The organism is Mechercharimyces mesophilus (assembly GCF_059818345.1).
Genome location: NZ_JCBAPH010000006.1, coordinates 113,861 through 171,531, shown reverse-complemented (window position 1 = coordinate 171,531; position 57,671 = coordinate 113,861). Strand labels below are relative to the sequence as shown.

Annotated in this window: 54 protein-coding genes and 4 pseudogenes (2 of these 58 running past the window's edge); 43 read left to right on the top strand and 15 right to left on the bottom strand. The window is 44.6% G+C overall.

All coding sequences use genetic code 11. The features are described 5' to 3' along the window. The 3 genes from AC6RGY_RS14745 to AC6RGY_RS14735 form a co-directional block, all read left to right on the top strand. A protein-coding gene (locus AC6RGY_RS14745; protein WP_499864220.1) for a VWA domain-containing protein crosses the window boundary here: on the top strand, positions 1-687 show its 3' portion. 2,262 nt of this gene lie to the left of the window's left edge; the window shows 687 of its 2,949 coding nt (coding positions 2,263-2,949); its start codon lies off the left edge, out of view; its stop codon occupies positions 685-687. Positions 688-956: 269 nt separating this feature from the next. Then, positions 957-1,652, top strand: coding sequence for a DUF3891 family protein (locus tag AC6RGY_RS14740; protein WP_499864218.1), 696 nt, complete (start codon positions 957-959; stop codon positions 1,650-1,652). Between the two features lie 225 nt (positions 1,653-1,877). Continuing rightward, complete coding sequence (locus AC6RGY_RS14735; protein ID WP_499864217.1) at positions 1,878-2,747, top strand: hypothetical protein; 870 nt, start codon at positions 1,878-1,880, stop codon at positions 2,745-2,747. 153 nt (positions 2,748-2,900) lie between these two features. Here AC6RGY_RS14735 and AC6RGY_RS14730 read toward each other — a convergent pair whose 3' ends face one another. Then, positions 2,901-4,004, bottom strand: a complete 1,104-nt coding sequence (locus tag AC6RGY_RS14730; protein WP_499864215.1) for a hypothetical protein — start codon at positions 4,002-4,004, stop codon at positions 2,901-2,903. A gap of 161 nt (positions 4,005-4,165) precedes the next feature. On the opposite strand from AC6RGY_RS14730, the gene AC6RGY_RS14725 reads away from it, so the two are divergent. Next, complete coding sequence (locus AC6RGY_RS14725; protein WP_499864214.1) at positions 4,166-4,327, top strand: hypothetical protein; 162 nt, start codon at positions 4,166-4,168, stop codon at positions 4,325-4,327. A gap of 445 nt (positions 4,328-4,772) precedes the next feature. Here the strand turns inward: AC6RGY_RS14725 and AC6RGY_RS14720 are convergent. Beyond that, positions 4,773-4,991: pseudogene (locus AC6RGY_RS14720) on the bottom strand (HU family DNA-binding protein); the annotation flags it as partial. 681 nt (positions 4,992-5,672) lie between these two features. Between AC6RGY_RS14720 and AC6RGY_RS14715 the strand changes: the two are divergent. From AC6RGY_RS14715 to AC6RGY_RS14690, 6 genes and pseudogenes are all read left to right on the top strand, one after another. Beyond that, positions 5,673-6,107: a pyrimidine dimer DNA glycosylase/endonuclease V gene (locus AC6RGY_RS14715; RefSeq protein WP_499864212.1), complete on the top strand. Its 435-nt coding sequence runs from the start codon at positions 5,673-5,675 to the stop codon at positions 6,105-6,107. Positions 6,108-6,330: 223 nt separating this feature from the next. Next, positions 6,331-6,723 (top strand): annotated as a pseudogene (gene tnpA, locus AC6RGY_RS14710) (IS200/IS605 family transposase). A gap of 9 nt (positions 6,724-6,732) precedes the next feature. Next, positions 6,733-7,860, top strand: a complete 1,128-nt coding sequence (gene tnpB, locus AC6RGY_RS14705) for an IS200/IS605 family element RNA-guided endonuclease TnpB (RefSeq protein WP_499864210.1) — start codon at positions 6,733-6,735, stop codon at positions 7,858-7,860. An 81-nt stretch (positions 7,861-7,941) separates the two neighbouring features. Beyond that, a pseudogene (locus tag AC6RGY_RS14700) lies at positions 7,942-8,281 on the top strand (VOC family protein). Next, complete coding sequence (locus AC6RGY_RS14695; RefSeq protein ID WP_499864209.1) at positions 8,278-8,922, top strand: histidine phosphatase family protein; 645 nt, start codon at positions 8,278-8,280, stop codon at positions 8,920-8,922. Before AC6RGY_RS14700 ends, AC6RGY_RS14695 begins: the two are co-directional and overlap by 4 nt. Positions 8,923-9,103: 181 nt before the next feature. After that, entirely contained in the window at positions 9,104-9,928 is an 825-nt protein-coding gene (locus AC6RGY_RS14690; RefSeq protein WP_499864207.1) for an inositol monophosphatase family protein, read from the top strand. 26 nt (positions 9,929-9,954) lie between these two features. Here the strand turns inward: AC6RGY_RS14690 and AC6RGY_RS14685 are convergent, their stop codons facing one another. Together AC6RGY_RS14685 and AC6RGY_RS14680 are read right to left on the bottom strand one after the other, a co-directional pair. Then, complete coding sequence (locus tag AC6RGY_RS14685) at positions 9,955-10,242, bottom strand: hypothetical protein (RefSeq protein ID WP_499864205.1); 288 nt, start codon at positions 10,240-10,242, stop codon at positions 9,955-9,957. Positions 10,243-11,136: 894 nt separating this feature from the next. Further along, positions 11,137-11,904 (bottom strand): class I SAM-dependent methyltransferase, encoded by a 768-nt coding sequence (locus tag AC6RGY_RS14680; RefSeq protein WP_499864203.1) that lies wholly within the window; start codon positions 11,902-11,904, stop codon positions 11,137-11,139. Positions 11,905-12,167: 263 nt separating this feature from the next. On the opposite strand from AC6RGY_RS14680, the gene AC6RGY_RS14675 reads away from it, so the two are divergent. From AC6RGY_RS14675 to AC6RGY_RS14630, 10 genes are all read left to right on the top strand, one after another. Then, positions 12,168-12,740 carry a GNAT family N-acetyltransferase gene (locus tag AC6RGY_RS14675; protein WP_499864201.1) on the top strand — a complete coding sequence of 191 codons (573 nt, stop codon included), beginning with the start codon at positions 12,168-12,170 and terminating at the stop codon, positions 12,738-12,740. Positions 12,741-12,904: 164 nt separating this feature from the next. Beyond that, entirely contained in the window at positions 12,905-13,816 is a 912-nt protein-coding gene (locus AC6RGY_RS14670) for a TIGR01777 family oxidoreductase (protein ID WP_499864199.1), read from the top strand. A gap of 12 nt (positions 13,817-13,828) precedes the next feature. Continuing rightward, positions 13,829-14,809, top strand: a complete 981-nt coding sequence (locus tag AC6RGY_RS14665; protein ID WP_499864197.1) for a YbgA family protein — start codon at positions 13,829-13,831, stop codon at positions 14,807-14,809. A gap of 173 nt (positions 14,810-14,982) precedes the next feature. Continuing rightward, entirely contained in the window at positions 14,983-15,546 is a 564-nt protein-coding gene (locus AC6RGY_RS14660; protein WP_499864195.1) for a GNAT family N-acetyltransferase, read from the top strand. A gap of 18 nt (positions 15,547-15,564) precedes the next feature. Continuing rightward, on the top strand, positions 15,565-16,065 hold the full coding sequence (locus AC6RGY_RS14655) for a GNAT family N-acetyltransferase (protein WP_499864193.1): 501 nt from the start codon (positions 15,565-15,567) through the stop codon (positions 16,063-16,065). Positions 16,066-16,656: 591 nt separating this feature from the next. Continuing rightward, the gene (locus AC6RGY_RS14650) at positions 16,657-18,345 is read left to right on the top strand and encodes a hypothetical protein (protein ID WP_499864191.1); all 1,689 of its coding nucleotides are present in this window, start codon (positions 16,657-16,659) and stop codon (positions 18,343-18,345) included. A 72-nt stretch (positions 18,346-18,417) separates the two neighbouring features. After that, positions 18,418-19,923 (top strand): 3' terminal RNA ribose 2'-O-methyltransferase Hen1, encoded by a 1,506-nt coding sequence (locus AC6RGY_RS14645; RefSeq protein WP_499864189.1) that lies wholly within the window; start codon positions 18,418-18,420, stop codon positions 19,921-19,923. Continuing rightward, the gene (locus tag AC6RGY_RS14640; RefSeq protein ID WP_499864187.1) at positions 19,920-22,505 is read left to right on the top strand and encodes a polynucleotide kinase-phosphatase; all 2,586 of its coding nucleotides are present in this window, start codon (positions 19,920-19,922) and stop codon (positions 22,503-22,505) included. The genes AC6RGY_RS14645 and AC6RGY_RS14640 overlap by 4 nt, the downstream gene beginning before the upstream one ends. 20 nt (positions 22,506-22,525) lie before the next feature. Further along, a complete protein-coding gene (locus AC6RGY_RS14635; RefSeq protein WP_499864185.1) occupies positions 22,526-22,993 on the top strand; it encodes a hypothetical protein in 468 nt (155 codons plus the stop codon). A gap of 188 nt (positions 22,994-23,181) precedes the next feature. Then, positions 23,182-23,322, top strand: a complete 141-nt coding sequence (locus tag AC6RGY_RS14630) for a hypothetical protein (protein ID WP_499864183.1) — start codon at positions 23,182-23,184, stop codon at positions 23,320-23,322. A 142-nt stretch (positions 23,323-23,464) separates the two neighbouring features. On the opposite strand, the gene AC6RGY_RS14625 is transcribed toward AC6RGY_RS14630, so the two are convergent. The 3 genes and pseudogenes from AC6RGY_RS14625 to msrB all read right to left on the bottom strand — a co-directional run bounded on the left by AC6RGY_RS14625 (position 23,465) and on the right by msrB (position 26,356). Further along, positions 23,465-24,523, bottom strand: a complete 1,059-nt coding sequence (locus AC6RGY_RS14625; RefSeq protein WP_499864181.1) for a sensor histidine kinase — start codon at positions 24,521-24,523, stop codon at positions 23,465-23,467. Further along, positions 24,520-25,236 (bottom strand): response regulator transcription factor, encoded by a 717-nt coding sequence (locus tag AC6RGY_RS14620; RefSeq protein ID WP_499864179.1) that lies wholly within the window; start codon positions 25,234-25,236, stop codon positions 24,520-24,522. Before AC6RGY_RS14620 ends, AC6RGY_RS14625 begins: the two co-directional genes overlap by 4 nt. A gap of 74 nt (positions 25,237-25,310) precedes the next feature. Continuing rightward, positions 25,311-26,356, bottom strand: a pseudogene (msrB, locus tag AC6RGY_RS14615) (peptide-methionine (R)-S-oxide reductase MsrB). Positions 26,357-26,831: 475 nt separating this feature from the next. On the opposite strand from msrB, the gene AC6RGY_RS14610 reads away from it, so the two are divergent. From AC6RGY_RS14610 to AC6RGY_RS14590, 5 genes are all read left to right on the top strand, one after another. After that, the gene (locus tag AC6RGY_RS14610; protein WP_499864177.1) at positions 26,832-27,128 is read left to right on the top strand and encodes a hypothetical protein; all 297 of its coding nucleotides are present in this window, start codon (positions 26,832-26,834) and stop codon (positions 27,126-27,128) included. A gap of 514 nt (positions 27,129-27,642) precedes the next feature. Continuing rightward, entirely contained in the window at positions 27,643-29,670 is a 2,028-nt protein-coding gene (locus AC6RGY_RS14605; protein ID WP_499864174.1) for an SBBP repeat-containing protein, read from the top strand. Between the two features lie 862 nt (positions 29,671-30,532). Then, positions 30,533-32,158, top strand: a complete 1,626-nt coding sequence (locus tag AC6RGY_RS14600) for a long-chain fatty acid--CoA ligase (RefSeq protein WP_499864326.1) — start codon at positions 30,533-30,535, stop codon at positions 32,156-32,158. Between the two features lie 181 nt (positions 32,159-32,339). Next, on the top strand, positions 32,340-33,407 hold the full coding sequence (locus tag AC6RGY_RS14595; RefSeq protein WP_499864172.1) for a type III polyketide synthase: 1,068 nt from the start codon (positions 32,340-32,342) through the stop codon (positions 33,405-33,407). A 74-nt stretch (positions 33,408-33,481) separates the two neighbouring features. Further along, positions 33,482-34,039, top strand: coding sequence for an isoprenylcysteine carboxyl methyltransferase family protein (locus AC6RGY_RS14590; RefSeq protein WP_499864325.1), 558 nt, complete (start codon positions 33,482-33,484; stop codon positions 34,037-34,039). 79 nt (positions 34,040-34,118) lie between these two features. Here AC6RGY_RS14590 and AC6RGY_RS14585 read toward each other — a convergent pair whose 3' ends face one another. Beyond that, positions 34,119-35,615: an FAD-dependent thymidylate synthase gene (locus AC6RGY_RS14585; protein WP_499864170.1), complete on the bottom strand. Its 1,497-nt coding sequence runs from the start codon at positions 35,613-35,615 to the stop codon at positions 34,119-34,121. A 494-nt stretch (positions 35,616-36,109) separates the two neighbouring features. Between AC6RGY_RS14585 and AC6RGY_RS14580 the strand changes: the two genes are divergently transcribed. The 9 genes from AC6RGY_RS14580 to AC6RGY_RS14540 all read left to right on the top strand — a co-directional run bounded on the left by AC6RGY_RS14580 (position 36,110) and on the right by AC6RGY_RS14540 (position 45,146). After that, complete coding sequence (locus AC6RGY_RS14580; RefSeq protein WP_499864168.1) at positions 36,110-37,132, top strand: ABC transporter ATP-binding protein; 1,023 nt, start codon at positions 36,110-36,112, stop codon at positions 37,130-37,132. Beyond that, positions 37,095-38,072: an ABC transporter ATP-binding protein gene (locus AC6RGY_RS14575; RefSeq protein WP_499864166.1), complete on the top strand. Its 978-nt coding sequence runs from the start codon at positions 37,095-37,097 to the stop codon at positions 38,070-38,072. Before AC6RGY_RS14580 ends, AC6RGY_RS14575 begins: the two co-directional genes overlap by 38 nt. A gap of 124 nt (positions 38,073-38,196) precedes the next feature. Further along, positions 38,197-39,828, top strand: a complete 1,632-nt coding sequence (locus tag AC6RGY_RS14570) for an ABC transporter substrate-binding protein (RefSeq protein WP_499864164.1) — start codon at positions 38,197-38,199, stop codon at positions 39,826-39,828. 238 nt (positions 39,829-40,066) lie between these two features. After that, positions 40,067-41,077: an ABC transporter permease gene (locus AC6RGY_RS14565; protein WP_499864163.1), complete on the top strand. Its 1,011-nt coding sequence runs from the start codon at positions 40,067-40,069 to the stop codon at positions 41,075-41,077. 7 nt (positions 41,078-41,084) lie between these two features. Next, positions 41,085-42,005 (top strand): ABC transporter permease, encoded by a 921-nt coding sequence (locus AC6RGY_RS14560; RefSeq protein WP_499864162.1) that lies wholly within the window; start codon positions 41,085-41,087, stop codon positions 42,003-42,005. Positions 42,006-42,047: 42 nt separating this feature from the next. Further along, positions 42,048-43,004, top strand: coding sequence for an MBL fold metallo-hydrolase (locus AC6RGY_RS14555; RefSeq protein ID WP_499864160.1), 957 nt, complete (start codon positions 42,048-42,050; stop codon positions 43,002-43,004). Between the two features lie 5 nt (positions 43,005-43,009). Beyond that, positions 43,010-43,240, top strand: coding sequence for a glutaredoxin family protein (locus AC6RGY_RS14550; RefSeq protein ID WP_499864158.1), 231 nt, complete (start codon positions 43,010-43,012; stop codon positions 43,238-43,240). 263 nt (positions 43,241-43,503) lie between these two features. Then, positions 43,504-45,030, top strand: a complete 1,527-nt coding sequence (locus AC6RGY_RS14545; RefSeq protein WP_499864155.1) for a sodium-dependent transporter — start codon at positions 43,504-43,506, stop codon at positions 45,028-45,030. After that, positions 45,027-45,146, top strand: a complete 120-nt coding sequence (locus AC6RGY_RS14540; protein WP_499864153.1) for a MetS family NSS transporter small subunit — start codon at positions 45,027-45,029, stop codon at positions 45,144-45,146. Before AC6RGY_RS14545 ends, AC6RGY_RS14540 begins: the two co-directional genes overlap by 4 nt. Before the next feature lie 132 nt (positions 45,147-45,278). Here the strand turns inward: AC6RGY_RS14540 and AC6RGY_RS14535 are convergent, their stop codons facing one another. Next, positions 45,279-46,205 carry a M23 family metallopeptidase gene (locus AC6RGY_RS14535; protein ID WP_499864151.1) on the bottom strand — a complete coding sequence of 309 codons (927 nt, stop codon included), beginning with the start codon at positions 46,203-46,205 and terminating at the stop codon, positions 45,279-45,281. Positions 46,206-46,608: 403 nt separating this feature from the next. On the opposite strand from AC6RGY_RS14535, the gene lipA reads away from it, so the two are divergent. After that, positions 46,609-47,511 carry a lipoyl synthase gene (lipA, locus tag AC6RGY_RS14530; RefSeq protein ID WP_499864149.1) on the top strand — a complete coding sequence of 301 codons (903 nt, stop codon included), beginning with the start codon at positions 46,609-46,611 and terminating at the stop codon, positions 47,509-47,511. A 60-nt stretch (positions 47,512-47,571) separates the two neighbouring features. On the opposite strand, the gene AC6RGY_RS14525 is transcribed toward lipA, so the two are convergent. Beyond that, complete coding sequence (locus AC6RGY_RS14525) at positions 47,572-48,213, bottom strand: YhcN/YlaJ family sporulation lipoprotein (RefSeq protein WP_499864147.1); 642 nt, start codon at positions 48,211-48,213, stop codon at positions 47,572-47,574. Between the two features lie 140 nt (positions 48,214-48,353). Between AC6RGY_RS14525 and AC6RGY_RS14520 the strand changes: the two genes are divergently transcribed. Then, positions 48,354-48,632, top strand: a complete 279-nt coding sequence (locus tag AC6RGY_RS14520) for a YutD family protein (RefSeq protein ID WP_499864145.1) — start codon at positions 48,354-48,356, stop codon at positions 48,630-48,632. A 163-nt stretch (positions 48,633-48,795) separates the two neighbouring features. Here the strand turns inward: AC6RGY_RS14520 and AC6RGY_RS14515 are convergent, their stop codons facing one another. The 4 genes from AC6RGY_RS14515 to AC6RGY_RS14500 form a co-directional block, all read right to left on the bottom strand. Continuing rightward, complete coding sequence (locus AC6RGY_RS14515) at positions 48,796-49,050, bottom strand: hypothetical protein (RefSeq protein ID WP_499864143.1); 255 nt, start codon at positions 49,048-49,050, stop codon at positions 48,796-48,798. Between the two features lie 59 nt (positions 49,051-49,109). Further along, a complete protein-coding gene (locus AC6RGY_RS14510) occupies positions 49,110-49,385 on the bottom strand; it encodes a DUF3055 domain-containing protein (protein WP_499864141.1) in 276 nt (91 codons plus the stop codon). Positions 49,386-49,437: 52 nt separating this feature from the next. Then, complete coding sequence (locus tag AC6RGY_RS14505) at positions 49,438-50,082, bottom strand: MerR family transcriptional regulator (RefSeq protein ID WP_499864139.1); 645 nt, start codon at positions 50,080-50,082, stop codon at positions 49,438-49,440. Positions 50,083-50,300: 218 nt separating this feature from the next. Then, a complete protein-coding gene (locus tag AC6RGY_RS14500) occupies positions 50,301-51,344 on the bottom strand; it encodes an acyltransferase family protein (protein ID WP_499864137.1) in 1,044 nt (347 codons plus the stop codon). Positions 51,345-51,659: 315 nt separating this feature from the next. On the opposite strand from AC6RGY_RS14500, the gene AC6RGY_RS14495 reads away from it, so the two are divergent. The 6 genes from AC6RGY_RS14495 to AC6RGY_RS14470 all read left to right on the top strand — a co-directional run bounded on the left by AC6RGY_RS14495 (position 51,660) and on the right by AC6RGY_RS14470 (position 56,377). Beyond that, positions 51,660-52,124 (top strand): DUF86 domain-containing protein, encoded by a 465-nt coding sequence (locus tag AC6RGY_RS14495; protein ID WP_499864135.1) that lies wholly within the window; start codon positions 51,660-51,662, stop codon positions 52,122-52,124. 55 nt (positions 52,125-52,179) lie between these two features. Further along, entirely contained in the window at positions 52,180-52,908 is a 729-nt protein-coding gene (locus AC6RGY_RS14490; RefSeq protein ID WP_499864133.1) for a class I SAM-dependent methyltransferase, read from the top strand. 44 nt (positions 52,909-52,952) lie between these two features. Further along, positions 52,953-53,915, top strand: a complete 963-nt coding sequence (locus AC6RGY_RS14485; RefSeq protein WP_499864131.1) for an MBL fold metallo-hydrolase — start codon at positions 52,953-52,955, stop codon at positions 53,913-53,915. A 95-nt stretch (positions 53,916-54,010) separates the two neighbouring features. Further along, positions 54,011-54,826: an SDR family oxidoreductase gene (locus AC6RGY_RS14480; RefSeq protein ID WP_499864129.1), complete on the top strand. Its 816-nt coding sequence runs from the start codon at positions 54,011-54,013 to the stop codon at positions 54,824-54,826. Positions 54,827-54,936: 110 nt separating this feature from the next. After that, positions 54,937-56,016: a YutH/CotS family kinase-like spore coat protein gene (locus AC6RGY_RS14475; protein WP_499864127.1), complete on the top strand. Its 1,080-nt coding sequence runs from the start codon at positions 54,937-54,939 to the stop codon at positions 56,014-56,016. Positions 56,017-56,143: 127 nt separating this feature from the next. Further along, entirely contained in the window at positions 56,144-56,377 is a 234-nt protein-coding gene (locus AC6RGY_RS14470) for a DUF1450 domain-containing protein (RefSeq protein ID WP_499864125.1), read from the top strand. Here the strand turns inward: AC6RGY_RS14470 and AC6RGY_RS14465 are convergent. Then, positions 56,374-56,733, bottom strand: coding sequence for a DUF3899 domain-containing protein (locus tag AC6RGY_RS14465; RefSeq protein WP_499864123.1), 360 nt, complete (start codon positions 56,731-56,733; stop codon positions 56,374-56,376). The genes AC6RGY_RS14470 and AC6RGY_RS14465 overlap by 4 nt on opposite strands. A gap of 469 nt (positions 56,734-57,202) precedes the next feature. Between AC6RGY_RS14465 and AC6RGY_RS14460 the strand changes: the two genes are divergently transcribed. Next, positions 57,203-57,671: the start of a peptide ABC transporter substrate-binding protein gene (locus tag AC6RGY_RS14460; protein ID WP_499864120.1), read on the top strand. It continues 1,148 nt past the right edge of the window; the window shows 469 of its 1,617 coding nt (coding positions 1-469); its start codon is at positions 57,203-57,205; its stop codon lies beyond the right edge, outside the window.

Below are 57,671 nucleotides of genomic sequence, written 5' to 3'. Positions count from 1 at the left end.
GAGGGAGAGGAGACGGCGATGGGGACGTATGGGATGAGCATTCCCTACTCGGCGGAATACCAGTTACCCTCGACGGAATCAAAAGTGATCGAGCGTGTGGCAGCATCTGAGAATGGAACGGTGATCCAACAAGCACGGGATGCTTGGGAAACTTCTCTTCCTCGTAAATGGTCAGGGCAGGACCTCTCTCTATGGCTGCTGTTGTTGGCAGCCTTATTATGGCCGTTGGATATTGCTGTACGCCGTTTATCTTTACCGGCGATGTGGTGGGAGAAGCTGTTCGTATGGAGAAGGGACAGTAATTCTACATCTGAGCCTGTTTATGCCGGTCACTTAGGCAAATTGCGCCAGCAGGCGAAGCAAAAAGCAGGCAAGCGGCTTTCTCCCTGGGTATCACTTGAGAAATCATCTAAAGGTTCGCCTCAGATAACAAAGACAGAAGGCACCCGACCGCGTTTCGCTCAAGCAGAGAGATCAGAGAAAAACAATGAGAAGAATAAGCGTCCATCAAGCCTCGTGCGTGAAAGCAGTTCAACCCAGAAGGAACAGTCTCGTTCATTACAGAAGGCAAAGCAGGCTTCTCGAAAGAGAACTGAGCGGGAAGAGAAAGAGCAAACTGGCGAAACGACGCATGTAAGTCGGCTCTTGGCGGCGAAGAATCGCAGCCGTTCTTCCTCACAGAAATGATGTTAGATAGAGAAATCATGAAGAAAACGGATAAGGGAAGATTATAGAGCATTAGAGGAGAAGGGAACGATTCTTTTGGGACTTGTTCTGCTTCAAGATGAATGGTGTAAGCTAGAAAATACGTCCCTTCTTGCCCTTTCTCCGTGTGCTCTTTTCTTCTCTTCGCATTGTTATCGGCTTCCTGATGTTTAGTCAAAACAGCGGAAAAGGAATATAGATAGGGTAAGGAGAGAAAACACGGAATTTCTTAGTGAAAGGGGAAGGATGGCATGATTGTACGTGAACGGAGCGACCATTTTATACTCATTCCCCAATTTGATCACGGATTGATCTCGGGTGAGTTTGCTGTTAATTGGGAGAAACCCTTGGTCAATGCCGCCTCCACCCTCTTTGCTATTGCTTATCACGATGTTGCGTGGGAAGAGTTGGATGATGAAGTTTGTTGGAATGAACAGACCGGAGCGCCTTATTCCTTTATTGATTATCCCTTAGGTCCCAAACTGCCGGCATATAAATGGGGAATTGACCGTGTGCAAGCAGAAGATGCTTATGCTGGGGCCATGTGTAGCCTGCATTTCGCTTCTTTTTTTCAATCGGCGACAGAGGACGAAGCCATTCGTTTTTACCAAGGGGAGAAGGAACGTCAACGACGTTTACGTGAGCAGTTGGGAGAAGAAGCTTGGCGGACACTGGAGCCAAACTTTCGTTTCTTGCAATTCTGTGATGATCTCTCGCTTTTTATCTGTTTGAATGAACCAGGTGAAAATACGTTTCCTTGGTATGAAAATGGTATCCACTATCATGATATCCAGTGGCAACCCCATTGGGAAGAAGAGCGGGTCTTGCGCTTGGAGCCTAATCCATTTCAGCGATCATTTAATGTCACCGTCCCCTACCAGAAAGTAAATCGCGACCAGCAATGGATGGAACGAGGTTCTTATACGATTAAGATGATCAGCGAGTAGCATGATTCACCTATGTGAGGAAGCTAGATCCCTCACTTAATTTAACAAAAATCCATCATGTTTAGTGACTGCTATACTTAAGAAGGCGGATGACCGGGAATGGAGTGTTCCCTAGTTATCCGCCTTTTACTTAGAAAAAAAACGAAATGGAGAACAAGTATTATGGTCATGGAATATCTATGATATGTAAATGAATCCGGTATCCCTCGGAAAGGAAGATGAGACGTGAAAAGGATCAGTTGGACTTGTAGTTTGCTTCTCCCTCTAATCCTGGTGTCCTGTAGCCTTGATAAGGAAGAGAAGGCAACACCGAATGAGACCTCACATCCACAGGAGGAGGTAGCAGAAAAGGAAGACAAAAAGACGGTAGTGGATGACCAAGAGAAAGCAAAAGAAGAGAAAGATCCTGTTGAAGAGAATGGGGACCTGGACCTACGAGGAATGGAGTATGACGTGACCGACAAAGTATACAGTAGCAGAGGCATTCGGGTTACCTATCCACAAATCATCCATCCTTCAGCTCCGCACTCGCTATTAGATACCACCGAAATGAAGTTAAAATTAGAAACTGTGAATAAATTAATCAGACTGGATGCTTTATCCGTTCTGAGCCGATTTGAAGGTGATGTTGTCGGAGAGGTGGACGTGGACTATAAGGTGACTTTTCAAAGAGGAAACCTGATTAGTATTCAGTATACTGGGATTGGCTATTCAGCGGGAGACGCTTACCCAACAAATTTATTCACTACAAGTACCATTGATTTGGTGAATGAAGAGAAAGTGCGATTAACTGATTTTATCAGAGTAGATGATGCATTTGTGAGTGCGCTTATGAATGGTCAGGTTCTTCGCTCTGATCATCGAGAGGTAGTAAGTCATTGGAGTAACGCAGACGTAAAAGTACTACTGCAAGATTCGGATCAAGCGAGGCAGGATGGGGATGGCGTCTATAGCTATCTAACGGAGGATCATCTAGGAGTAAGTTTTAGCGTGAACCATGCTCTTGGTGATCATACAGAAATTGAGGTTAGCTACGAGGACATTATGGTTCATATCAACAAAGAGCATGAAGTATGGCGAGCTCTTGTTAAATAAGATGGGCTGATGTGTAGAGGATAAGGAGCGTTAAACGCTCTTTTTTTTATTTTTTTCCTTCATCATAAAATCATCAAATAGCTTGAAATAACTTAGTAGATCGCTAATGCTTATCTCTCCCATAAAAATAGCACCGCTACGGGTGCCGTAATGTTACATCTCTTCTTTTTGCTCCAACTCCTCGTAAATACGCATTAAAAGGAGTGCCCGCAATTCCACGAGTTCTGGATTATCGTAGAAGAAGGCTATTTTTTGATTCGCTATCGTGTTGAAATTTCGGGGCTTTGGTTTGAAAACAAAGTGGGTGAACGACTCTGCAATGTCTTCTGTAACGTTCATGATGGAATAGGTTGAAACAAATTCTGATTGATGGTTATAGTAGAATTTCCAATAATGATCGCTATTGTTTTCAATATCTAATGACTTCCTCTCACTTTCAAGATTATTCCAAAATATAGAATAAAACTGATTTAAGTAGGAATTTTCTAAACTGCATCCATGATAGTTTAAGAAAAAGGTTTTGCACTTAGAGATTTCTTCTTCTACAATATCCATTCGATCGAGGCTGGCGTAGGCTAATGACGTCTTGTTCGGTGGTATTTGATTCTCACTCTGTATCTCGAGATGAGCTGCTTCATGTACAACATTTTCAACTAGAGCTCTTTTATCTTGTAGGAGCGTCTGTGATAAATTTAAATTCCATCCCTTAAAGTCATCGTCGAAATGGAGGTAACTTTTAGAAAATGCTGTAGCATTACTGTAGCGGAACAAAGCTAAACCCTCTAACTCTGCTCTTTGACTAGAAGGAATAACAGCTTTAACGATCCTCCAAGCTTTCTGCGCATCTTCATCTAATTTTTCCTGTTCTTTTTCATCAGCAGAAATATAGTAGCGGTTTACAATTCCATCAATTTCTATTTTATAATCCGCTAAATCAACAAAGCCTTCATTGGCATCCCAATTGAGTTGATCTGATGAACCAATGATTTCACCGAAGTCATCCCTAATTCTACTTGCATAATCGTCTCCAATGGCAACACAATCACTATATTGACAGTACAACCGTTCCTTCCTTCTTATTTCTAGATCCTTTTTTAGAGCCTCTGCCATTTTTAATATGAGGGCACCTCCAGCTGCCGGTGCATTCGCTTCGATTCTACCGAATTCATCGGTTTTCCGATTGCTTTCAGAAATAAATGTGCAAGAGTTGAATAGGAATGCGGACACACAAACAACCAGTAAAAAAATCTTCCTCATTTTTCTCGCTCCAATGCCATAGTTAATATATACAATACTGCATTGTAGCATGAAGGCACCTAGATGGTAACCTTATTCACACTTCCTCCACGCTCCCATTGAGAATTTATTTCCGATGGGATTTTTTGATTTGACCAAAATTAAGCGAGGAGGAAACACATATGTTTAATCTTCAAGATGTAGTGGCGACACAGAGGGATCAGCAAGATGACGAGATTGGTCATCTCATGTGGTTATTCCATCGGGAGTCAAGAAATCAAGCGGTAGGAGCTGGAACAGAAGTTGGAGTGTGGGGCTGGACGCAAGTGGCAGGTCACTACTGATTTTTGAGTACAGTATGGATAATTCACAGTCAATTGTGGTATTATATTATCAACAGAACGCAAAACGGTAGGTGCTGGTAACACCTACCGTCGCGAGAATAGACTACCCTAGCGGATGACTCCCCGCAAAGTGACTTTAACCAATGACCTTCACGAGTAATCTACCCTAAAGGTTCCCAGCCCGAGGTGGATTACTTTTTATTTGTAGTAACATCTTTGCCTACTTTGTAGGCAATCACTGCGATATTTACCACAAGTGTGACCGTTGCAACTATTGCAATCCATATTTAGATCATCGGCATCCCTCCCCTCTATGGGGAGGATTAGCCATCCACCACGGACTTGTCTATCCTTATTTAATCTTATTATATCATAATATTCAAAGATATTGTCCCTCCCATAGGATTAATAATAAGAGATGAGAGGGCGTATGCTAGTAGTAGACTCACGTTAGAAAGAGCCGTAGTGGAGTGGGACCCTTCACGGCTCTTTTCTTAGTGCTACGAGTCTTTAACTGTTTTCCCGGCTTAAACGCAGACACCTTGCTTGCCTTAAATTCCATCTCTTCCCCTGTTTGTGGGTTGCATCCCTTTCGTGCCGAACGCTCCCGCACTTCAAAGTTGCCAAAGACGATCAACTGAACTTTACCCTCTGAAGGAAGCGCTTTATTGTTGCAGATGTCTGAGATTAAAGCTTGGCGTACTCCTCATCAACTTACGATGACTCAAATTGACCGAGTCAAATCGGGTTCAACGCTCATTAACGTCCATGGTTGTGATGATCGCACTATGATTGCTGTATTCTGTATTTTCCTGCACAAAAAGCCTCCGTTATTCGGATGCATCATAAATGAATAAATATATTCACAACACAATATACAAAAGCACTCGTTATAAAGGCGATTGTAAATATGCTTAGCATTAATTTGAACTTTCCGGTTTCTTTTCTCGTCTCTATGAACTCCATGGTGTTTAAAATGGTTAGCATCCCGGTAACATAGGCTAACATAACGGTCATCCAGATATCATCATTCGTCTTTAACATCAATATAAAAGAGACGATAATTACAATAGGATTCGTGATCTTTAAAAATAATTCTACTGACTTCTTTTTCTTCGCTATTATTGACTTCTCCAACGATAAACCTCCTTTATATTCGTATGCAAGATATAATACCATAAATATGAATTATTTGTGCGATTGTCGTCTCACCATTATAGGCAACGGTGAAGGTGGAGGGGATTGGCTACGATAGCTCCATTAGTTTTGTAGCTCATTATATGAAGTGCTCTTTTTTGTTTGGGGCATTCTAGGATAGAATTGGGATCAGAAGGAGGAGAAGAATGTGCGGTTATGGTCACTTCATCCATCATTCCTTGATCGAAAAGGGCTGGTAGCCCTATGGAGGGAATCACTTTTAGCGCAAGCGGTATTATTAGACCGAACCAAGGGATATACACGCCATCCTCAACTGGAGAGATTTCGGCAACATTCATGTCCGGAAGAAGCCATTGCCACCTATTTATATGTGATTAAAGAAGAGGCAGACAAGCGTGGGTATCGGTTTGACGGGACAAAGATTGAGCATCCTGTGACCGAGAAAAAATTAGCAGTGACAACCGGACAACGAGACTTCGAGCGGAGCTGGTTACTTAAGAAGCTAAAAGAAAGAGATCCTACTCATTATGATAGGGTTAAGGAGAGAGTGGTTAAAGTGCATCCACTCTTTTATGTTATCGAGGGAGAAGTAGAAAATTGGGAGAAAGGAGATTCTAGGTGAAAAGCTTATGATTGGTAAGATAGATAAACAACAATGGTCGTCTGATTCATACATTTCCACACTTCCAAAGGAGTTGTTTCTATCCTTCTTGCTGAAAGAGGAGACCCACTTCAAGCTTGCTAATGGGTGGTGAATTTCAGTTCGGCGATAGCCGAAAGGCTCTTGTTTGAGAGCGCCCTCTATGATATATTCAGAATTAACTAGAAAAAAGGTTGTTATATAAATGAAATTAGATAGCAATAATCATTCAGTCTTCAGTCTCACTTATCACTTGGTTCTTGTCATTAAATACCGAAGAAAAGTAATCAATGATCCATTATCAGAGAGAGCTAGACAAATGTTCGTTCATATCGGTAGCAAGTATCCTATTACCTTACTAGGACCATGATCATGATCCTGTCCATGTGTTGTTTAAAGCCCACCCGAAAACAGAATTGTCAACGTTTATTAACGCTTTTAAGAGTGCGAGTTCTCGTGTGATCAAAAAAGAATTTCCCATGTAAGAAAGGAATGATGGAAAGCGTATTTTTGGTCAAGAAGTTTTTGTTTGTTAACAACGGGTGGAGCGCCGTTGGACGTGATCAAAAGTTATATTCAGAATCAAGGGAAAAAGTGAGGAGATAAGATGCACAAGGCGTTTAAGTTCCGTTTGTATCCAACCAAGGAACAAACGACGCTCATTAACAAATCCATTGGCTCTAGTCGTTTTGTATTCAATCACTTTCTTGCCAAATCCCATGAAAAACACAAAGAGTCTGGTAAAAGATTTACGTACACCGCTTCCGCGAAGCTCCTTACGGAATTGAAAAAACAGTTTGATTGGTTAAAAGAAGTGGATGCTCACGCCCTGCAATCTTCTCTTAGAAACCTCGATGATGCGTTTGGGCGATTTTTCAAGAAACAAAACGAGCGACCCCGCTTTAAAAGTAAACGGAACATGGTTCAATCCTACACAACCAAGATTGAAAAGAAGAATCAGCTTCCTCGTGTCAGTATCGTCGCCAATCGAATCAAGCTACCTAAGCTAGGATGGGTGAGGTTTGCCAAGTCCCGCGAGGTAAAAGGACGCATTCTTTCGGCTACCATCCGTCGCAGTCCATCAGGCAAGTACTTTGTATCCGTCCTGTGCGAAGTGAACCAAAGCCCTTATGCTCCTGTCAATCCGAATCAATCAGTTGGGGTGGATCTTGGTCTCAAGGATTTCGCTATCCTTACCGATGGGACGAAAGTCAAGCCTTCTGCGTATTTCCGCCACTATGAAAAGCAGTTGGCGAAGGCACAGCGCATCATGAGTCGTCGAATCAAAGGCAGTTCCAACTGGCACAAAGCGAGAATCAAAGTGGCTCGCATCCACGAACAGATCACGAACGCCCGCCATGATTTCTTACATAAGCTGTCTTCCAAGCTGATACGTGAAAACCAAACGATTTGCATCGAAGACCTACAGGTAAAAAACATGGTGAAGAACCGCAAGTTGGCGAAGTCCATCACCGATGCTTCGTGGTCGGAGTTTGTCGCCATGCTCGAGTATAAAGCCAAGTGGTATGGGAGAACGGTCATGAAGGTAGGGAAATCCTACCCCTCCAGTCAGCTATGCTCTTCCTGTGGCTACCGAAACAAGGAGGTGAAAAACCTCAATCTAAGGGAGTGGACATGTCCAGCGTGTCGCACCCATCATGACCGAGACATCAACGCCTCCCTGAACATCTTGAAAGAAGGATTAAGGATTCTTGCCGTTGGGACGACGGTGTAAGCTTGGAATCGATCCTGTCACTAGATGGGAGCTCCCAAGAATCCCCCACCTCTTAGCGTAGCGTAGGTGGGGGAGGTTCAATTGAAGGTAACAGGGATTAACCATATAACGATTCGTGTCTCTAATCTACAGCAATCACTCACCTTTTATGAGAGAGTACTTGGTATGGTGCGTGTTCATCTCGGAAAGAGCGACGCCTATTTGGAATGGGGAGGGGTATGGTGTGGATCATGTTGCTTTTTCCATAGCAGAAAGAGATTTTGATAACGCTGTCGAAGTACTGCGAGCCAATGAAATTGATATTGTTCGTGGGCCTGTGAAGCGTGGACAAGGGTGGGTTATTAGCTTCTTGGACCCCGATGGGACACAGCTGGAACTACATACGAGTAATTTGCAAGAGAGAATGGAAGTTTGGGGATGAGACCGCTGAACCAGCTTATATTGATTCGCCATGGCCAATCAGAACATCACATTACTGACATGACAGGTGGATGGACGGATAGCACTCTAACTGAGTGGGGTAGGCAGCAAGCGACGATTACCGGACTCCGGTTGCAAAATATGCTTGATGGTCGAGACTATCGTCTATACAGCAGTGATTTAAGAAGAGCACAAGAAACAGCGCAACAGATTGGTCAGTCAATCGCCAAACGCCCACAATTGCAGTGGGAGTTACGCGAGTTAAATAACGGGGTTGCGAAGGGGATGGTCCGAGAAGAGGCGCGAAAACTAGAGCGACCGTTCACAGAGCCAGCGATCGATTGGGTACCTTACGAAGAAGGGGAAAGTTGGCGCATGATGCATCAACGGATCAGAGGATGGATGGATCGAATAAAAAAAGAACAACGTGCAGAGGTCGCTGTAATCGTCTCCCACTCCAATGCGATGATTTGCCTCATAAACGGTTGGCTGAATATACAGGAAGATCACCACTTAGCCAATATTATGTATGACTTGGATCCGTGTAGTATTACCCATTTGAGGTTAGATCGACATGGATGTCGTACAATTGTAAAGTTGAATGACACGTCGCATTTGATTGCACTCTCACATGGATCATAAGAGAGGCTACTCTCGAGTAAATTGGATATTCCTGATAAAGAAACAAGAAGAAAAAATATTTCTTGGTTGTTGTGCCAGAAGACTGAAGAAGCTGCAACTTTTCATAGAGGTAATTAGTGATAATAAAATACAATCAATAGTTGGGAATAAACTAAAATCTGTTGGTGGAGGAGTGAATCTTATGGAAGAAACGTTGAAGATAGCTGAAAAAGTAGCAATCCAAGCAGCGCGTGAAGCGGGAGAACTAGCAAAAGAGCGATTTTCCAGTGGCTTTTCCGTCCAGGAAAAGGGGGCAGATGGGGACGTGGTTACGGAGGTAGACCTCCTCGCTGAAAAGATCATTCTAGAGCACCTGCGAAACCATTTTCCTGATCATCAAATCGAGAGCGAAGAGGCAGGCGTACTTGGAGATGAGAGCGAGTGGCTGTGGCATGTTGATCCACTTGATGGGACCAACAATTTCGCTCATGGAATTCCACTCTATGCGGTATGCCTCACCCTTTTTTATCGGGATAAGCCTATGCTAGGTGTGATTTATGACTCTCATCTGGAAAAGATGTACCTTGCTCATCGAGGGAAAGGAGCTTACTGCAACGGAGTACGGATGCAACTTACATCACCTTCGCCAAAGCCTCGCCTCAAACAAACAGTGGGCTGGATTCAAGGGCATCAGGTACAAAAAGATGCAAGAGCGATGCAGATAAAACAGAGGCTGGATGAAGATTTTAAACGGGTCCTTCGTTTGTGGGCACCAGCACTATTATGGGTGATGTTGGCTCGTGGGGATGTTGACCGTGTCTTGCTTTACAACTCGGGAGGAACCGATTTGTATGCAGGCGTATTGCTTGCACAAGAAGCGGGAGCAGCTGTTGTCGATTTCGAGGGCAAGTCGATAACGGAACGGGTAGAAGTACCTTATCTGATTGCTTGCCATCCAGAAGAGGAGTCAGACATGATGGCATGGCTGCAAAACATCGAGAGCTGTTATGTTACGGCGATGTCCTGATGATGAAGAATTAGTCCTTCTTCTTCCTAACCTTTTTGATCAATTCCCTTTTCCTGAAGATCCTCTACCTGCTTTCTGTGGACTTCCTCCATACTATCTATCTGTTCTTGATAATCTGCTAATTGTCGCTGATATTCGGATCTAATTGTTTCGATCTGCTCATACAGGGCCTGAATTTTAGCTGTATAGTTATCGTTAGCCTCTTGGAGTTTACTTTGGAAGCTACTACTTACTTTAAGGACTTCCCCTTTCTCGTTTAATCCATCGACAACAAGCGATAAAGCCGACAGCGATAGTAATAAAATCCGCTTCAAACATTAGAACCAATCTATTAATTTGTCATATACTAGTAATAGATAAATAAAATTCTCAGATTGTCGCTAGATGATCTGATTGGCTCTTCGTTTTAGGAGCTGATTTCTCTTATTTCAATGTAGTTTACCATCCTGGGGGATGTGACATCTGATTTTTGATAGGATGGTTTAAGAAACAACAATCCTTCTATCTTTCGAGTATACTCTTTTTTTATATTGTCTATCTCCGATAGAAAGGAGGAGGTTATCCTAAGAGAAGGTGTTTTTAACAGAACTTCCAACACAAACCTCAGAGCCGTTACCAATTACACTCTTCCTGTTAGCAATGAGCAGTTCAATACCGTTGTGTTGGTTCCTCCCGGTCAATCACGAAGTTTCTTTATTCCTGACAATGCAATAAATGTATCAACCACAATTGCGAGTAGACCTTTTACAGGCACATCCTTTCAGATTATTGACACTATCACACTTGCACGAACCCCTCTAGCAGCCAATTTTATAGGGGTGCAAAATGGTCAGAATATCGCTGTTCTTTCAAGTATAGTTAAGAGAGGTAGGTAATAATGTCCCTTCGGATTATCATCCCCCTTTTATCTCTCTAATGATCTGTCCCGTAATGAATCAAAATCCTCCCTCCTCGCCATACCTGCTGAGGAGGGAGGACTTTTCATTTCTAACACTATCGATAAGATCAATGATAAAACTCATGGATCTTGAGTCAAGAAATCTCCAGCCTAATAAACCATTACACTAAGCCAGAAGAGCATCAACTTCAGATTGTTGCGATGCATCCCGATAATCCCGAGCACACTCAACTACCCAACCATTCTAAAAATGCCCCCGCATCGAAGTGGAACTTTGCACATTCCTTGGCTGTATGGACTAACCATTTGCTTAAATTTTACAAACTTCAAATATCTGAATATCCTCTACTCCAGTAAACGGGATTTGATCATATCCACCATATTTATTTACTATCGTAAATCCATTCGCTTCAAGAATATAATTCATTTCTTGTGGATAATAGATTCGGTAGTATAGGTTGACTTGAGTAACTTCGTCACTTTTAGGGTCTCCTTTTTCATCACAGTATTGATAGTAGTGGGTTACCTGAAAGATCTGAGTGTCAAAAAAATACTTGCTGTCTTGCCATACAGCAACGTTCTCCCCCGTCTCTTCAATTTTGCACATACGCTTTCTAGGATCGACACTTAACTGAGTGGGATTAACAATATCAAAAATGAGACTTCCTTCTGAAGTAAGATGTCTTCGAATGGATTGAAGTGTGGCGTTTATGTCCGTATTAGTGATGAGGTGATTTAGAGTAATAAAAGGAATGATGATGGTATCAAAGGTTCGATTTAGTTTAAAATCACGGATATCTCGTTTATATATCCTGACTTTATTGTGTAGCATAGTATCGCTCTTCACTTTTTCTTTTAAGACGTTTACCATGGCCTCCGAATTATCAATCCCGTGTATTTTTTTCCCTTGTTGTGCAAGGGGTATTGTAACACGTCCAGTTCCACATCCGATTTCTAATACTTCTCTATCTTCTTTTGTCACTTCAATCCAAAAAGGTAGGTCATCGCTATAGTGACCCCAAACGCTATCATAGAACTTAGCTGTTTGGAAGTTTCCAAAAAAATTTTTGTTCGTCAAATCTATTCTCCTCAATATTAAATTTATGTATTATATAGTATTTATTATATTTGTTAGGAGTGAATACTTTTAGTGAATTGTGCTGGGTGTTTTTGCACAATCCCTAAATTAGTCATATAATAATGGTAATAAATAAAAAAGAAGGATTAAAATAGAGTTACAAACCGAAAGTTATGTGAAGACTCGATAAAAAAATAAGAAGGTAGGTAAGCGGATTAATCGGGAAACAAAAGGACCCAGGTGTCATAAGGAGGAAAAACGATATGCTTTTGAGGTATAAGGTAGATGATGAAATCGATTTACAACTATTAGAGGAAAGGCACGCTGAACCTCTCTTTCAGTTAATTGAACGAAATCGCGAGCATTTGCGCCCCTATATGTTGTGGGAAGAGAGCACGACCAAAGTGGAAGATACCCGAACGTTTATTAAAGGCACACTGAAAGAGTTTTCCCAAGGTGAATCGATCCAGTTGGTTGTCTGGGTAAAGGAAGAATTGGCAGGGGTAGTGGGGATTAACTCTATCAATCCGTTGGAGCGCATAGGTGAGATCGGGTATTGGTTAGGTAAGGCATATTGTGGTCAGGGAGTAATGACGCGTGCGGTGGAAGTGCTGATAGATGAGTGTGTGATAGAAAGAGGACTACATAAAGTGGTTATCTGCTGTGCGGCGAGTAATCAATCTAGCCAGGCAATAGCCGAACGCTTGGGCTTTCGCCTAGAGGGAAGATTGAAAGAAGAAATGCCCGTGCAGGGAATATTTGAGGACAAGCTTTATTATGGGATGTTGGCTACAGAGTGGAAAGAAAGAAAAAGAATCAGCAGTACGATGGAGTAGTAGATAAGATGGGGAGAGCTTAATAACTCCCCACTCTTTTCTTTTCAATATAGATGTTTCGTACTTAAATGCCTCTTAGGTTTGAATTCTACTGGGAAAAGGGGAAAATAAAAGTGATGTAAAGAGTAACGTTGATGTAGACAAAAGAGGAGGGAAAGCTTTCAATGCGCATTGCCATTACGGGTTCGACCGGGATGATTGGAAACGAGTTGGTCTCCTATTTTCGAAAGCAAGGACATCAAGTGACCAGAATCGTCCGTCCGCAGAGTAAGCAGGAATACGCGGAGCCAACGATAGTCTGGGACCCAGCTGCGGGGGAGATGGATCGGGCTGGTATGGAAGGCCAAGAGGTTGTTATTCACCTTGCAGGGGAGAGCATTGCCAATGGTCGCTGGACACGGGCGCAGAAATACCGTATCTTAAAAAGTCGCCAGCTAGGCACTTCTTTACTGGCTCAAACATTAACAGAACTTTCTCAACCCCCGGAGGTTCTTTTTTCTGCCTCAGGTAGTGCCTATGAGGACCAAACAGGAAGAGAGCCGCTAGATGAATCGAGCCCCCTGGGCAAGCGTTTCCTCGGCTTTGTGACCAAGGAGTGGGAACGAGAAACGGAGATCGCACAACAAGTAGGCATTCGCGTGGTCAACTTACGTTTTGGAGTGGTCCTAAGCCAAGCGGGTGGAGCCTTAGCAAAAATGCTTCCTGCCTTTCGTTTTGGACTCGGTGGGAAGATCGGCAACGGAAAACAACCACTTAGCTGGGTGGTGCTCGATGAGATTCCACGTGTGATCGAGCATTTGATGAAGCATTCGGAGGTGTCTGGTCCGGTTAACGTGGTAAGTCCTCATCCGGTAACAAATGAAGAGTTTACCCGTGTTTTAGGGAAGGTTATCCATCGACCAACACGAATCCCTCTTCCACGTACCGTTGTAAAAGCGATCTTTGGTGAAATGGGCGAAGAACTTCTCTTAAACGGAAGTCGTATTCAGCCAGCCAAGCTGTTGCAGTCTGGCTATTCCTTTCATTATCCAACAGTAAAAACAGCGTTGGAACAAGCTTTAGTTGATAAGCAGTAGGAGGTGAGAATGGTGACGGAACGATTCCATTTACCAGTGAAAGTGGGAGTAAGCAGCTGTCTACTAGGAGAAAAAGTGCGTTATGATGGTCGTCATAAGTATCACGCGTTGATTGTCGAAGAATTGGGTTCTCTTTTTACCTGGGTTCCTGTCTGTCCAGAGATGGGGATGGGCTTAGGCGCGCCACGGGAGCCGATGAATTTGGTGCGGACAAAGGACAAGGATATGGATATGGTGACGGTTCAGCATAAAGACTCCTTACGAAAACTTATGGAATCATTTTTAAAGCAGACACTGGGACAACTTGAAGAGCAGGGTATTAGTGGTTACATATTGAAAAAAGGTTCCCCTTCTTGTGGTCTTAGAGAAGTACCTATCTATAATGAGGAAGACGAACAGATTGATGAAGGGAGCGGGCTGTTTGCCGAGGCCTTGCAGAAGCGATTCCCTCTCCTTCCTATGGTAGAAGAGCGTGATCTGCAAACGGTAGAGGGGATGGAATCGTTTGTTGAACAGGTGTATGTATATGATGAATGGCGGAAATGGATGACGTCCAATCCCTCCTCTGCGAAGTGGGTCGACTTTCACACCCGTCATAAGATGTTGATGCTCTCACATAGTCGTCCTCACCTTAAGGAGCTGGGACAGTTGGTAGCACAAGGAGGGAGAGAGGATAGGAGAGAGCGAATGGGTCAGTATATCAAGCTGATAATGGCAGGTCTGTCCGAACCTGCTACAAAGAAAAAGCATACAGATGTCTTATTTCACTTGTTTGGTCATTTAAAGAAGGTGTTGCCAAGCGAAGACAAGCAACGGCTCCTGACTAAGTTCGAAGCTTATCGCACGGGAGAGACGGCGTTACTTGATCCATGGGAAGATCTTAGAGCACTTTTATTAAAATATGAAGTGGGATGGGCATTGAAACAAAGTTACCTACAGCCCGGTCCAGCAGCGGTATTATTGGAAGCTGATCATAGTGATTTTAATCGATAAGAAAATTTCACTCGGGGTATGTGGCACCAACCATGACAGCTTCTCTGAAAAGAACTTGCTGGTTTGCCATACAACTCTGTATAATGGAAGGAATCAAAAAGCAGGTGTTCCTGTATAAAGATATAAAAACTACCTTTACTCTGTAGTGAAGTTAGGAAAAGAGAGGGTCAAACATGCTACTACAACATACGATTGATGACCAAATCACACTAAAACTTCTAGAACAACGTCATGCAACATTGTTGTTTCAGCTCGTTGAACAAAACAGAGAACATCTGAAGAAGTATATGCCTTTTGTCCCTCATACGAAAGCGGTAAAAGATACGCAATCCTTTATCTCTCATGCACTTTCGCAATTTGCAAGCGGTTCAGAGGTGCATTTCGGTATCTGGATAGGCGAAAAGATTGCAGGGGTCGTGGGAGTGAATAGCTTTAATAAGATTGAAAATAAGGCGGAGATCGGATATTGGCTAGGGGAAGCGTACTGTGGTCAGGGTGTCATGACGAAAGCAGTGCGGACACTGATCGATGAGTTGGTTTATGAAAGAGGAATTCACCGCGTGACGATTAGCTGTGCGGAGAGCAACAGAGCGAGCGCTGGCATTCCGACGCGGTTGGGTTTTCAGCTAGAAGGCAAGATGCGAGAAGGATCACTCGTCGCAGGATCGTATGAGGATACGCTTAAATTTGGTCTGCTTGCCCGCGAGTGGAAAGAGCAGAGGGAGATGAAAGAATAAAGAGTGGAGGGGTGTGAGATGGAAATTCGCCTGCTTGATAGAAGGGATGCTGAGTCATTTTATGCATTGCGGCGGCAGTCGTTAAAGGAACACCCCGATGCTTTTTGTGAGGACGAGAGCGATTTTCTAAACCAGTCCTTAGAAAAGGTGACAAAGAAATTGGCACCGCGAGAGGAAGCATTTCTCCTCGGAGCGTTTGTGGCGGAAAAGCTGGTAGGGTTGGTTGGTTTCACTCGTCAAAAAGGTAGGAAGACGGCGCATAAAGGAATGATCTGGGGTATGTATTGTTCACCTCGGACGAGAGGAATGGGTATAGGGAAATCACTCCTGTCGGAAGCCATCTATCGCGCAAGGAAGTTGGAAGGACTAGAGCAGCTCCAACTAGCGGTGGGGAGAGAGAATCAGGAAGCAAAACGTCTATACGCACAGCTGGGTTTTAAGGTGTGGGGAGTGGAACCTGGAGCGATGAAGCTAGGTGATCGCTATATTGATGAGGAGTGGATGGTGTTGTGGTTATAAGGGAGCTCATCAATAAATAATGTGGGAGATATTCCTCTGCTGATGATAAGGAGCCATTGCGACGATCCTCAGTGTACTCAGTGACTCCGGGGGTCGTCGCAATGGCTCTGTCTATTGAAATGTAGATTAACCCAGTTGATAAATGGAAGAGTAATGGTTAAAGGGTATGCAGTAACACATCGAATTATTTTTGATCAGGAACCTTCTTTCTCTTCCTACTCCATTGACCGCTCTCTTAAACCGAGATATTTGTTAAAAAATAAATATATTGTATAGATAGGAAAGGGATCTGATGGATGTATCTTTATCCCTTCATTCTATATGATCTACTACCCATCTTTTGAGGGGAAAAGGGAGTCTTGCTCTCTCTCTTTTGTCTTGAGAGTCACAACGATCTCCTGCTACACTAATAGTAGAAGTATAGTAGATTAAGAGACAAAATTGTTTGGATGAGAATCGCTTGCCAATGCATTATGGTTAATCCTCTCTTTCTGTTTGTGATGAGTGGCAACTTCGCTTGCTTCCATTCATATGGATAGGGAAGAGGACTATATAGAGAACAGATATTCACATGAATAGAGGAGGGTCATTATGATTCTGACAGCCCTGTTGCTATCGCTAACCTTTTTGACTTTGTACCCATCTATCTGGATGAATCAAAGGAAGAACAAGTTTTTCTATCTGTTTCAAGCGATTCGCTTACTAGTGGGTTTCGGATACGGACTTTTCGTCTTCTACATTCTCTTGATGGATCAAACGTGGACCGCATACGCTACTTACTATGGCTTGTTGATCGCGCTTTTACTTATTACCGATCGCTTCATCTATCCGGTAAAAGCAAGAGTAGATCAAAGGCTAGGCAATCTAGTAGGTATCTTGATTTTATTGATCTTTGCGTATATGGTAACCATTTACCCAATCACCATCTCCCAAGACAAATATGAATTCGTCGATGCCAAGGTTTCGGAAGAAAAATTAGAGCCGATGAATGAACAACATTTGCCCGTTGTCCCGCGTGAGTACGCCGTTTATAAATCGGAAAAAGTGCTGGGTAAGGTGGAAAACTATTTCTATTATGATTTAGGGCAAGCCTCTATTCAAAGCATCGACGGGGAGCTTTATTGGGTGACCCCGGTAGAGTATAAAGGCTTTTTCAAATGGTTTCAGTCGGAGAAGATACCAGGATACATCAAAGTAAGTGCGGAAGACCAGCGTGCGCAAGCAGAATTCGTAGAAGCGGATATGAAGGTGGTCCCAAGTGCCTGGTTTGGTGATAGCCTTTATCGTGCGGTAAGAAGCCAGTACCCCGATCTGGTATTGATGAATGCTTCCTTCGAGCCCGATGATAATGGGAAGCCGTATTATGCGGTGAGTTACGGAAGTTATGAAAAATACCGTCAAGTTCGTGAAGTGGATGGTGTAGTGCTGGTGGATCCAGCAACAGGCGAAATGAAGAAGCATGCGATCGAGCAGGTTCCCGCCTTTGTTGACCAAGTCATTCCGACGGATGTGGCAGAAGAGCGCAATCACTGGTTGGGACGCTATAAACATGGTTTCTTCAACTTTGGTAAAAAAGATATGCATGCGCCGACCGAATGGGAAGGTTACGACGAGGTATTGGCTGTCTTCGATCCAGAATTACGTATGCAGTGGGTGACGGATCATACACGTGCAGAGGAGAATGCTGGCTCCATGGTAGGTTATACCATGATGGACTCGCGTACAGGGGAGATGACCTACTATACCGGAGTTAATGGCATGTTGAATGGGAAAGCGGCCATCGATGTGGTGGCTAAAACCTTTAAAGAGAAGCAGTGGCGTGGTTCGAATCCAATGTTGTTCAACATCTATGGACAAAACACATGGGTGCTGACAGCACTTGATGGCAATGATGTCTTTCGCAAGGTGATGCTAATTAACGCCAATGATGAAAAGGTATATGCTTATGGAGATACCAAACAGGAAGCGTTAAACAAGTACAAATACGCTATATCTACTAACTTGGATAGTGACGACGCTGCGCCTACAGATGAGAGTAATAAGAAGGAAGAGAAGGGGAAAGTACTGGCGGTCTATAAAGATCGGCAAAGCGAAGAGAATGTGGTCGTTCAATTCTTGCTTGAGGGAAGCAATCAGATCTATACCCTTAACTCTTCTAAATTTCCCTATGCAGTCTTTCTAGAGAAGGGGCACGATGTCTCCTTTACCTATCAAGATACTGGAGAAGCCATTGCTGCCATCGATGAATTTACGAATGAGTCATTGCAAATCGATCGATAACAGGCATGTTGGAGGGGTCCCTCTGATCGCGAAGAGAGGGGCTCCTTTTGAATTTTATAAGGAGGAAAATCGATGCTGTTAACCATTACACTAACGGACGCGGCTCCAAGGGATTTGGGCTTCTTGCTATATAAACATCCGGATCGAACACAAACCTTCTCCCTTTCTTTTGGGAAGGCGCACCTCTTTTACCCCGAAATAACGGATCCCCAATGTAAAGTGGCACTATTACTCGATTTAGATCCGATTGGTCTCGTTCGGGGGCGGAAAAGAGTAAAAGGAGAATCGCCAGCCCTGGGGCACTATGTGAATGACCGTCCCTACGTTTCTTCTTCTTTTATGAGTGTTGCAATTGCTCAAGTGCTGGGAACGGCACTTAACGGAAAAAGTAAAGAGAGGCCCCAACGGGTACAGGAAGCATTATCGCTGACGGCAAGTTTATCCGTTGTTGCTAGTCGCGGGGGAGAATCTCTACTGCGAAAGCTGTTTGAGCCACTTGGCTATGAAGTGGAGGTTAGTGGTTTTCCGCTAGACGAGCAATTTCCGGAATGGGGGAAAAGCCCCTATTATCAGTTGAATCTAAAAGGTGAATGTACGTTGCAAGCACTACTCTCGCATTTATATGTATTACTCCCTGTTTTAGATCGAGACAAGCACTATTGGATTGGTGACGAAGAGAAAGAGAAGCTACTCAAACATGGCGAGGGGTGGTTACAAGAGCATCCTCAACGCGAGCTGATCACGGCTCGCTACTTAGGGAATCGCCAGTCCTTGGTACGTACAGCCTTGATACAACTGACAGAAGAGGAGGAACGAGCAGGAGAGAAGATAGCGAGTGAAACGGACAGAGTAAGAGAGGCTCAAGGGAAACAGCAGAATCAGCAGGAACAAGAGGTTTTGGTGCCAGCGAATAGAGAAAGAGACGAGAAGAAGAGCCTCAATCAACAACGCTATGAAGCGGTACAGCGAACCTTGCTAGAAAAGAAAGTAACAAGTGTGATCGATCTTGGATGTGGAGAAGGAAAGCTTCTTCGCTATTTGCTTCATGAACATAGCTTTAACCGCATCGCGGGTATGGATGTTTCCCCACTAACGTTGGAAAGGGCGAAATCACGTCTACGTTTGGATCACATGGATGAAGCAGAAAGATCACGAGTACAACTCTTCCAAGGCTCTCTATTATACGATGACCAGCGTCTTCGTGGTTTTGATGCGGCTACTGTAGTTGAAGTTATTGAACACTTGGATGAAGCGCGCTTAGTTGCGTTTGAACGTGTCTGTTTTGGGCTTTCTAAACCACCCATCGTACTTGTTACGACACCCAATGCAGAATACAATGCGCTTTTTGCCAATCTACCTGCGGACAAGTTTCGTCATCGTGATCATCGTTTTGAATGGACGAGGGAGCAGTTTGCTACTTGGGCAAATAAAGTAGCCACCTCTTTTCAGTATACGGTAACCTTTGCGCCGATTGGTCCCGTCGATGATAAGGTAGGTTCACCGACGCAGATGGCGGTGTTTGAGCGTGTATTGGATCAAAAGACGATATCTGAGGAAAGGAGAGGAGATGAAGGATGAAAATTGAGATGCCCGAATGTTCACTGGTTGTATTGATGGGTCCCTCGGGGGCAGGAAAAACTACTTTTGCCAAGCAACATTTTCTGGCGACGGAAGTATTGTCTTCTGATTTCTGCCGTGGTTTGGTGGCCGATGACGAAAATGATCAATCGGTTAGTCAAGAAGCGTTTGAGATTCTTCACTTTATCGCTCGTAAACGTTTGGAAAAGGGAAGAATGACGGTGATTGATGCGACCAATGTCCAGAAAGAAGGGCGGAAGCAGCTGATTGAAATGGCACGTGCCTATCATTTTATGCCGGTGGCGATTGTCTTAGATTTGCCGGAAAGTGTCTGCCATGAGCGCAACCAAGCGCGAGAAGATCGCCATTTTGGTTCTTATGTGGTGCGTCGTCAGTCACAACAATTACGAAGATCACTGAAAGGGCTAAAAAGGGAAGGATTTCGCTATATTCATCATTTAAAGTCAGAGGAAGAGGTAGCGTCTGTTGCCATCTCGAAGCGGAAGTCGTGGACCAACCGTAAAGAGGAGAAAGGACCGTTTGACATCATTGGTGATGTTCATGGTTGCTATGATGAGTTGGTGACATTGTTAACGAAACTGGGCTATCAGATGGAGGAATGTGAAGAGGATGAGGGGAGCAAGAAGGTTGCTGTTTCGCATCCGGAAGGACGGCGCGCCATTTTCGTCGGCGATTTGGTGGATCGCGGACCAAAGACACCGGCTGTCTTACGCCTCGTGATGGCGATGGTCGAACAAGGGATGGCTTTCTGTGTGGCAGGTAACCATGATGCCAAATTAGCGCGTAAGTTGAAGGGGAATAAGGTGACTGTCCGCCATGGATTGGCCGAGTCACTGGAACAATTGGCAGAGGAATCTCCTTCCTTCGTGGATGTGGCAGGTGGATTTTTGGACGGACTGATCAGTCATTACGTACTGGACGAGGGGAAACTAGTGGTTGCACATGCAGGGTTAAAAGAAGAAATGCAAGGACGCGCTTCGGGTAAAGTACGCGACTTTGCTCTTTATGGAGCGACGACTGGCGAGAAAGATGAATATGGACTTCCCATTCGGCTCAATTGGGCGCAGGATTATCGAGGGGAAGCGATGGTTGTCTATGGGCATACTCCGGTAGGAGAACCAGCATGGTTAAATGGGACGGTAAACATCGATACGGGATGTGTGTTTGGAGGAGCATTGACTGCCCTACGTTATCCGGAGCAGGAGACTGTATCTGTGCCAGCACAAAAGACGTATAAGGAGTCGGCTCGCCCTTTTAAAAAGGTAGGCATCATAAATTCGGTGGACACAGCAGAAAGAAGTATTCAGCAAGAGATGGATGATATTCTGTACATTAAAGATGTTATGGGGAAGCGAAAGGTTTCGACTTCCTTCCAACGCACCATCACGATTGAAGCTGGCCAGGCAGCGGCGGCACTCGAGACCATGAGTCGCTTTGCTGTTGATCCGAAGTGGCTTATCTATCTCCCCCCCACGATGTCTCCATCAGATACTTCACAAAAAGAGGGATGGTTGGAGCATCCACAGGATGCTTTCTCGTATTACCGTGAACGTGGTGTGACACAGGTGATCTGTGAGGAGAAGCACATGGGATCACGTGCAGTTGTCGTCATCTGTCGCAATGAAGAGGTGGCGACTAAGCGATTTGGCATTCAAGGAGAAGGAATTGGCATCTGTTACACCCGTACCGGTCGGCGGTTTTTTGATGATCAGGATCTGGAAGCGCAGTTTCTTGTTCGAATACAGCAGGCGATGGAGAAATCTGCATTGTGGGATCGGTGGGAGACAGATTGGGTGTGCCTCGATTGTGAATTGATGCCCTGGTCGGCTAAGACACAGGAACTCTTGCGTCAACAATATGCATCGGTTGGAGCGGCGGCTAACGCAGCTTTACCGGAAGTAGTGACTACTTTAGAGCAGGGTTTGGCGAGAGGGCTGGATATAAATCCCCTTCTGGAAACCTATCGTCAGCGTGCAGAGAATGCGGGCCACTTTGTAGAGGCTTATCAACGTTATTGTTGGCCGGTGGATTCTCTGAGCGACTTTAAACTGGCGCCGTTTCATCTTTTGGCGACAGAAGGGAAGGTGCATAGCAACCGTGATCATCAGTGGCATATGGAAGAACTGTCCATTCTCTGTGATGCGGACTCTGAGATGATGCAAGCAACAAATTATCGGGTGATTGATCTTCATGATGATGGCGATGTGGCAGAAGCGATAACATGGTGGGAAGAGATGACCGCTCGTGGTGGAGAAGGCATGGTAGTAAAACCGCTAGGCTTCATTGTGACAGGAGATCGTGGCATGATCCAACCGGCAGTGAAATGCCGTGGTCGCGAGTACTTGCGTATCATCTATGGACCTGATTATACCGCCCCAGAACATTTGGAGCGCTTACGAGCAAGAGGGTTGCGCAAGAAACGTTCTCTCGCCTTACGAGAATTTATGCTAGGCATCGAAGGCTTGACTCGTTTTGTGAGGCAAGAGCCCCTTCGTAAGGTACACGAATGTGTCTTTGGCGTAATGGCACTGGAAAGCGAGCCAATGGACCCACGGCTCTAAGGGGATGGAAGTGATGTTCTATGGAATTGTATATGTTAAGTCCTGAAGTGGCAGGAGGCTTTGGTGAAGATACCATATTGGATCGTACTTACTACGACAGTGGGCACCGGAAAATAAAGTTTCTTCACTATGAGTTCTCTGGGTGGCTAGGGGATGATTTACTGGAGACAAGCCCATGTTTCATCGTATCGAAATCATTGGCTGAGAGTATTTTGGCTTCTAAACTGACTGGATACAAGTTCGAAGAAATAAAGGTTTCTACAAATGAGATGTTTTCCGCGTTTCATCGAGAAACCTGCTTGCCTCCTTTTGTGAGGTTGCTTCCAAGTGGAGAGATAAAAATAAAAGATAAAGAAGTGAAATGGTCAGGTCATGACTTTTGCCTGGAAGGTGTTTCCCTCGTTGTATCGTGTAAAGCAATGGAACTTCTTCAACGACATCAACTCATGCATTGTGACATCTCTGCAATAGCTACAATCAATAAATAGGAATGGATGATTAGAACAAGCTGACTAGAAAGTAAACCTAGTCAGCTTGTTTTCTAATTTCATATTTACTTTACCATTGGCTATTATGAACTAAACATAAAAATAACAAAATAAACGGATCTTTCTGATATAATCGCCCTTAGGGTTGATCGTTCAACTCTACTACTAAATAACTGGGGGTTTTTTCTATGAATAAAACAGCAGCTCTCTTGGCATCCCTTATGCTCGTGTTTGGAGTAACGGCTTGTAATGCTGCAGAAGAGGAAGATACAGAAACAACGGATACCGAGAATATGGAAGAAGAAGAGTCTGAAGAGGAAAGTGAATAGCGTGTTTTTTTGCGAAGAGCCTAGGGAGAATTCCTTCTTCCTAGGCTCTTCTTCTTTTTTCGGCATGATCGGTTCTCCCCTCTTTAGTGATTGAACTCAATCTACCTGACCTTAATTTTTCAGTCCAATCTGCTGGAGCCTCTCACACATCTTCCTTTTCATAAGGCAGCGTAAACCAAAACTCACTCCCGCACTTCCCGTCTGCTCGTGCTCTTACCCCAATTTGACCTTGATGTAGCTCCACTAGTGACTTGGCAATAGCCAATCCTAATCCTGATCCTCCCGATTCTTTGTTGCGAGACTGATCCGTGCGATAGAATCGATCGAAGATGCGTTCACGCTCCTCTGCGGGAACGCCTTCTCCTTCATCACGAATAAGGAATTCAAGTGTTTTTGTCTTTTCGCTCAGACGAAGAACCAATTCTATTTTCCCTTGCGTAGGAGAGTGACGGATCGCGTTTTGGATGAGGTTGCTGACGACACGGGTTATTTTTTCTGGCATGGTATGGATGAAGGGCAACTGATCAGGAACAGAAATTTGCACGTCGATCTCTTTCTCTCGTAGGGAGAGTGCCTGTGCATCGAGCACTTCGAGTAAGATCCACTCGATGTCTGTGTTGTGTGGATGAAAATCTTCCTGTTGTGCATCCAACTTGGAGAGTTCAAAGAGGTCATTGATTAGATCGTTGAGCCGTCGAATCTCTTTGAGACTGGTGGAAAAATACCTTGCTTTCGTTTCGGGATCGGGAACCAGGTCATCCTGAAGGGCTTCAATCATGGACTGCACGACGGCAATCGGCGTTCGTAGATCATGAGACACATTGGCGATCAGTTCCCGACGTGCCTGCTCACCCTCCTCTAATTGTTGAAAGCTTTGTTCTAGCTTCTGCCCCATATCAGTGAGAGACTGGGCCAACTCGCGAAACTCTTTGGCCCCATGAATGGGAACCTGTTGTTGGGGGAAATCCTTCTGACTAATTCGTTCCGTCAATCGCATCAATTGTCCAATCGCGCGATGAATGGGAAGAGACATCAACCAGTAGGAACCGAAGGAAACGATGGCCGCTCCGAGCGCAATGCCGGTTAACAGACGCATCTGTTCATAAGAGAGAAGCATTTGGCTATAACAGATAAATAAAGCGACGACCATAATGCTATAGCTTAGTAAAGTGATCAGTAGGAGTTGTTGTCTCAGCTTCATTCGTCTTCGCCTCCAGCGGCTTCAAAGCGATAGCCAATGCCCCAAACAGTGTGAATCCAGCGTGGTTGAGAAGGATGTCGTTCAATTTTTTCTCGTAGACGACTAATGGTAACAGTGACGACATTCATGTCCCCCTCGTACGTCGTTCCCCAGATACGATCCATGATTTGCAGGCGAGAGAAGACTTGTTTGGGGTGTTTGGCTAAAAGTAGTAAGAGTTCAAACTCTTTTACAGTTAAATTAACGGATTTCTCATAGGATGTGACCCGACGGGTGGTGGGATCGATCTCTAAATCACGAAACAGAAGGTTTTTTTGAGCGGTTGTGTCAGGATTTTCTTGCTCTCGTTTTGTCACGCGACGTAAGATTACCTGAACACGCAATACCAGTTCTCGTGGAGAGAAGGGTTTGGTTAGATAATCGTCTGCGCCAATGGTTAATCCCATGATGCGCTCTCGCTCTTCACCACGGGCGGTAAGCATAATAATAGGGACGTCAGATTGAAGGCGGATCTCCTCGCACAACTTCCACCCGTCTTTTTTAGGCAACATGAGATCCAAAATGATAAGATCTGGCCGGTGTTGTTGAAACAGTTCCCACCCTGCTTCTCCATCTAGTGCAGTGAAAACTTCGTATCCTTCCCGTTCTAAATAACGTTGACACACTTCTTGAATACTGGTCTCATCTTCGATTAGTAGAATCCGATGGTTCATGTTGACTGGCGTTTGTCATCTAGTATCAACGGACCAGATGCACGACTTCCGTGAGCGCCTGTTCACTCCTTCCTTCATTGAAATAGAGGGAGCCACTTTTCATACCCTTCTGCTTTTAGCTCTTCTTTTGGGACAAAGCGCAGTGCTGCCGAATTGATGCAATAACGTAAGCCCGTGGGTTCGGGTCCATCGGTAAATACATGCCCCAAATGGGAATCGGCTCTTTGGCTACGTACCTCTACCCTCTTACTAAACAGTGTATCATCATCTACCTCAACAATCGCATTTTCAGAAATAGGCTGAGTAAAACTAGGCCAACCCGTTCCAGAATCGTATTTATCGGTTGAGCTGAACAGGGCTTCTCCTGAGACGATATCGACATAGATTCCTTCTTCTTTATGATCCCAATAATCATTGTCAAAAGCAGGCTCAGTACCATTTTCTTGCGTGACTTCGTATTGAAGGTCGGTTAATCGTTTCTCTAAGTTTAAATCCTTGACCGGTTCTCCCGAATTTTCTTCGGCTCTTTCTTTACTGATAGGCGAGTTCGCACTACAAGCTAAAAGGAGTGTACTCATAATAATGAGCAGTGACCCGATGCGCCACATTTTAATCAACTTCATCTCCCCTTTCTTCACTCAGTCTCCCCCCAAACTTCTTCTAAAAATTGATCACGTCCGGAATTGGAGCGATAGTACTTATACCGAAGCGGGTTTTTCTCATAGTAATCCTGATGGTATTCCTCGGCTTTGTAAAACACGTCTGCCTCACGAATTTCCGTTACAATGGGTTCATCAAACCGCCCTGATTCTTGTAGAGCTTCTTTAGACTTCAGAGCTGCTTTTTTCTGCTCCTCATTATGATAAAAAATGGCGGAGAGATAGCTTTCCCCTCGATCGACGAATTGACCTTCGGCATCGGTGGGGTCCACTTGACGCCAATAAACGTCTAACAACGTCTCATAAGAGATCTGGCTCGGGTCATAAGTGACTTGTACCGCTTCGACATGACCCGTCGTATCGGAGGAAACCTCTTTGTATGAAGGATTGCTCACATCGCCTCCGGTGTAGCCAGAAATCACTTCTTTTACACCCGTTAGTTTCTCAAACGGAGGTTCCATACACCAAAAACATCCTCCAGCGAAAGTAGCCACTCTCTTTTCTCCCGACTCAGTTGGATGACTGACTTCGGTACTGCTCTGGGATTTACCGATAAGGGATTGAACTCCTTCCCATCCGATAAAGCACACTGTGATAGCCAGTAAGAGCACAAAACTGCCTTTGATCCATTTTGCTCGTTTCATCGTCTCACTCCTCATAGTGGTTATTGAGATGAATGGATGGATCGTAAGGAAAACGTACGAAATGACCCATCGAATAACCTCATTGTAAGCAATGAACAGTACATCATGCTTACAAATTCCTTTCATTTTTATATAGGAGGCATTTCACTTTCGTTGCATCATCACAAGAGAGGGATGATAGGAATTTGTTACCCATTCGCAAGAAAATCGGAGGTCCTCGTTATGTTTTTGCAAGGTAGAGACTTTATTATTGGAGACGAGTCATTACTATAACCATATGGAGGGTCTCCAAATGAAAAAAATTGCCTATCTGTTTATGTCGTTGATGCTTGTCTTTGCTTTGGCCGCCTGTGCGAGCAATGAGGAAGAAGGAGAGAAGATGGAAGATAAGAAGATGACGGATGAAGAAATGAAAGAGGATGAGATGAAAGAGGAAGAGGACACAATGAAGGAAGAGGAGACGATGGAAGAAGGAGAAAAAGAAGAGATGAGCGAGGAAATGAAAGAAGATAAGGAGAAGATGGAGGGAGATAAAGAGATGAAAGAGGACGATATGAAGGAAGAGGATGAGAAGATGGATGATCAGTGAGAGGTACTTCCAACGAGTTAGGTTAGTAGATGATCATTCGGAGTGATTTCATTCCTCCTTTCTATATAGATGGGTTGATAACAAAATGAAATGCCAAACAAGGTGAAGAAAGCCTGCTGGAGGAGAAACTTCTTTCAGCAGGCTTTAACTATGTTCATGCCTCTTTTCATATGTCACTGTTTGAGGAGGTGATGTGGAGGACGATGGGGACAGCGTTTCCTCCTGGTGTGGGTGTTATTATTGGAGGCTTGTCGGCGACTGCTGGAGCGTTTCTTGTGATTCTGGATTTTTTTAGGAGGTACACTGGTTACTAGCTACAAAAAAGGGGCATCAGTTGGGCTAGTACTGTGTGTGAAAGTATGTAGAGGTCGCTTATTAGGAGAGTTTACTTTAAAAGGGACTTTCATTTGATTTTAAAATAAAGTGCTCAACATCCACACTCTTGCAAGGGGAGAGGCATATTTTTAATTATGAAGGAGAAAACATTTAAAGGGCATATGAAAGGAGTGCGAATGTGAAGCAAAAAGAGTACCGCTTGTTTCCTACTATTGCTCAAGAAGGAGAAAAGGAGAAGGGGGGGTATCGTTTTTACGTAGAGGGGACTGGATGTCAATTTTATTTTTATGATAATCGCTTGGTGTTTCATTTCGCTGATGCCGATGATGGGGCACCGCTTGTTCTGCGGTTTGTCGATGCTCATCCAGGTACTGAGATAAAGTTCGATAGGGACAAAAGTCAGGTGATATACAAAGAAGTTTGGGATGGGATTGACCTCGTTTTATCAATAAATAAAGAAGATTTGAAATACGATGTGGTGGTTCATCCAGGTGCGCGGATTACTGATATTCGTTTCGCCTACGAAGGAAAGAAGCATATTTATGTAAGTGAAGCGGGCGATTTATATGTTCATACTTCGCAGGGAGTCCTCCGTGAAGGAAAGCCGATTAGCTATCAATGGAAGAAGAATGAAAGTAAGAACATCCCGACGAAGTTTTCTTTGCATGTCGATGGCTCATTTGGCTTTGAGATAGGAGACGCCTATGATCCGATGACGAAGCTCGTCATTGATCCGGTGGTGTTTTATTCCACGTATTTGGGTGGAAGCAATGTAGATGCCGGTAATGGTATTGCTGTCGATTCCGAGGGTAATGCTTATGTGACAGGGATGACGCAATCGACGGACTTTCCCATCACCTCGGGAGCATTTCAGACGAGGAAGTCTTTATTTAGTGATGTATTTGTAACAAAGCTCAACTCCGTAGGGAGCTCACTCGTCTATTCTACCTTTGTCGGTGGGAGAAATGACGATGTAGGAAGTGGTATCGCGTTGGATGCTTCGCGAAATGCGTATGTTACAGGGAGCACCAGTTCGACGAATTTTCCGGTCTCATCGGGGGCATTTCAAACGGTTTTGCGATCAACGACGAACGCTTTTGCATTTAAGTTAAACCCAGATGGAAGTGCGCTTACTTACTCCAGCTATTTGGGAGGGGCAGGCGGATTTAGTCTCGGTAGTGGGATTGCGGTAGATCAAACAGCGAATGCCTATGTAACTGGAAGTACCTTCTCGACCAGTTTCCCGATCACATCAGGAGTTTTTCAATCCAGTTTACGAGGCTCTTCTGATGTGTTTGTTACGAAATTTAACGTGGCTGGAACGGCTCTCAGCTACTCTACGTTCATAGGAGGGACAGATCTTGATGATGGCTTGGGTATCGCGGTAGATGCGGGGAACCAGGCTTATGTAACGGGAGGGACACGTTCGACCAATTTCCCCACAACAATGGGAGTCTTCCAGCCTACCTTTGGAGGAGCGGTGGATGCTTTTGTATCCAAACTGAACACTACCGGCTCGGCACTCGTCTACTCTTCTTATTTAGGAGGGTCCTCCGTTGACGTTGGAAATGGGATTGGTCTTGATGGAGGAAACAATGCGTATATAATCGGATCAACGGAGTCCAATAATTTCCCCATTAGCCTGAATGCATTCAAGACCATTTTAACAGGGGTAACAGATGCCTTTGTTACAAAGGTAGATGACATTGGAAGCGCGCTGACGTATTCTACGTATCTGGGTGGAACGAGGGCGGAGAGAGGGAATGGAATTGCTGTTGATTCTTTTGGAATGGCATGGGTGACTGGGCAAACCAATTCAACCAACTTCCCACTTACATCAGATGCCTTCCAAGATAATCCGGGTGGTGGAACAGACGCTTTTATTACACAGATGAGTTACTCCGGTCAGGGGATTTCTTTTTCCTCGTATCTTGGCGGTCGAGCCGGTGATATGGGCAATGCAATGGCGGTTGATTCACAGGAAAGTGCCTACCTCACCGGCCAAACACAGTCAAACAATTTCCCTGTTACCTTTAATGCTTTTCAGCGGAGATTCGGCGGGGAGCAGGATGCGTTTATTATCAAAGTAGGTTCCGTCATAGCAGGGCCAACGGGACCGACTGGACCACAAGGACCACGTGGACCCCGAGGCCCGAGAGGTGCAAGAGGTCCGAGAGGTGCTGGGGAAGGAGAAATGGGCGGATAATGGGTGAATAGAACGAGACGTGTGAGGAAAAGAGAATGGACACGCTAACGCGACCTGCATAGGAGAGCAAGTATAGGATCATCCCCTTTTAGTAGACGGTGTGAAAGGACACTAGGTTTACTAAAAGGGGATTTTCCATGAGATACAACGAAGTGTGCATATCTGACTTGGTTAATCAAAGTAGACACAGTGTGGCGATCAGATTAAACACACAACACTAATTTAAGGATTTTATATAGTACATAACGCCTACGTTAACACTTGGGATGATTTCATAATTGCGTACACTTAAATGGGTAACATCAGAGGGGAAATCGTTCGGGAGAAAAGTTGAATTCCAGGAGATCTAGATTCACAGACAAGAAAGTACTCTTTAGAGTCCGTTAAAACCGTTATGAATCGAGTGAAGACATTAGTTAAAAGTGAGGAGTGAGTATCATGGGCATATACTTCTTTTTAACTGGAGTTGCTTCAATTGTATTAAGCTTGTACTTTTTTTCAATTAGAAAGTTCATCTTAGGTTTGGCGACTCTCATTACATAGAAGAATTGGATAGTATCTGGTTAGTGATAAGGTAGATGGACAGGAATAAGTGCAAGGTAATGTTAGGTTTTTGTTTCTAGTACCAGAACAGAAAAAGAAGATAATTGATTCATGTGTTTTTCATCAGGGTATCCTTCCTAATTAGTTAAGCCTCTATTATAACTTGAGAGCTCAGAGTGTTTCTATTCCACTATATTTCATTGCGTAGATGGGTGAATATGAGATAAAATGAAAGATAGAAGAAATTCGATTAATATGCTATCTTCTGATAGTTAGGTGCGGATTTAATCATAAGGGGGAGATCAGTTTGAAAACCACGATGATGGATTATCCTTTGACATTGGTACACTTATTGGAACGTGCGGGGAAGCAATTTCAAAGAATCGAAATGGTGAGTCGTATGCCAGATAAATCACTTCATCGACAAACGTACGGTGACTTTTACCGACGGTCCCGTGCGTTGGCAGAAGCTTTACAGAGAGCGGGTTTGAAAAAAGGGGAACGTGTGGGAACGTTGATGTGGAATCACTATGCTCACCTAGAAGCCTACTTTGGTATTCCGGTCTCAGGAGGTATTTTGCATACGCTTAATATTCGACTTCATCCAAATGAAATCGCTTACATCATAAATCATGCAGAAGATCGCTTTTTGATTGTAGACGATATTTTGCTCCCACTTTATGAAGCGATTAAGGATCATGTGAAGGTGGAAAGAGTGTTTGTCGTCCCGTTGACGGGTCAACCCGTGCCAGAAGGATATGAAAACTATGAGACATTCCTTGATAGCGCCACCGGGGAGTTTACTTACCCTGAGATTGAGGAGAATGATCCACTTGGAATGTGTTACACATCAGGGACGACGGGTCAACCGAAAGGGGTCGTCTACTCACATCGTTCCACCATCTTGCATTCGTTCACTTCGGCTATGCCAGATGGCTTGGGAGTGGGACAGTCGGATCGTATATGTCCCGTCGTGCCGATGTTTCACGTGAATGCCTGGGGATTGCCCTTTACCTGTACGATGGTTGGTTCCAAACAGATTTTCCCTGGTCCGCATCTCGATCCATTGAGTCTACTGGACCTCTACGATCAGGAGCAGGTAACAGTAACGGCAGGGGTCCCTACTATTTGGATGGGAATCTTGCAAGCATTAAATAAATTTCCTGGGAAATGGACGCTACCGAGTAATATGCGCTTGATTGTTGGAGGATCTGCAGCTCCAGAATCGTTGATCCGCGGTTTTGATCAGCATGGATTAGAAGTTCGTCATTGCTGGGGTATGACAGAGACGAGTCCCTTGGGACTAGGTTCGATCCTTAAATCCAATCTGTTGGACGCAGATGAGGATAAGAAATATGAACTGCGCGCGACGCAAGGGTTTGCTGTTCCATATGTGGATGTTCGCATCTGGGCGGAAGGGAAAGAGCAACCATGGGACGGGCAAGCAGTTGGTGAGTTGGAGGTGCGTGGGCCATGGATTGCTGGTCATTATTATAATAACCCTGGTAGTGAATCCAGCTGGAGTGACGACGGTTGGTTTAAGACAGGAGATATGGCGACCATTAATGAGGAAGGTTATGTCAACATTGTAGACCGCACCAAGGATTTGATTAAATCAGGTGGGGAGTGGATCAGCTCCGTTGCTTTGGAGAACACCATCATGGGGCACCCTGATATTGTAGAAGCGGCGGCGATTGGGGTTCCACATCCCAAATGGCAAGAACGGCCTTTTGTTGTAGCTGTTGCGGTAGAAGGGAAGAGTCCATCTGCAGAAGAACTCAATCAGTTTCTCAGTGAGAAATTTGAAAGCTGGATGCTCCCAGATGCGTATGCTTTTGTGGACGAAATCCCACGAACTTCTGCAGGGAAATTCCTTAAGCGGGCATTAAGAGAGCAGTATAAGGATTGGAATTGGGAAAAGAATGAGTTGCATATGAAGTTGTAAGGCGTTTTGAAAACACAAACAATCGAATAACTAATGGAGAGGCAAATGAAGGGGGTGATTTCCTTTCGTTTGCCTCTTTTGATCGAAGGGGAGTGTGATCATGGATGATAGTAATAGGAGAGATGAATGAATTGGAATAAGAAGGGGATGTTAATAGATACCAAATTATTGGAGGTGGATTATGGCCCTTATTAAATCCATCGGTACAGCAGTCCCCCCTTATTCCTTAACTCAGGCAGAGGCGAAAGAGTTCTCGCGTGCATTGTTTCAAGATAACTTTCGAGATGTCGATCGTCTGTTGCGGGTATTTGATCGGACACATATTGAGCAACGCTACATGAGTCGCCCGCGCTCCTGGTTTGAAACCGAGCGTTCTTTTGCTGAACGAAATGAAGCGTACATAGAAGTCGCAAGTGATCTTGGCGTAAAAGCCATTCAGCACTGTTTGGAAAAGGCGGGTGTAAAAGCGGAGGAGGTTGATCACCTGATCTTTGTCTCTACATCGGGAATTTCCACCCCCAGCATAGATGCACATATTGTGAATCGTCTCTCGATGTCATCTCAAGTGAAACGGACGCCACTGTGGGGCTTAGGGTGTGCGGGAGGAGCGGTAGGGCTGGCGCGAGCATATGAATTTGCGAAGGCCAATCCCGATAGCCATATTATTCTCTTAGCGGTGGAGTTATGTAGTTTGACTTTCTGCCGTAAAGACATGTCCAAAAGTAATTTGGTTGCCACTTCTCTTTTTGCAGATGGAGCGGCGGCGGTGTTGATCGTAGGGGAAGAAATAGGAATGGGACAGCAAGACGAAGCTGCTCCTTATTTGGTGGACGCGATGAGTACAACGTGGAAAGATTCCTTGGATGTGATGGGATGGAAGGTGACAGAGGATGGACTGAAGGTTGTATTTTCACGTGATATTCCTTCCATTGTGAATCAATCGGTCCCTGAAGTCGTTTCCTTATTTCTACAGCGCTCCAATTTGTCTCTACAAGATATTGAACGTTACATTACGCATCCAGGGGGAGCGAAAGTAATTGACGCGTATGAGCAAGCGCTGGCAATTGAGCCAAGCAAATTGAGTTCAGCCCGGGATATTCTGCGTTCGTATGGGAATATGTCGTCCGTGACGGTTTTGTTCGTACTACAGGAAGAGTTGAAGAAGGGAGCGCAATCAGGTCAGTATGGGCTATTATCTGCACTGGGACCTGGATTTAGTGCGGAGCAGGTATTGCTTCAGTGGAATTAGTGTCCTATGAGCGAATAGAGATTTGTGATTCTTTGATTGGTTTATCTCTCATGAAAGGAGAGTGAACGGTGAGTATGATTTTTTTAGCTACTTTGCTGGTGGTTGTGTCACAGCGAATAGCAGAATTAGGCGTTGCGAAGCGTAATGCCAAGTGGATGGAGGAGCAGGGAGGATATGAAGTAGGAAAAGAACATTATCCCGTGCTTGTCTTCTTACATGCCCTTTTCTTTGTGAGTCTGATTGTGGAAGTGGGAGGGGTGGGACGAGAAGTTCCTAGTTGGTGGCCGTTGCCACTGCTTGTTTTTCTTTTGTCACAAGGTCTACGTGTGTGGTGCCTTCAGTCCTTGGGGCGATACTGGAATACACGGATTTGGGTTGTGCCTGGTCATCAACCAGTCACACGGGGTCTCTATCAATATCTCCGCCACCCCAATTACCTCATTGTTGCGCTAGAAATTGGTTCGCTTCCTCTTCTCTTTGGTGCTTACGGGACAGCGGTTCTCTTTTCTCTTTGTAATGCGGTTATTTTGCTTCTCGTTCGTATTCCAGCGGAAGAGAAGATTTTAATGGATGAGACCTCTTATGCAAGTGAGATGAAAGAAAGAAGGCGGTTTTTTCCTGGAAGAAGATAACAGAGCATCTATAGGATATAAAAAAGCCAACGAATGAGCTCGTCACAAAAGTGACGGGCTCATTTGTTGGTAGGGTGCTCTACAGGCGTCTCTTTGCATATTGGGCTAACACAGGTTGTTGCCTCTCCCACTCAGCGAATAGCTCAGCAAATACGAGGCGGATATCCCACTGGGCTTCAGGAGAGGTACGCAAATTGATGAGATGGTACATTTCCCACAACGAAGCACTCATGGTAATCTGACGATGATGCGCATTGGTAACGCAGTAAGGTGCCAACTCGGGATGAGAGGTCTTGATTTCCTGATGCACGGCGGTCGCTCGCTCGATAAACGCGCTATACAACTCTGTTAAACCAGCCGCCTCAATATGCGGTGGGATGGTATAGCCGAAGCGGGTGGTAGGCTGTCCATAGGTGAAACGGGCAACCCGATTGTGACGTAGAAGTTGATGCCAATTGGCCTCTGAAATTTTCATTTCTACCTGGTATGTGACGTGGTGAAAGAGATCCAGTGGATTATCAAAAAATTGGAGGTGCTGAAGTGCTTCTTTTAGCATATCTTCCTTTTCTGAGAGTGATAGATTTCTACTACTCTCTTGTGCTTCCTCATAAGCATGGCCAGCTTGAATGAATACCTGACTCACCAATTGCGCCAGAGCTGAATCATATTCTGGTAGCTGTGTAAAGCGCGCATGCGGTCTGTAATCCTCCCCTTCTTTTACGAAGGGTGTCTCTTTTTTAGAGACTTTCTCTGCTAGTGCAGCATGCGTCTGAAGAAGATATTGGTTTGGCTTAACATGGCGTAGCAAGGTAGGAATGACTTGGGAAATTTCTGCTTCCATCGCTTCAGCTAACGCTCTCGATTCTTGATGTGGACTGGAGAGAAGCCGAACCAAGGTATCGCGCAGAGCGCGCCCATTTCCTGTCATACCGAGGCTGGTTTGTGTTGCCATCGTCAGCACATATCGTGCATCCTCAAAGGCGATTTTTTCGATGCGGGAGCGAAAACGACGCTCACTTTCTCCCTCTTCCTGAGGGATCGATTCAGACAAATAGGCGATTAATTTCTCCAATAATTGCTCGTAAACGGTGTATGCTTCTTCATTTAATGAGATATAGGTATCTTTGACAGATGGATCTTCCTCTAGGATCGATGGCAGGTAATAGTCTCCTCGTTGAGGGCGTTGGTAGCGCTGGCTATATTCCGTAAAACTATTGAAGGAGTTGGCTAGTTCTAACTCAGCAGATGCGAGACGGCTAATCTTCTCAATACCAATATGAGCGACGGCATGCTCAGCAACACTAGAGTGGCCGTAGCCAACGACCCATTTCTCATGAAAGCGAGAGGCTTTCTCCGATACCATACGGGACCCTTGGCTAGAGTGGGTAGAAACAGCCAAATCATCATCATGAAGTAACTTCTCTAGATTCTCACGAAAGCTAGCAGAGCTACGGCTCACATAGGCAAAAATAACAGCAATAACTTCTTCAGGTAAATTAAAGATGGTATACACATTTTGATCGAGATTGGATACATACTGCGTCAGATCAATGTGCTGTGACGAATGGGTTGACATAGAAAAGGGTGATTTCTGCTATGTAAGAAAAGAAATCACCTCTCACCTCCTATCATTGTTTAAAAGGGCTAAAAATGAATCGCTTTCGTCTGTCGTCTCCATATTATAGGTGACAAAAGTATTTACCATGCGTTTCGAAAGATCCATTATCATGTCTCTCTATTTTAACAGAAGCCTGCTGTTTTGAAAGTGACCTTTGGGCTAGGGAGAGCTTGGAATAGATTGCTAGTTCTAAGGAGTATGAGGGCTGGCATACAGTGAAAATACGGGGGCTTGGAATAGAAAAAAATTTTCTTTCAAACAAAGAAGGTTTTTTATGAAAGATATCGAATAATAAACATTAACGCACTTTTTTATAGATTCACGCCATAGAGCTAGCCCTCAAAGCAAGAGCTGGGTGCGAAATGCTATGCTGAATTAAAAGAAGGATTCGAAGCTTTTAAACTAACCTAATTTATGCAACTAGAAGACTTTTTATCGATCGAGGTGTCCACATGTCAGAACGACCATTACTAGAGATATCAGAGCTTAAAATTACCTTTCATACAGACAAAGGAAAAGTTAAAGCGGTCGATGGAGTAAATTTATCCGTGCATGAGAATGAAGTCGTGGGGATTGTAGGGGAATCAGGATGCGGCAAGAGTGTTACCTCACTTTCCGTAATGGGCTTGATTCCACAGCCTCCGGGAGAAATATCAGGAAAGATTCATTTTAGCGATTATAATTTAACGGAAATTTCTGATAAAAAGATGCGGTCTCTACGCGGGGATGAAATCGCGATGATATTTCAGGAGCCGATGACCTCTCTTAATCCTGTTTTTACGATCGGTGACCAGATGGTGGAGGCGATTCGCCTTCATACGCGAATCTCGAAGCGGCAAGCAAAGGAAAAAGCTTTAGAGATGTTGAAACGGGTGGGAATTACACGAGCAGGCATTTTAAAAGAATACCCGCACCAGTTGTCGGGAGGAATGAGGCAACGGGTGATGATTGCGATGGCGATGGTGCTTCGCCCTCGTCTCTTAATCGCAGACGAACCGACGACCGCATTGGATGTGACAATCCAAGCGCAAATTCTGGATTTGATGCGGGAGCTCAATGAGGCATTTCAGACTGCCATTATGTTAATCACACATGATATGGGCGTTGTGGCAGAGATGTGTGATCGCGTAGTGGTTATGTATGCGGGTCAGGTCGTTGAGGAAGCAGATAGTCGTGCTCTCTTTCGTACCCCCAAACACCCATATACCAAAGGATTGCTACAGTCTATTCCTAGTTTGCATCAAAAAGATGAGCGTTTGTATTCTATTCCTGGGCAAGTGCCTAACCCTTTACAGATGCCACAGGGTTGCCGCTTCGCCGATCGATGTGAACATGTGATGGAGCGCTGCCGGTTAGCAGATCCACCTTTACTCAAAATAGAATCCGAACACCACAGTCGCTGTTGGTTATACGCACCAGAGGAGGAAGAGAGTCATCATGATACAACAAACACTACTACAAGTACGTCATCTTAAGAAATCCTTTCCAATTCGTGGCGGTGTATGGGGGAGAAAAGTAGGCGAAGTCAAAGCAGTAGAAGATGTTTCCTTCCAGGTTCGTCGTGGAGAGACACTTGGTTTGGTGGGAGAAAGTGGCTGTGGCAAGTCGACGACAGGGCGCGCGCTGATGCGCTTGATCGAGCCGACGAGCGGGGAAGTTGAGTTTGATGGGACGTCTCTTATGGAACTAAGTGAGGATGAATTGCGAAAAACGAGGCGAGACCTACAAATGGTTTTTCAAGATCCCTTTGCTTCTCTTAACCCACGACAGAAAGTGAAACGTATCTTGGAGGAGCCCATGCGTGTGCACGGGATGGGTGACAGCAGTGCTGAACGGCAAGAACGTGTAAAAGAGCTGTTAGAAGTGGTTGGGCTCAAGGGAGATTACCTTAACCGCTATCCTCATCAATTTAGTGGAGGGCAGCGACAACGGGTGGGGATTGCTCGTGCTTTAGCCGTTCATCCAAAGTTAATCGTGGCTGACGAACCGGTATCCGCGTTAGACGTTTCCGTCCAATCACAAGTACTCAACTTAATGGAAGACTTGCAAGAAAAATATTCACTTACGTATCTCTTTATTGCCCATGACTTAAGCGTTGTCCATCATATTTGTGACCGCGTCGGTGTGATGTACCTCGGACGTTTGGTGGAATTAGCGGATCGAGATGAATTGTACGAACGACCTCAGCATCCCTATACACAAGCGTTGTTGTCGGCTGTACCGGTTCCTGATCCAGAAGCTAAGACGGAACGCATCATCTTAAAAGGAGATGTGCCTAGCCCCGCGGATCCTCCGACTGGGTGTGCGTTTCATCCGCGTTGCCCACACGTGATGGATATTTGCCGTGAGGTTCAACCAAAGTTTAAAGATCATGGAGGCGATCATTTTATTGCTTGTCATTTGTTAGACACGTAAAGGGGGTGTTGTCAGAAAAGAAGGAGAGATGGATAACGGAGTGAGTGGATGTGGGTCGATCCAATCGCAGACACCATTGGGAGTGGTTTCTTTAGAATTAGCGATCACAAGGAGGAGACAAAAGATGCACAAACGAAAGCATTGGATTTTAGCCATTGCCTTATTATTTGTTTTATCCACGGTTTTGGCTGCTTGTGGAAGTAGCCAAGAGGCAGATGAAGGAGAAGGAGAACAGAGTGAAGGAGGAACGTTGATTTTTGGACGGGGCGGGGATTCAGACTCGCTTGATCCGGCACAGGTGACGGACGGTGAATCGATCAAGGTGACGCAAAACCTGTATGAAACCCTTGTGAAGTATAAGGAAGAGAACACGGAAGTAGAGCCAGGATTGGCAACAGAATGGGAAACTTCAGAAGACGGGAAGAAGTGGACCTTCACTCTTCGTGAGGGAGTGAAATTCCATGATGGTACAGATTTTAATGCGGAAGCAGTTGCTTTCAACTTCAATCGGTGGATGGACAAAGAGAACGAATACCACAAAGGTGGAGAATTCCCCTATTACGGATACATGTTTGGTGGTTACAAAGGGGATGAGGGTCACGTCATTGAAAGTGTTGAAGCGATAGAGGATTACACGGTTGAGTTTACGTTGGCTAAGCCACAAGGAACATTTCTCAATAACCTAGGCATGGCTGCCTTTGGAATTGCCTCACCTACTGCGGTGAAAGAAGATCCAGAGGCTTTGGGTGAAGATCCAGTGGGTACGGGCCCCTTCAAGTTTAAAGAGTGGAAAAAGAATGACAAGATTACCTTGGTCAAAAATGACGAGTATTGGCAAGAGGGATTACCTAAGCTAGATGGTGTTATTTTTCAATCGATTCCTGACAATGCTGCCCGCCTAACAGCACTTCAATCAGGAGATATCGACTTAATGGATGGCCTAAATCCCGATTCGACGGTAACGATCGAAGGGGACGAGAAATTGGCTTTGGATACGCGTCCGCCGATGAACGTGGGCTACCTCGCCTTCAATACGGAGAAAGAACCGTTTGATGATGTGAAAGTTCGGCAAGCACTTAATCACGCTGTAAACAAAGAGGGTCTCATTAAAAGCTTCTACAATGGATTGGCAGAACCTGCGAAGAATCCGATGCCTCCTTCTCTGTGGGGATACAATGATGCGGTGACGGATTACGAATATGACTTGGATAAAGCAAAGGAACTACTAAAAGAAGCTGGTTATGAAGATGGGTTTAAAATGGAGCTCTGGGCCATGCCGGTTCCTCGTCCGTATATGCCGGATGGGAAGAAAATTGCGGAGTATATGAGCGCCGATTTTGAAAAGCTGGGGATCGATGTAGAGATCATCAGCATGGAATGGCAGACGTACCTTGATAAAACGGGAAAAGGTGAACATCAGTCTGCACTGCTCGGATGGACGGGAGATAACGGAGATCCAGACAACTTCCTGTATGTCTTGTTGGATCAAACGAATGCCAAAGGCCCTGATGCCGGTAATATCGCTTTCTACAAGAATGAAGAAGTACACAAACTCTTGAGCGAAGCACAAGGATTGACAGACAAAGAGAAGCGTACCGCTTTATATGAAAAGGCACAGGAACTAATTAAGGTAGATGCACCATGGGTTCCATTGGTTCATTCTACTCCACCGTTGGCGAGACAATCTTATGTAAAAGGGTATGTTCCCCATCCGACAGGAAGTGAAAGTTTAGAAAATGTTTACATCGAAGAGTAAAGGCTGACGGAGGGGTGGTAGGTGCCGACGGCGCCTGCCGCCCCTTTACGAATGAATCGAGGATAGGGGTATGATCTTCGACAGGAGAATCAAAGGTATGGGCGACCGATCCATGATTGCCTCAACATATGCTTTCTACAATGGAGGATGCCATCCAGTTTAAGGAATAGATCAAATAATTGAATTGAGTAGCCATAGTCGATAGTTGAAGGTTGTAGAAAAGGAGGATAAATCCTACATGTTAAGTTATACGATACGCAGACTCTTACAACTGATCCCTGTATTGTTTGGAATTACGCTGATTACCTTTTCCATTGTACACGCGATTCCTGGTGATCCAGCACGAGCGATTTTGGGAACGAAAGCCTCTGCTGGACAAGTGGAAGAAGTGCGTGAAGAGCTAGGACTAAACGAGCCAAAGGTCGTTCAATACGTGAATTATGTTACACAGCTTCTGCAAGGTGATTTAGGTAAATCCTATATAACCAACCGCGATATTGGCGAAGAAATGTTTCCTTACTTAGCGGCGACCATGGAACTAGCGTTTGCCGCCCTGCTGATTGCCATTTTCTTTGGTATGAATCTAGGTATTTTGTCTGCTTGGCGCCAAAACTCATGGGTGGATTATTCTGCAATGTTAATTGCTTTGATAGGGATTTCGATGCCTGTTTTCTGGCTAGGGCTATTGGAGCAATGGGTTTTTGCGCAAGAACTTGGCTGGTTTCCTTCGAATGGGCGATTAGACCCGCGTAGTCTTTTTGAGCCCATCACCGGGATCTATACGGTGGACGCTCTACTTACGGGAAACTGGGATGTGTTTCGTGATGCATGGCTTCATCTCTTGTTACCGGCTGTTGCTTTGGCAACCATACCGATGGCCATGATTGCACGCATGACACGTTCCAGTATGTTGGAAGTTATGCGCTCGGATTATATTCGCACGGCGCGCGCCAAAGGAGTGGCAGAATTCTGGATTATTTATAAGCACACTCTGAAAAATGCTTTTATCCCCGTTCTGACCATTATTGGTGTGCAGACTGGGTTGTTGCTGGGTGGTGCCATTCTGACGGAGACGATTTTTAGCTGGCCTGGAATTGGACGCTATGTGTATGAAGCGATCGGTACGCGGGACTATCAAGTGATTCAATCTGGAATTCTGGTGATAGCGGCGATATTTGTTCTGGTTAATTTGCTTGTCGATCTTTTATACGCACTGATTGATCCACGCATTCAATACGGAAAGGAGTAGAGCTCAGATGTCTAACGCAGTCGATACATCTACCACACACCCTTCTCTTTCTCCTCCGCCCGCTCCTGATTCGGAGAGGACACAAGAGGATCGGCCCCTCATCGATTTTTGGCGTTCTTTTAGGCGGCATAAATCCGCTATGATTGGAATGATCTTAATTAGTAGCTTCATTTTGTTAGCCATCTTGGCTCCGCTTCTTACGTCCTATGGAATCAATGAAATTAACGCAGACCTTCGCTTGCAAGCGCCTTCTGCCAGTCATTGGTTTGGGACCGATGATTTAGGAAGAGATATTTTTACGCGGATTATTTTTGGAGCACGCTTGTCCTTAATGGTTGGTTTCTTCGCGGTTACGGGTTCCATTTTAATTGGTACTATTATGGGATTGATCGCTGGCTACTACGGAGGGTTTCGTGATACGGTAATTTCTCGTATATTTGATATGCTACTTGCCTTTCCGAGTATCTTGTTGGCCATCGCCATTGTAACCATTTTGGGTCCTAGTTTACAGAATGCCATCATTGCTATTACGATTATTAATATCCCGACCTTTGGTCGCCTAATGCGATCTCGTGTGTTGAGTGTGAAGGAAGAGGATTATATCTTAGCTGCTCGTTCGATTGGGATGAGAGATTCTCGTATTTTATTTAGCCACATTCTACCTAACTGCTGGACACCAGTGATGGTTCAGGGAACGCTTAGTTTTGCTATCGCGGTCATCGAGGCGGCAGCACTTGGCTTTCTCGGTTTGGGAGCGCAACCGCCACAGCCGGAGTGGGGTACGATGCTGGCTGATGCGCGCAACTTTATTCAATTGGCTCCCTGGACGATGATTTTTCCTGGCCTGGCAATTATGTTGACTGTTCTTGGTTTTAACTTGCTTGGGGACGGTCTTCGTGATATTTTGGACCCACGTATGAAACAGTAAAAACGTTTTTGTTTTCTAGATAACTGCCGGAAAGGGTGGCTAGTGATGAAGCGAGCACCGATTCACCTTGATGAACGGATTGCCATGATCGATGGATACGATCTTCACCTACCCGAAAGAACAGGTATTTATGTGCTACAGGAAACGGAGTTAACGCTGGTAGAAACCGGCCCTAGCATTTCCGTTCCTCACATTATCCATGGCTTAAAGCAGTTGGGGCGTAGTCCGGATGAGGTGCGCTATGTGATTGTTACCCACATTCATCTAGATCATGCTGGGGGAGTGGGTCTCTTATTGGAGAAATGTCCTCAGGCAACCGTAGTGGTTCATCCACGAGGGGAGCGTCACCTCATAGACCCCAGCCGACTAATCAAAGGGGCACGAGCGGTGTATGGGGCAGCCTTTGATGATTTGTTTGATCCAGTGAAAGCTGTTCCAGCCGAGCGATTGTTGACGAAAGCAGATGGGGAGACGCTGACAATTGGTCCCGATTGTTCGCTGGAGTTTATGGACACACCTGGACATGCTAAGCACCATATGGCGATCTACGATCCTGTATCGCAAGGAGTCTTTACAGGTGATACCGCAGGAGTGCGCTATCCAAATGGACGAGGGCAGGGATTGGATTTTTTCCTTCCCACTACTTCTCCCAATCAATTTGATCCTGAAGCCATGCTTTTATCGATTGAACGCTTTCGTTCACTCCATCCAAAGCGAATCTATTTTGGCCACTTTGGTATAACAGAAGAGGTGGACGCGGCACTGATGCAGGTTTCTCGTTGGATTCATCGTTTTGTAGAAGCGGGAGAAGAGTCATGGGCCTTGGAAGAAGAGGTAGGAGGGCTAGAAAAGCGACTCTTTGCGATGGTAAAAGAGGAGCTAAACGCACAGCAAGTTCCTGCATCCCACCCAATCTATCAAGCGTTAGCTTATGATCTCCCGATCTGTGCGCTTGGGATCATAGACTATATGGCAAAGAAGTCTCGCACGGAAGGATAAGGAAAATGGTCATTACACTGTATTCACGCACGCACTGTTTGGAGTGCAATATCTTAAAACGTTTTCTCAAAGATCATGATTTGACATATGAGGAGCGCAATTGCTCTCATCATCCAGAATATCTAGAAGAGGTGCGCACCTTGGGCTTTTTGGGCGTTCCGGTAACCGTCATCAATGGTCAAGCTGTACAAGGACTCGACCCAGATAAGATCCTGACACTAGTGAAAGAAGCCTGACACTAGTGAAAGAAGAGCGCTCTTAATTAAATACCATATTTGCCCTCTGAATCTTTCCTGCATTCGGCAGGAAAGATTCAGAGATGTGACGAATATATTGAATTATAAGACGAAGACTATGATTGAGATGAAGGAGGGATAGAGAAGGAAGAACTCTTCTTTGCTTGGCTTTTTCTGAAAAAACAGTCCGGTTACAAACAAGGAGAATGCTTTTCCTCGCATCTGTCCTTTACCACAATGGAATGATTAAAGGAGGGAATGAAATGCAACAGCAATCCGAACAATGGAGTAGTAGAGCAGGTTTTATCTTGGCTGCTGTGGGGTCTGCTATCGGCCTAGGAAACATTTGGAGGTATCCCTATGTTGTTTATGAAAATGGTGGCGGTGCCTTTCTCGTTCCTTATTTCATTGCACTCTTTACAGCAGGAATTCCGATCTTATTACTGGAGTATTCGCTAGGCCATCGTTTTCGTGGTTCAGCTCCCCTGTCTTACCGAAGGCTTTCTCAAAAATGGGAATGGCTTGGTTGGTTTCAAGTTCTCTTATCTTTCATCATCGTCTCTTATTACATGGTGATTATCGGCTGGGCTCTCAGCTATACTTATTTTTCTTTCGGAACGCAATGGGGAGAGGATACCGAAGGGTTCTTCTTTAATAACTTCCTAGCGATGGATACCAAGGGTGAGTCCTTCTGGAGTGCAGGTTCCATTGCATGGCCAGTTCTCCTTTCGGTAGCCATTATCTGGGCAGTCACCTACTTCATTATGCGTCGTGGTGCGCGTGGAGGAATCGAGAAAGCGGCGAAGATTCTGATGCCACTCTTGGTCATTATGTTACTCATTGTCACCATTCGTGGGGTGACCTTAGAGGGAGCAGAAGAGGGACTCAACGTCTTGTTTTCCCCTGATTTTAGCAAATTGACAGACTTCAAGGTGTGGATTGCCGCTTATGGGCAAGTCTTTTTCTCCCTCAGTATTGGATTTGCGACGATGATTACGTATGCCAGCTACTTGCGTAAAGACCAAGATCTCTCCAATAGTGGTTTGATTGCTGCCTTTGGGAACAGCGGTTTCGAATTTTTAGCCGCGATTGGGGTGTTTGGTGCTCTCGGTTTCTTAGCAGCGACGACGGGAACAGAAGTGGAAGATGTTGTTGCGCAATCGATTGGACTGGCATTTGTCGTTTTTCCACAAATTATTAACGCTTTCCCTGGCTTAAACTCTCTATTTGGAGTACTCTTCTTCGGTTCACTTGTTTTTGCGGGTCTTACCTCCGCGATCTCACTATTGGAGCCGGGAGTAGCGGCTCTGCGTGATAAACTAAACATCAGCCGGACCAAAGCGGTCAACTGGCTTTGTGGGATTGCTGCCCTTGTAAGTGTTATCTACACCACGGGTGGAGGGCTAACCTACCTGGATGTAGTGGATCATTTCACCAACCAGTATGGATTGTTGATTGGAGCCTTGTTAGAAGTAATCGCAATTGCTTGGGTTACCAAACAACTAGGCAGTATGCAGACGCATATCAACTATGTCTCTGATGTTCACATAGGCGCTTGGTGGAAAGGGATCTTGCTCATTACACCACTTATTCTCGGTGGATTGGCAGCGAAAACCTTATACGATGAAATTGCAGCAGGCGAGCCATACGGTGGAAGCCTCAGCGGGATGATCGTCATGGGCTTAGGTTCACTTGCAATCGCTTTCATTGCGGGAATGATATTGCAAGGGATGAAATGGAAGACAGATACGAGCCTCAAACGTGAAGATGGGAAGGAGAATGTGTCATGAGCGGCGGTGCATGGACGATGTTTTTAATCGGTGCAATCGGGCTGTGGGGGGGCTTTCTCTTCTTCTTGCTGAAAGCGCTTGGTTCGGATAAGAAGGCAAAGCAAAAAGGAAAATAGCGGGATCCGAGTACAAGGCAATATTACTTGTGTGCTCATACTATAATAAGGCCACGCCTTTTGGCGTGGCCTTGTCTGTCTGTGTTCACAGCAGAAAATAGTGAGAAATCTCATGCTACAAGTGGATCTTGATTAAGAAGCTTTTTTCTTTTTGGCTTCATGGCGTACGTTTCGCTCCCAGCGTCGCAAATATGGATAGGGATCGAAGGAGTAGGTCGTTTTTCCATTAAATTTGTACATGCCATAATGGAGGTGCGGTGGGAATTTACCTGAGGTTCCTGGTGGACCATAGCCAGAAGATCCGACGTATCCTAAAATACTTCCTGGTTTGACTACTTGGCCTTGTTCAATCTCTTTGTCGAAACTACTGAGATGAGCAAAGTAATGGTAGTTATTATTCATATCGCGAATACCCACGCGCCATCCCCCGAATCGATTCCACCCCTTTAGCTCAATGTAGCCATAACAGGGACTTAATATAGGGGTACCATAATCGGCGAAAATATCGGTCCCTTCATGTATGCGTAGACCACCAAACCCTCTTCGGTCGCCGAAAGTATTATGGTAGGTATAGTTATAGCGCAGGGGCATAAGGAACGTGCGCTCATCCAGGTCCAGTGTGTCGAATTGCTGATATACTTGACCCATGTGAGTAATGATATCGACGACTGTAGGATGCTGATAATATTGCCATAACCCTATGCGAATATCTTCGGAGGAAAGTCCGTATTGAGATAAGAAGTGAGCGAGAGAATAAATGACGTCCATCTCATTCTCTCGCTCTGCTTTACCGTCTCCATCGCCATCTCGGCCCATTCCTGAAAAGAATTGAATCGATGCTGGATGGATATCTTGTGGATCCGGGTTTAAAATCCCTGCCCAACGAGTAGAGGGAATATTGATGGCCAGTAGCCCGTTCTTTTCTTCTATGTCACGACGTATCCGTTGGACATTGCGCTCATACTGATCGATAGCACCCAGGATATACCAAGGGATACCAGTGACCAATTCGGCACTTTCAAACATCGTTTTGCGAGCAAGTGACTCTGGATTCTCCATCGATTGTTGACTACTTTCCTTCCATTTTTTTGTAGATTCGACCGAACTTGCAACCCTGTTGCTGTCACTAATGACTTTTCTATATGAGGAAAAGCGTGAGTCATCAGCGGAAGAGACTTCTGCCCAAACGAATGAGGGGAAAGAAAGAAAGAGCATGACCACTAGGCATACACATACTAGAGAACCTGCTTTGTTATTCATTAATGAATCACCGCTTTTAACTATTTGAGGTATTATTTATGAAGTCTATTTCTTCGAATGAAAGGGAAGTAGGCGGTACAGTTGAATTTAGGCTTAATCTAACCCAAATCGTTTGAGATTATCAGGCGTGATCGTCCCTTATTTGTGGTAAGATAAAACTTGTACGATAAATAATGAAGGATCCCTTCAAGGAGGAATATACTTGAGGAATCAACGGCATCAACGACCAGAAAGAAAACCCGAGTGGTTAAAAGTAAAATTAAATACAGGGGAAAATTATCGCAAACTGAAGCAAATGATGCGGAGTAAGACGCTGCATACCGTTTGTGAAGAAGCACGATGTCCCAACCTTTATGAGTGTTGGTCGCACGGAACGGCGACCTTTATGATATTGGGTGATATCTGTACCCGTGCTTGCCGTTTCTGTGCGGTAAAGACGGGTCTACCTACAGAATTGGATTGGGCAGAGCCTGAACGTGTAGCGGAAGCGGTTGAGCAGATGGGCGTCAAACACGCTGTTGTTACTTCTGTGGCGAGAGATGACTTGTCCGATGGAGGAGCGGCCATATTTGCGGCTACCATTCGCGCTATTCGCGAGCGAAATCCGGAAACCTCAGTGGAAGTATTGATTCCAGATTTTCAAGGCAACTGGGATGCGTTAAAAGTGGTGATGGATGAAAAACCAGATATCCTCAATCACAATATTGAGACGGTTGCTCGCTTATCTGATCGCGTTCGATCCAAAGCAAAGTATCCTCGCTCTCTTGAACTCTTAAAGCGGGCTAAGGAGATGCAACCTTCTATTCCAACGAAGTCCAGTATCATGGTAGGTGTAGGGGAAGAGATCGAAGATATCTTGCAGACGATGGATGATCTTCGTGCACACCAGGTGGATATTATGACGATTGGACAATACTTACAACCAACCTTTAAGCATTTGCGCATTTCGCGTTACTATATGCCGGAAGAATTCGCGATGTTAAAGGAAGAAGGACTGAAGCGTGGCTTTAATCATGTAGAGTCGGGTCCTTTGGTTCGCAGTTCGTATCATGCGCACGAACAGGTAAAGTCGGCACAAACCCATAAGGACGAAGTTGCAACCTAATGGATCGTGTACGGAGCAGAAAAAAGCCAACCATCTTCAAACTGAAGACGGTTGGCTTTTTTACATCGCCTCATTGGTACTACCAGAAGGCTCATGTTGCACTGGAGGAGTCTTATCCCCCATCTGACGAAGGAGTTCATTAAGGTTGCCGTTCTTCCCTTTAACGTTTTTCTTGCCACTCATTTCTATCCCTACTTGATCCATTTTGTCACGTAGTTCTTTTTCACCGGTACAATGAATTTGAAAATAACGAGGGGTTACGCTTTTTGCTGTTCGTTCTGCTTCTTTTACCATATCGCTATTTACGTTATCCATGCCAATAAAGACATGGTCGTCCGTTACCAAGACTGTTGCATCGTCGACATCCGGTAAGCGCGTAACCAAATAGGCGATATGGCGTGCTAGGACATTGCGGTCGATATAAGCGTCGGGCTCGTCATCGTTTTTATACTGTGTTGCTTTGTAGCGAATATATCCGAGATCATTCTGACCGCCACCAATTCTAAACGAAGGATTTCGAGGCTCATCTTGGCCGTCATTACCTAAGTACTGGACGCCGTTTTCTTCTTCTCGTCCTTCTTTGTAGAGAGCATTCTCGTTTCCTTCGTTGGTTTGTGCTTGATTGGAACAAGCGATGGTGGTCGTGAAAACGAGTGCAAAGATGAAGATTGCAAGGAGAGATAATCCCACTCGTTGCTTCATGATCGACACCTCCTGTAAGGTAGTCTGTCCGAAGCAAAAGGGGACTTACGCATCCAATTTTGACTAACGACTGCCTGTATCAAAAATAGGTAAAGTTGTGGTACCATAGGAAGAAGATCGATAGAAAGCAGGCATTTCAAATGAGCATTGTACAAACAACCCATGAAGCTTATGAGATATTGACAAATTACAAGGAAGCATGGAATCCAGAGATCTTTCAAAAGCGGTACAGCGAGATTTTAGCCAAGTATGATTATATCGTGGGTGATTGGGGATATGGGCAATTGCGTCTGAAAGGATTTTATGAAGCAAATCATTCCCGGGTAACCCGCGACTCAAATATTAACCACTTACAAGAGTACCTCACGGAGTATTGTAATTTTGGTTGTTCGTATTTTATTCTGCAAAAAGTAAAGTGAAGACAAAGTGAAGAGGCTTTACCATGTGATAGATGAATGTGGTAAAGCCTCTTTTGTTTTTAATATGCAAATTGCTTATGCCTTCACGCAGACTAAATCCCCCTCAATTCTATACATCCTCTTACAGAAACACACAGATGAAGATAACATGAAAAGTCCACTTTTACGTATCCTCGTCATCGTGAGTCGGGTGGCTTCCGGGGTCTTGACGTGGGATGTCTTCATGAAACTGACGGTCTTCGTAGACGAAGCGAGGGGAGGCGTGTTGCCCTTCGTGCCAAGGGGAGCTCTTGCCCAAAATTTTCTCATTATGTGCAGCTCCATAGGGACCCTCTCCAAATTCTTCGGGGACCAATTCGCTTCGTTGAGAGACGACGGTATCAACATCCTGGTAATCTTTTTTGCTTTTGCGTTCCACTCTCATCACCTCGCCCTTAGTCTGCACGAGAGAAGAAGGGTTATGCAGCGGTTACATCGTTATAACAGAGTGAGCAAGAAGGAACGCAGTTCTTCCGCTTCCTCGACTTTCATTTGAAAAGAAAACTGGAGGTTTCCTTCTTCCTCGAGATCATCTGCACCGATGAGAGCGAAACGATTGGACTGTAGGTCAAGTACCATCATTTTTCCATAAAAGCGGCTGGTTTGTATGAGCGCAAGATCAAAACGGTTACTTTTCCCTACAAAACTAACGAAACGGGTGGAGGTATCTTCTTGGTCATCATACAGAAAAAAAAGGCGGTCGTCCTTATTCATAAGTAGCTCCTTTGTTCACATTGATTCCGATTATTGATTATTTTAGCATAATCTAAAATAGAAGAAAACGTCCTCCTTTTTTTTGCTTACGAGGACCCAGTTCGGGCGGGGTGGAAGAGGCAGCCGCCAGTCGATGGGAAAAGGTAGCATGTCGCAACTCGATTTTAAGTTGATCTTGTTTTTTACGAATTTCCTCAAACATCGCTGATACTTCGCTCGATTTTGCGTATTCGGATTGGGAATGGTGAATGCGGTGCTCTACTTCTTCCAGCGCATCAAACAAGTCGAAGACATGATCCTCAATTCGCTCCAATCGTTTTGTTAGAGATTCGATCCATTTTTCCATGTTGGCCATGCTCTCCACCATATGTTCCATTGCTGATTCCACTTTTGGAAGAACAATGGGATGAGTGGAAGACTCATTTTCCACGAAAAAGCTGGGTGTTTGTTTTTCTAGTTTTCCCTCTGACTCCAATTCTGTCTTCACTTGACGCATCGACTTATTTTTTTCTTGTAGGCGCATTTGAATGTCTTGCAGTCGCTCCAAGCCAGCTGTTGTAAGTAGATAGTGACCGCGCTCATTGGTTTCGGGCTGAATATATTCCGCGAAAGCATCGATCCACTTACGGATCGTGCGTGCATGGACTTGAAGTCGTTTGGCGGCCTCAGAAGTGGTTAGATAGGCTTCATTTACCATCGGCATCATCCCCTTGAGACAAGAAACTTTCTCTGACAATAGTTTCGTGGGAACAGAGAAGAATCCTTCAATGATGACAAAGGATGTCAGGCTATGACAAACAGAGAATACAAGTGACAAAAAAATCTAAAAAATGAGAAGACAATAGGAATCTGAAGAAAAAAGGAGAAGGGACGAAAGCGATAACGCTTCGTCCACTCCTCGAAAGTGAAGATGGTTTATTTCGCTGATGTGGTATCAAATTTCGGTCTTCCAAAAAGCCAATCCAATTGAGGTTGTACAAGGGGGCGTGTGAAACGCAAGGTCCAATTGGTGGAGAGAACATAGGTAACCAATATAGAGAAGAGAAGAGCAAATAAAATGGACCAGAGGATGTTAACCTGATCGTATATATTGAGCATAAACATGCTTCGGACAAAAAATCCATGAAGAAGGTACACATACAAAGTTCGCGCTCCAAAAGGGGTGAAGAACGTTTCTTTACGCGGAATGAGCGATAGAAAGCTAAGTGACATTATTATACAAAATCCATATAATAGGAGTCGCAACAGAAAGGCAAAACCTCCGGAAAACCCTAATTCAGCATAAGGAATAGAAAAATAGAGCCATTTGCGCAGTTCAAAATGAAATGGCCAAATATTGGATTCCAATCCGTAAAGGAAAAGAAAACTTAGGGCCAAAATGACGCCAGCACCTAGACGAACGGAGGGGCGCTTTATTTTCTCTAGATGTTCTGCCCGTGTGTAATAGCCTAAAATAAAGAAAGGAAAGAAAGCAATCATTTTATGCAAGGACAGAAAACTACCGGCTTCTGAATATCCAATGAGAAGACCCAATATGAAAGCAATGGTAAGTGGGTATTTTAGATTCGTAAAAAAGGGTAAGAATACTTTCCACAAGAATAAGCTCAGCATAAACCAAAGCATCCAATAAGGAGATAATATATCCAATTGATTCCCTGCATGGGGATCATAAATAAAGGTCTGGAATACTTCGTAAAGTAGTTCGAAAAGGAGATAGGGAATAAGAATATTCGTGAGTAATTTTTTATATTGTCCTTTATGATGAATGGACTTTGTGAAATATCCAGAGATATAGATCATCAGTGGCATATGAAAAGAGTAGATCCAGAGGTAGAGTGACATAATGCCGTCGGATTGATCGGCAAGGGGACGGATGGCATGTCCCAGTACAACGAGAAATATTAAAAGGTACTTCGCGTTATCTAAGAAAGCATCGCGGGATTTTTGTATATCTGCCATTTCGTATTCCTCCTATTCTCTATACTAAATAGGAATATATCCTTAATTTGTTTCACTACAGATAAAATTTCATAAAGCATATTATAGCAAAAATGCGAAGAAGATGCTTCTCTGATAATGGAAATGCTAATATATAATTTATTCAAAATAAATAGATTGAAGAAATGGGTAATTTTCAATTTAGTATTGGGATAGGTAATGATGAGGGAGGATCTCTGTCTTTCCTTCATTGCATCGAGTAGAGAAAAGAGATAAAGTGAATAAAGCTGGGGCTAGCATCTGTGCTAGAAAGCGATGCGAACAGGAGGAAAGAAGATGATTTACCAAGTGAATACTGCGCGTATCGAGGCGCAATTTCATGTGCTCAGAGATTGCTTACTTGTAATGAAAAAAGCGAAGATACAAGAAAGAGACGAGGTATCTACATTTGCGATGGCGCGCGCGATGCATTTGGCTGTGGAATGTGTCATTGATGTAGGGAACTCGTTGATTGATGGTTTTATTATGCGGGACCCGGGTGGGTACCTAGACATTATCGATATTTTAGAAGATGAACGGGTTATCCCGTCCTCCAGTGTTAAAGACTTTAAGGAACTGGTTCGCTTTCGTGAGCGACTGGTGCGTTACTATCATGAAGTAACAGATGAGGAAATTTGGTCAGGTTTGGATTGGGTCACGCTATTGGAGTCTTTTATTACATGGGCAAGCGACTATCTGAAACAAGAATTACATGAATACAGGATAGAGGACAAGGAACAAGAAGGGGATTCACAGGCATAAGGGTAAGCAACTGTCAAAATATGATAAGATAATAGTGGAGAAGGGAGGGGTAATCATGTCGCCATGGTATGAAAAAAGTTTTGGTGAGGACTACCTACTTGTCTATCGTCACCGCGATGAAGTGAATGCACAGAAGGAAATTGATGCGGTATATAAATGGTTAAATCTAACAGGTGGCGAAAGCGTGTTTGATTTGTGCTGTGGGACCGGTCGCCATTCGGTCGAATTGGAAGACAAAGGGCTCCAAGTTACAGGGATGGATTTGTCTTCCACTCTCCTGAGACATGCCAAAGCATGTAATCAAGGAGAAGCGATTCGCTATGTACAAGGGGATATGAGAGAGGTGCCGTTTGCAGACCAATCTTTTGATGCGGTAGTCAATCTATTTACCTCGTTTGGCTATTTTATTGATGATGATGAAAATCAAAAGGTAATGGAAGAAATCGGCCGAGTGCTAAAACCACAAGGCTCCTATTTGATTGACTTCTTAAATCGTCGTGCGGTGGAAGCAGGATTGGTACCAAAAAGTGAGCGTGAAGAGAATGGAGCTCGCATTCTTGAAGAACGGCATATTGACGGTCCTTATGTTAAGAAGAGAATCACGGTGTCGGATGCTCAGGGGGAGCGTACATACCACGAACGGGTAAAGATGTATAGCCATTTAGAAATGAAACAGATGATTGAGGCAGCGGGCTTAACGGTCGCCTCTGTATACGGGAACTTTGATGGAGATGCTTATATGGAACAAAGCGAGCGTATGATCTTTGTAGGAAAGAGACGATAAATTTAGCTAGCCTTTGCTGGACAAGCTGGGAGGAGAGACTGCTTATGAATCGGTTTGCCGAGATAACTGAAGTTCGATTGCCACTCCCTTTTCCTCTTAAGACTATTAACGCCTTTTTGATCCAAGGGCAAAATGGCTACACCATTGTGGATGCCGGTCTCCATACGGAGGAGAGTATCGCGATTTGGCAACAAGTCCAAGAAGAGATGGGGTGGACTTGGCGAGATGTGGAGAAAATCGTGCTAACACATTACCACCCGGACCACTACGGACTTGCGGGTTGGATGCAAGAGCAAACGGGCTCTCCTGTTTATCTATCACGAACGGACTATGGGCAGGCAAGAAATTTTGTAGATGCAGGGGGTAGTTTTGCGGAAGGGTTAGTGAAATCCTATACGGAGAATGGATTATCTCAAGAATGGGTAGAAAAAATCCCCAAACACATTGAGGGCTTTCGACCATGGGTTCAACCTCATCCGGAGCCTACATTTATAGAAGCGGGAGAAGCAATCCAACTCGGAGATCGGATGTATGAAATCATTCATACCCCGGGTCATGCCGATGGTCACCTCTGTTTCTTTGATCGCAATCGTCGGTGGTTATTGGCTGGGGATTTCATATTGCCACGAATCACGCCAAATATCAGTATGTGGCCAGGTGGTCATTCCAATCCGCTTAAGCTCTACCTAGAATCTCTGACGAAAATGGAAGACCTTCCTGTGGAGAAAGTGTTCCCTGCACATGGTTATGTCTTCGATCACTATCGTGAGCGGATTCAAGAATTGAAAGAGCATCATCGTGAGCGTCTGGCGAAAATGGTTTCTTCTTTGACTCCATCAGGTTTATCAGGGGTAGAATGTTGCTTCCACTATTTCGGCTCTCGACTATCTATTCATAACCTGCGCTTTGCACTTTCTGAAACATTGGCTCACTTAGAGTATTTACGGCAAGAAGGTACGATTACGCGAGAAATGAGAGAGGGAATTTATATTTATCTTCCTTCCTAATAGTACATACCGCTCTCCACTTACGGGCATTCATTCTCTTTGGAAACGTGGAAAGCGGAGAGCGGTTTCATTTTTACAGAAAGGAGTGAGGGAGATTGACTCTAGATGAACAGCAGAGAGAGAAAGAAAAATCGTTGCGACGGACAGTGCTGGTGACCGGCAGTAGTCGGGGGATTGGAAAGCGCGTCGCCTTTACGTTGGCACATGCTGGTTGGAATGTGGCTGTTCATTATCGTACGAGCAAAGAGGAAGCAGAGCAGTTAGTTTTTGCCTTGCGTGATCGTTTTGGATGCGAAGCAGCTGCTTTTCGCGCAGATATGAATCGAGAAGAAGAAGCGGAGCAATTGGTAGAAGAGGTGGCTGATCATTTTCATCGTTTGGATGCCCTCGTACATGCAGTAGGTCCTTTTGTCCGACAGCGGCGTCATTTTACCGACTATTCTAAAGAAGAGATTGTCCGGCTCATTGACGGAAACCTTACGAGTGCGATGCTCGTCTCACATACCGCTCTTCCTTACATGAGGAAGAACCGTCATGGGCGTATTGTGTTGTTTGGTTTTGCTCGTGCGCAAGAAGCACCCGCATGGCCAGATCGAGCGGCTTATGCTGCGTCCAAATCGGGCTTAGTCTCCTTTGTGAAAAGCTTAGCAGTGGAGGAGGCTCCTCATGGGATTACGGTAAATTTGGTTTGTCCGGGAGATATCGTCGGAGAAAACAAGGAAAAAGAAATCGCTGAGGTTTTATCGATTCGTGACGACGAAGTTCCGCGCGGACGACCAGGTTCAGGGGAAGATGTTGCGCGCGTGGTTCAGTTTTTATGTGAAGAACGTTCCGATTTTGTTACGGGTAATCAAATTAATGTAACAGGGGGACTGGATGTCATTCACCCTGCATCGAAGTTGAATGATTAGGGGAATTGTTTCGTATAAAGAAACGGCAGAAAGTCATGAAAAACCCACGCGTCATACCCCTCTTTTCTAAGGCATAGATTAGAAAGAAAGTGAAGAGGGAGGAGCCACCAATGGAATCGACGGCAAGGTCAGAGAAAATAGAAGGTAAGGAAGAGCCGCGGTTGGCAGAATTAATGGATCATCATTACGACTTGAGTTTGGAGTCGGTAGAAACGATGGGTGGTGTCATCCGATTAGAAACCGATCGTGGGCAGTATGCACTCAAACGAGTCCGGCCACGAGCAGAAGAAAGATGGCTGTTGGTGGAAGCGTTGAGCACCTATTTAGCTGAAGAAAGGTTGTTGTATGTACCGAAGCCCATCCGAACGCGTCGCGGACTTTTGACGATCAATGGTTTTCACTCACGCTACATCCTACTCCCTTGGTTGGAAGCGGAGCCATTCTATATTCGCAGTCGGCGAGATTGGGAGCTAACGGCTCGTTTGCTGGCAGAGATCCATCAAGCATCTCGCTCTTTTCGAGAACTTGCAGAGGTTAGAGATAAGCCGAAGGTAAAGCCCTGGACGCGTGAATGGAGCAGGATGAAAAAGCAAATGCAACTTTACCATACGGCTGCTTCATGGGCACGTCAAAGTCATGCGATGGATCAGTTATGGCTACGACACTCCCCTTATATTGAAGGGATGATCGATGCTGCCATTTCATACCTTGAACGCATCGGAGGAGACAAAGTTTGCTTAGAAACCCTTCACTATGGCGAGGTATGTCATGGAAGTGTTTATATGCGCAATCTAGTGGTGGATACAGAAGGTTATCTTCAGCTCATCGATTGGGATCGTATCGAATTAAATGTACGGAGCCGCGAATTGGCTTCCCTCTTACAATATGCCTACGGAAAAACGAGAAATGCCGAAACCATTCCCGTCATCTTGGCAGCATATCAGGAAGTGTCTCCATTGACGGAGGTGGAGTATGCCCTGATCTATGCTCGCTCCATTCTTCCTGATCGTTCGATCCGTGTTTTAAACCAAATCTACGGTGGACAAACGGTCCCGCTGGAAGAGGCGCAAGCACGTTTTAAAAAGGAAATGGATAAAGAGGAGATTAAGGAGGCGTGGCTACGAACTTATCCCTCTCAGATCCGACATGCCTTCCAGGTGCAGATACCTACATTGGATTGGTTGAGATAAGTGATCTGTATGAAGTAAGTCCACCGATCCAAAATGCCTATCTCTGTGTGGAATCTATTCCTCAAGGTAGGCTTTTTGTTTTGTCCTGTAGAATGACAATAGACGAAGAAATGACAGGGGGGATCATGTGAAGCAAGTTCATTTTTGTTATACGAACCTGGCTAACGGAGCAGAGAGGGTCTATTACAGGTTGCGAAAGCAAACAGGGATTGAAACCCTGGTCTTTCCGTGCTTGGGTAACTGTCACCACTGTGCACGCAACCTGCATGTGATGATCGAAGAGGAACGGATCGAAGCGGGTTCTGGTAAAGAGTTACATAAGAAGATTCGTCTCTTTCTCCTAGATGATGCAGATGGTTAGAAGAGTAAGAGGAAGGATAGGGTCGTGTCGATGATGCCAGCTAGAAAAAGAACAAGGATTAGGAAGTTGAGTTGATCTTTCCTACGTTGTCTTTTATCTTCATCTTTTGGGGCCTCTCTTTCTTCAAATCCGTCTAAAGAGCGAGTGTTTCCAAGGTTAAAGAGTACTCTTCCAATGGAACGATTAAAGTTGGTAAAAAACCCTCCGCGAATAACAAAGGATATTCCCGATATCATAAGTAATGAAAGCCCTACTAAGAAATAGGTGTTAACCATATGAACTTGTTCCTGAGAAATGAAGCGAATCATAAAGGCTTGTATCGTGATTAAGCTAATACTTATCCATAATCGTTTCATAGTCATAAGTGCTCCTTCACAGTAGGGGATTACAAAGGATTATCATGTTTTTATCTGATAACCTTTTCTTATGTGCTGTTTTCTATTATAATATGATCAAGGGTCAGATAAAAAGAGGCAGTTGTAGGGGTCTGGTTTTGTTCTCATTTTCACTGTTACACTTATTTTCTTCAATTTTCGGAAAGAAATAGAGAGAATGCGCGACAAGATATTACCTCTGGACTTATGTTCATGAAACGTTTATGATTGGTTCATACTAATTGCCGATTTGTAACCTTCTTGTTACAATGAATCGTAGACCTTCTAGACCAAATTGCAAGAAAGTTGACTTCATTCTGCGTGTTGCAGAAGATTCTTTTCCAGAGCAGAATTATCTACTTTGGAAAGAGAAATGTTATTTAGTAGGTAGGTGAGTTATCGGCCATTTGGCCATGACTATATACTATACATTACTTAGGGGGTAAGCAGATTGAAAAAACGATTCCGTTTTTCGCTAGTGCTATTGTTAGCAATCAGCATGGTACTAACCGCTTGTACTGATAGTGAAGAAGGCAAAGGTGGAGACGAACAAGTCTTACGTGTTATTGAGGGTCAAGAACCTCCATCTTTGGATAGTGCCATTTCTACGGACTCCGTATCTTTCCATATCTTAAATAACGTGATGGAAGGATTGTACCGGGTCGATGAAAATAATGTACCACAACCAGCAATTGCTGAAAGCCATGAGCTTTCCGAAGATGGGCTAACCTACACCTTTAAGCTTCGTGATGCGAAGTGGAGCGATGGAGAAGCCGTTACTGCTAAAGACTTTGAATATGGTTGGAAGCGTGCGATGGCTCCAGAAACTGCATCGCAGTATGCTTACATCTTCGAACCCATTGCTAAAGCTGCTGACTACACAGCTAGCGAAGCCAAAGCAGATGAAGTTGGTGTGAAAG

Bases quoted from the DNA above. Each gene is read 5' to 3' on its own strand.
- AC6RGY_RS14495 (WP_499864135.1), top strand. From the start codon at position 51,660: ATGATTTACCAAGTGAATACTGCGCGTATCGAGGCGCAATTTCATGTG.
- AC6RGY_RS14690 (WP_499864207.1), top strand. From the start codon at position 9,104: ATGGAAGAAACGTTGAAGATAGCTGAAAAAGTAGCAATCCAAGCAGCG.
- AC6RGY_RS14590 (WP_499864325.1), top strand. From the start codon at position 33,482: ATGATTTTTTTAGCTACTTTGCTGGTGGTTGTGTCACAGCGAATAGCA.
- AC6RGY_RS14585 (WP_499864170.1), bottom strand. From the start codon at position 35,615: ATGTCAACCCATTCGTCACAGCACATTGATCTGACGCAGTATGTATCC.
- AC6RGY_RS14740 (WP_499864218.1), top strand. From the start codon at position 957: ATGATTGTACGTGAACGGAGCGACCATTTTATACTCATTCCCCAATTT.
- AC6RGY_RS14575 (WP_499864166.1), top strand. From the start codon at position 37,095: ATGATACAACAAACACTACTACAAGTACGTCATCTTAAGAAATCCTTT.
- AC6RGY_RS14505 (WP_499864139.1), bottom strand. From the start codon at position 50,082: ATGGTAAATGAAGCCTATCTAACCACTTCTGAGGCCGCCAAACGACTT.
- AC6RGY_RS14675 (WP_499864201.1), top strand. From the start codon at position 12,168: ATGCTTTTGAGGTATAAGGTAGATGATGAAATCGATTTACAACTATTA.
- AC6RGY_RS14475 (WP_499864127.1), top strand. From the start codon at position 54,937: ATGGAATCGACGGCAAGGTCAGAGAAAATAGAAGGTAAGGAAGAGCCG.
- AC6RGY_RS14550 (WP_499864158.1), top strand. From the start codon at position 43,010: ATGGTCATTACACTGTATTCACGCACGCACTGTTTGGAGTGCAATATC.
- AC6RGY_RS14485 (WP_499864131.1), top strand. From the start codon at position 52,953: ATGAATCGGTTTGCCGAGATAACTGAAGTTCGATTGCCACTCCCTTTT.
- AC6RGY_RS14570 (WP_499864164.1), top strand. From the start codon at position 38,197: ATGCACAAACGAAAGCATTGGATTTTAGCCATTGCCTTATTATTTGTT.
- AC6RGY_RS14640 (WP_499864187.1), top strand. From the start codon at position 19,920: ATGAAAATTGAGATGCCCGAATGTTCACTGGTTGTATTGATGGGTCCC.
- AC6RGY_RS14560 (WP_499864162.1), top strand. From the start codon at position 41,085: ATGTCTAACGCAGTCGATACATCTACCACACACCCTTCTCTTTCTCCT.
- AC6RGY_RS14525 (WP_499864147.1), bottom strand. From the start codon at position 48,213: ATGAAGCAACGAGTGGGATTATCTCTCCTTGCAATCTTCATCTTTGCA.
- AC6RGY_RS14535 (WP_499864151.1), bottom strand. From the start codon at position 46,205: ATGGAGAATCCAGAGTCACTTGCTCGCAAAACGATGTTTGAAAGTGCC.
- AC6RGY_RS14545 (WP_499864155.1), top strand. From the start codon at position 43,504: ATGCAACAGCAATCCGAACAATGGAGTAGTAGAGCAGGTTTTATCTTG.
- AC6RGY_RS14635 (WP_499864185.1), top strand. From the start codon at position 22,526: ATGGAATTGTATATGTTAAGTCCTGAAGTGGCAGGAGGCTTTGGTGAA.
- AC6RGY_RS14620 (WP_499864179.1), bottom strand. From the start codon at position 25,236: ATGAACCATCGGATTCTACTAATCGAAGATGAGACCAGTATTCAAGAA.
- AC6RGY_RS14510 (WP_499864141.1), bottom strand. From the start codon at position 49,385: ATGAATAAGGACGACCGCCTTTTTTTTCTGTATGATGACCAAGAAGAT.
- AC6RGY_RS14580 (WP_499864168.1), top strand. From the start codon at position 36,110: ATGTCAGAACGACCATTACTAGAGATATCAGAGCTTAAAATTACCTTT.
- AC6RGY_RS14645 (WP_499864189.1), top strand. From the start codon at position 18,418: ATGCTGTTAACCATTACACTAACGGACGCGGCTCCAAGGGATTTGGGC.
- AC6RGY_RS14490 (WP_499864133.1), top strand. From the start codon at position 52,180: ATGTCGCCATGGTATGAAAAAAGTTTTGGTGAGGACTACCTACTTGTC.
- AC6RGY_RS14625 (WP_499864181.1), bottom strand. From the start codon at position 24,523: ATGAAGCTGAGACAACAACTCCTACTGATCACTTTACTAAGCTATAGC.
- AC6RGY_RS14725 (WP_499864214.1), top strand. From the start codon at position 4,166: ATGTTTAATCTTCAAGATGTAGTGGCGACACAGAGGGATCAGCAAGAT.
- AC6RGY_RS14520 (WP_499864145.1), top strand. From the start codon at position 48,354: ATGAGCATTGTACAAACAACCCATGAAGCTTATGAGATATTGACAAAT.
- AC6RGY_RS14465 (WP_499864123.1), bottom strand. From the start codon at position 56,733: ATGAAACGATTATGGATAAGTATTAGCTTAATCACGATACAAGCCTTT.
- AC6RGY_RS14540 (WP_499864153.1), top strand. From the start codon at position 45,027: ATGAGCGGCGGTGCATGGACGATGTTTTTAATCGGTGCAATCGGGCTG.
- AC6RGY_RS14610 (WP_499864177.1), top strand. From the start codon at position 26,832: ATGAAAAAAATTGCCTATCTGTTTATGTCGTTGATGCTTGTCTTTGCT.
- AC6RGY_RS14500 (WP_499864137.1), bottom strand. From the start codon at position 51,344: ATGGCAGATATACAAAAATCCCGCGATGCTTTCTTAGATAACGCGAAG.
- AC6RGY_RS14655 (WP_499864193.1), top strand. From the start codon at position 15,565: ATGGAAATTCGCCTGCTTGATAGAAGGGATGCTGAGTCATTTTATGCA.
- tnpB (WP_499864210.1), top strand. From the start codon at position 6,733: ATGCACAAGGCGTTTAAGTTCCGTTTGTATCCAACCAAGGAACAAACG.
- AC6RGY_RS14600 (WP_499864326.1), top strand. From the start codon at position 30,533: ATGATGGATTATCCTTTGACATTGGTACACTTATTGGAACGTGCGGGG.
- AC6RGY_RS14595 (WP_499864172.1), top strand. From the start codon at position 32,340: ATGGCCCTTATTAAATCCATCGGTACAGCAGTCCCCCCTTATTCCTTA.
- AC6RGY_RS14660 (WP_499864195.1), top strand. From the start codon at position 14,983: ATGCTACTACAACATACGATTGATGACCAAATCACACTAAAACTTCTA.
- AC6RGY_RS14730 (WP_499864215.1), bottom strand. From the start codon at position 4,004: ATGAGGAAGATTTTTTTACTGGTTGTTTGTGTGTCCGCATTCCTATTC.
- AC6RGY_RS14565 (WP_499864163.1), top strand. From the start codon at position 40,067: ATGTTAAGTTATACGATACGCAGACTCTTACAACTGATCCCTGTATTG.
- AC6RGY_RS14650 (WP_499864191.1), top strand. From the start codon at position 16,657: ATGATTCTGACAGCCCTGTTGCTATCGCTAACCTTTTTGACTTTGTAC.
- AC6RGY_RS14670 (WP_499864199.1), top strand. From the start codon at position 12,905: ATGCGCATTGCCATTACGGGTTCGACCGGGATGATTGGAAACGAGTTG.
- AC6RGY_RS14695 (WP_499864209.1), top strand. From the start codon at position 8,278: ATGAGACCGCTGAACCAGCTTATATTGATTCGCCATGGCCAATCAGAA.
- AC6RGY_RS14630 (WP_499864183.1), top strand. From the start codon at position 23,182: ATGAATAAAACAGCAGCTCTCTTGGCATCCCTTATGCTCGTGTTTGGA.